The sequence below is a fragment of the Phenylobacterium conjunctum genome (assembly GCF_042679085.1).
GTDB lineage: Bacteria > Pseudomonadota > Alphaproteobacteria > Caulobacterales > Caulobacteraceae > Phenylobacterium > Phenylobacterium conjunctum.
Map to the genome: position 1 here is coordinate 1 of NZ_JBHTLQ010000012.1, position 54,659 is coordinate 54,659.

At 68.4% G+C, this 54,659-nt stretch carries 56 protein-coding genes (1 of these 56 running past the window's edge); 24 read left to right on the forward strand and 32 right to left on the reverse strand.

The window, feature by feature from the left end:
• Positions 1-246: 246 nt before the first annotated feature.
• Positions 247-1,206 carry a hypothetical protein gene (locus tag ACFQ27_RS07110; protein ID WP_377353112.1) on the forward strand — a complete coding sequence of 320 codons (960 nt, stop codon included), beginning with the start codon at positions 247-249 and terminating at the stop codon, positions 1,204-1,206.
• Positions 1,207-1,213: 7 nt separating this feature from the next.
• Here ACFQ27_RS07110 and ACFQ27_RS07115 read toward each other — a convergent pair whose 3' ends face one another.
• The 10 genes from ACFQ27_RS07115 to fabD form a co-directional block, all read right to left on the reverse strand.
• Positions 1,214-2,194: an aldo/keto reductase gene (locus tag ACFQ27_RS07115; protein WP_374347630.1), complete on the reverse strand. Its 981-nt coding sequence runs from the start codon at positions 2,192-2,194 to the stop codon at positions 1,214-1,216.
• A gap of 68 nt (positions 2,195-2,262) precedes the next feature.
• A complete protein-coding gene (locus tag ACFQ27_RS07120) occupies positions 2,263-2,682 on the reverse strand; it encodes a DUF805 domain-containing protein (RefSeq protein ID WP_374347628.1) in 420 nt (139 codons plus the stop codon).
• Between the two features lie 69 nt (positions 2,683-2,751).
• Positions 2,752-3,075 carry a c-type cytochrome gene (locus tag ACFQ27_RS07125; RefSeq protein ID WP_374347626.1) on the reverse strand — a complete coding sequence of 108 codons (324 nt, stop codon included), beginning with the start codon at positions 3,073-3,075 and terminating at the stop codon, positions 2,752-2,754.
• An 11-nt stretch (positions 3,076-3,086) separates the two neighbouring features.
• On the reverse strand, positions 3,087-3,749 hold the full coding sequence (gmk, locus tag ACFQ27_RS07130; protein WP_374347624.1) for a guanylate kinase: 663 nt from the start codon (positions 3,747-3,749) through the stop codon (positions 3,087-3,089).
• Entirely contained in the window at positions 3,739-4,623 is an 885-nt protein-coding gene (locus ACFQ27_RS07135) for a YicC/YloC family endoribonuclease (protein ID WP_377353114.1), read from the reverse strand. The genes gmk and ACFQ27_RS07135 overlap by 11 nt, the downstream gene beginning before the upstream one ends.
• Complete coding sequence (mltG, locus tag ACFQ27_RS07140) at positions 4,623-5,711, reverse strand: endolytic transglycosylase MltG (protein WP_377353116.1); 1,089 nt, start codon at positions 5,709-5,711, stop codon at positions 4,623-4,625. The genes ACFQ27_RS07135 and mltG overlap by 1 nt, the downstream gene beginning before the upstream one ends.
• Complete coding sequence (gene fabF, locus ACFQ27_RS07145) at positions 5,708-6,991, reverse strand: beta-ketoacyl-ACP synthase II (RefSeq protein ID WP_377353117.1); 1,284 nt, start codon at positions 6,989-6,991, stop codon at positions 5,708-5,710. The genes mltG and fabF overlap by 4 nt, the downstream gene beginning before the upstream one ends.
• Positions 6,992-7,069: 78 nt before the next feature.
• Positions 7,070-7,309 (reverse strand): acyl carrier protein, encoded by a 240-nt coding sequence (locus ACFQ27_RS07150; protein ID WP_056019455.1) that lies wholly within the window; start codon positions 7,307-7,309, stop codon positions 7,070-7,072.
• Positions 7,310-7,449: 140 nt separating this feature from the next.
• Positions 7,450-8,187, reverse strand: coding sequence for a 3-oxoacyl-[acyl-carrier-protein] reductase (gene fabG, locus ACFQ27_RS07155; protein ID WP_374347616.1), 738 nt, complete (start codon positions 8,185-8,187; stop codon positions 7,450-7,452).
• An 11-nt stretch (positions 8,188-8,198) separates the two neighbouring features.
• Positions 8,199-9,143, reverse strand: coding sequence for an ACP S-malonyltransferase (gene fabD, locus ACFQ27_RS07160; protein ID WP_374347614.1), 945 nt, complete (start codon positions 9,141-9,143; stop codon positions 8,199-8,201).
• Between the two features lie 163 nt (positions 9,144-9,306).
• Between fabD and ACFQ27_RS07165 the strand changes: the two genes are divergently transcribed.
• The 5 genes from ACFQ27_RS07165 to ACFQ27_RS07185 all read left to right on the forward strand — a co-directional run bounded on the left by ACFQ27_RS07165 (position 9,307) and on the right by ACFQ27_RS07185 (position 14,959).
• Positions 9,307-10,389, forward strand: a complete 1,083-nt coding sequence (locus ACFQ27_RS07165; RefSeq protein ID WP_377353118.1) for a zinc-binding dehydrogenase — start codon at positions 9,307-9,309, stop codon at positions 10,387-10,389.
• A 152-nt stretch (positions 10,390-10,541) separates the two neighbouring features.
• Positions 10,542-12,905: a TonB-dependent receptor gene (locus tag ACFQ27_RS07170; RefSeq protein ID WP_377353119.1), complete on the forward strand. Its 2,364-nt coding sequence runs from the start codon at positions 10,542-10,544 to the stop codon at positions 12,903-12,905.
• Between the two features lie 134 nt (positions 12,906-13,039).
• Entirely contained in the window at positions 13,040-13,507 is a 468-nt protein-coding gene (locus tag ACFQ27_RS07175) for a hypothetical protein (RefSeq protein WP_377353120.1), read from the forward strand.
• Positions 13,508-13,589: 82 nt separating this feature from the next.
• Positions 13,590-14,159 carry a carboxymuconolactone decarboxylase family protein gene (locus ACFQ27_RS07180; protein WP_374347607.1) on the forward strand — a complete coding sequence of 190 codons (570 nt, stop codon included), beginning with the start codon at positions 13,590-13,592 and terminating at the stop codon, positions 14,157-14,159.
• Between the two features lie 2 nt (positions 14,160-14,161).
• Positions 14,162-14,959, forward strand: a complete 798-nt coding sequence (locus tag ACFQ27_RS07185; protein WP_374347605.1) for an SDR family NAD(P)-dependent oxidoreductase — start codon at positions 14,162-14,164, stop codon at positions 14,957-14,959.
• On the opposite strand, the gene ACFQ27_RS07190 is transcribed toward ACFQ27_RS07185, so the two are convergent.
• The gene (locus ACFQ27_RS07190; protein WP_377353121.1) at positions 14,960-15,754 is read right to left on the reverse strand and encodes a thioesterase family protein; all 795 of its coding nucleotides are present in this window, start codon (positions 15,752-15,754) and stop codon (positions 14,960-14,962) included.
• Positions 15,755-15,863: 109 nt separating this feature from the next.
• Here ACFQ27_RS07190 and ACFQ27_RS07195 point away from each other — a divergent pair, with 109 nt between their 5' ends.
• Complete coding sequence (locus ACFQ27_RS07195; RefSeq protein WP_374347601.1) at positions 15,864-16,367, forward strand: SRPBCC family protein; 504 nt, start codon at positions 15,864-15,866, stop codon at positions 16,365-16,367.
• A gap of 4 nt (positions 16,368-16,371) precedes the next feature.
• On the opposite strand, the gene ACFQ27_RS07200 is transcribed toward ACFQ27_RS07195, so the two are convergent.
• Entirely contained in the window at positions 16,372-17,670 is a 1,299-nt protein-coding gene (locus ACFQ27_RS07200; protein ID WP_377353122.1) for a metal-dependent hydrolase family protein, read from the reverse strand.
• An 11-nt stretch (positions 17,671-17,681) separates the two neighbouring features.
• A complete protein-coding gene (locus tag ACFQ27_RS07205) occupies positions 17,682-18,638 on the reverse strand; it encodes a phosphoribosylaminoimidazolesuccinocarboxamide synthase (protein ID WP_374347598.1) in 957 nt (318 codons plus the stop codon).
• Positions 18,639-18,745: 107 nt separating this feature from the next.
• On the opposite strand from ACFQ27_RS07205, the gene ACFQ27_RS07210 reads away from it, so the two are divergent.
• The 7 genes from ACFQ27_RS07210 (at position 18,746) to alr (ending at position 26,235) form a co-directional block, all read left to right on the forward strand.
• Positions 18,746-19,324, forward strand: a complete 579-nt coding sequence (locus ACFQ27_RS07210) for a peroxiredoxin (protein ID WP_374347596.1) — start codon at positions 18,746-18,748, stop codon at positions 19,322-19,324.
• A 203-nt stretch (positions 19,325-19,527) separates the two neighbouring features.
• Positions 19,528-19,893, forward strand: a complete 366-nt coding sequence (gene rpsF, locus ACFQ27_RS07215) for a 30S ribosomal protein S6 (RefSeq protein WP_374347746.1) — start codon at positions 19,528-19,530, stop codon at positions 19,891-19,893.
• A gap of 12 nt (positions 19,894-19,905) precedes the next feature.
• Positions 19,906-20,178 carry a 30S ribosomal protein S18 gene (rpsR, locus tag ACFQ27_RS07220; protein ID WP_374347594.1) on the forward strand — a complete coding sequence of 91 codons (273 nt, stop codon included), beginning with the start codon at positions 19,906-19,908 and terminating at the stop codon, positions 20,176-20,178.
• 13 nt (positions 20,179-20,191) lie between these two features.
• Positions 20,192-20,776, forward strand: coding sequence for a 50S ribosomal protein L9 (gene rplI, locus ACFQ27_RS07225; protein WP_374347592.1), 585 nt, complete (start codon positions 20,192-20,194; stop codon positions 20,774-20,776).
• 187 nt (positions 20,777-20,963) lie between these two features.
• On the forward strand, positions 20,964-23,366 hold the full coding sequence (locus ACFQ27_RS07230) for a TonB-dependent receptor plug domain-containing protein (protein ID WP_374347590.1): 2,403 nt from the start codon (positions 20,964-20,966) through the stop codon (positions 23,364-23,366).
• 227 nt (positions 23,367-23,593) lie between these two features.
• Positions 23,594-25,087, forward strand: coding sequence for a replicative DNA helicase (locus tag ACFQ27_RS07235; protein WP_374347588.1), 1,494 nt, complete (start codon positions 23,594-23,596; stop codon positions 25,085-25,087).
• 53 nt (positions 25,088-25,140) lie between these two features.
• Positions 25,141-26,235 carry an alanine racemase gene (gene alr / locus ACFQ27_RS07240; protein ID WP_377353123.1) on the forward strand — a complete coding sequence of 365 codons (1,095 nt, stop codon included), beginning with the start codon at positions 25,141-25,143 and terminating at the stop codon, positions 26,233-26,235.
• Here the strand turns inward: alr and ACFQ27_RS07245 are convergent.
• Positions 26,232-26,861 (reverse strand): hypothetical protein, encoded by a 630-nt coding sequence (locus ACFQ27_RS07245; RefSeq protein ID WP_377353124.1) that lies wholly within the window; start codon positions 26,859-26,861, stop codon positions 26,232-26,234. The genes alr and ACFQ27_RS07245 overlap by 4 nt on opposite strands.
• Before the next feature lie 158 nt (positions 26,862-27,019).
• Between ACFQ27_RS07245 and radA the strand changes: the two genes are divergently transcribed.
• Genes radA through ACFQ27_RS07270 form a run of 5 tightly spaced genes read left to right on the forward strand, consistent with a single transcriptional unit; the run spans position 27,020 to position 32,223 of the window.
• Entirely contained in the window at positions 27,020-28,384 is a 1,365-nt protein-coding gene (gene radA, locus ACFQ27_RS07250) for a DNA repair protein RadA (RefSeq protein ID WP_374347582.1), read from the forward strand.
• 16 nt (positions 28,385-28,400) lie between these two features.
• On the forward strand, positions 28,401-29,015 hold the full coding sequence (locus tag ACFQ27_RS07255) for a CvpA family protein (protein WP_374347580.1): 615 nt from the start codon (positions 28,401-28,403) through the stop codon (positions 29,013-29,015).
• A complete protein-coding gene (gene purF / locus ACFQ27_RS07260; protein WP_374347578.1) occupies positions 29,012-30,496 on the forward strand; it encodes an amidophosphoribosyltransferase in 1,485 nt (494 codons plus the stop codon). Before ACFQ27_RS07255 ends, purF begins: the two co-directional genes overlap by 4 nt.
• Entirely contained in the window at positions 30,493-31,491 is a 999-nt protein-coding gene (locus tag ACFQ27_RS07265; protein ID WP_377353126.1) for a bile acid:sodium symporter family protein, read from the forward strand. The genes purF and ACFQ27_RS07265 overlap by 4 nt, the downstream gene beginning before the upstream one ends.
• A 9-nt stretch (positions 31,492-31,500) precedes the next feature.
• Entirely contained in the window at positions 31,501-32,223 is a 723-nt protein-coding gene (locus ACFQ27_RS07270) for an SDR family NAD(P)-dependent oxidoreductase (RefSeq protein WP_377353127.1), read from the forward strand.
• Here the strand turns inward: ACFQ27_RS07270 and der are convergent.
• Genes der through ACFQ27_RS07285 form a run of 3 tightly spaced genes read right to left on the reverse strand, consistent with a single transcriptional unit; the run spans position 32,198 to position 36,002 of the window.
• Positions 32,198-33,805: a ribosome biogenesis GTPase Der gene (gene der / locus ACFQ27_RS07275; RefSeq protein ID WP_377353128.1), complete on the reverse strand. Its 1,608-nt coding sequence runs from the start codon at positions 33,803-33,805 to the stop codon at positions 32,198-32,200. The two genes, ACFQ27_RS07270 and der, sit on opposite strands and share 26 nt — an antisense overlap.
• A 14-nt stretch (positions 33,806-33,819) precedes the next feature.
• Positions 33,820-35,232 (reverse strand): outer membrane protein assembly factor BamB family protein, encoded by a 1,413-nt coding sequence (locus ACFQ27_RS07280; RefSeq protein ID WP_377353130.1) that lies wholly within the window; start codon positions 35,230-35,232, stop codon positions 33,820-33,822.
• Positions 35,229-36,002, reverse strand: a complete 774-nt coding sequence (locus tag ACFQ27_RS07285) for a tetratricopeptide repeat protein (RefSeq protein WP_374347568.1) — start codon at positions 36,000-36,002, stop codon at positions 35,229-35,231. Before ACFQ27_RS07285 ends, ACFQ27_RS07280 begins: the two co-directional genes overlap by 4 nt.
• Positions 36,003-36,197: 195 nt before the next feature.
• On the opposite strand from ACFQ27_RS07285, the gene ACFQ27_RS07290 reads away from it, so the two are divergent.
• Entirely contained in the window at positions 36,198-38,081 is a 1,884-nt protein-coding gene (locus ACFQ27_RS07290) for an alkyl/aryl-sulfatase (protein WP_377353131.1), read from the forward strand.
• 10 nt (positions 38,082-38,091) lie between these two features.
• Here the strand turns inward: ACFQ27_RS07290 and panB are convergent, their stop codons facing one another.
• The 8 genes from panB to adh all read right to left on the reverse strand — a co-directional run bounded on the left by panB (position 38,092) and on the right by adh (position 43,350).
• On the reverse strand, positions 38,092-38,925 hold the full coding sequence (gene panB / locus ACFQ27_RS07295) for a 3-methyl-2-oxobutanoate hydroxymethyltransferase (RefSeq protein ID WP_377353132.1): 834 nt from the start codon (positions 38,923-38,925) through the stop codon (positions 38,092-38,094).
• A gap of 2 nt (positions 38,926-38,927) precedes the next feature.
• Positions 38,928-39,308, reverse strand: coding sequence for a hypothetical protein (locus ACFQ27_RS07300; protein ID WP_374347562.1), 381 nt, complete (start codon positions 39,306-39,308; stop codon positions 38,928-38,930).
• Positions 39,301-39,879 carry an RNA polymerase sigma factor gene (locus ACFQ27_RS07305; protein WP_377353133.1) on the reverse strand — a complete coding sequence of 193 codons (579 nt, stop codon included), beginning with the start codon at positions 39,877-39,879 and terminating at the stop codon, positions 39,301-39,303. Before ACFQ27_RS07305 ends, ACFQ27_RS07300 begins: the two co-directional genes overlap by 8 nt.
• 25 nt (positions 39,880-39,904) lie before the next feature.
• The gene (locus ACFQ27_RS07310; RefSeq protein WP_374347557.1) at positions 39,905-40,282 is read right to left on the reverse strand and encodes a DUF6249 domain-containing protein; all 378 of its coding nucleotides are present in this window, start codon (positions 40,280-40,282) and stop codon (positions 39,905-39,907) included.
• Positions 40,283-40,395: 113 nt separating this feature from the next.
• Positions 40,396-40,695 carry a hypothetical protein gene (locus tag ACFQ27_RS07315; protein WP_374347556.1) on the reverse strand — a complete coding sequence of 100 codons (300 nt, stop codon included), beginning with the start codon at positions 40,693-40,695 and terminating at the stop codon, positions 40,396-40,398.
• Positions 40,682-41,242, reverse strand: a complete 561-nt coding sequence (locus ACFQ27_RS07320) for an RNA polymerase sigma factor (RefSeq protein WP_377353134.1) — start codon at positions 41,240-41,242, stop codon at positions 40,682-40,684. Before ACFQ27_RS07320 ends, ACFQ27_RS07315 begins: the two co-directional genes overlap by 14 nt.
• Entirely contained in the window at positions 41,242-41,697 is a 456-nt protein-coding gene (locus ACFQ27_RS07325) for a hypothetical protein (RefSeq protein ID WP_374347552.1), read from the reverse strand. Before ACFQ27_RS07325 ends, ACFQ27_RS07320 begins: the two co-directional genes overlap by 1 nt.
• A gap of 135 nt (positions 41,698-41,832) precedes the next feature.
• Positions 41,833-43,350, reverse strand: a complete 1,518-nt coding sequence (gene adh, locus ACFQ27_RS07330; RefSeq protein WP_377353135.1) for an aldehyde dehydrogenase — start codon at positions 43,348-43,350, stop codon at positions 41,833-41,835.
• A 346-nt stretch (positions 43,351-43,696) separates the two neighbouring features.
• On the opposite strand from adh, the gene ACFQ27_RS07335 reads away from it, so the two are divergent.
• Positions 43,697-44,647 (forward strand): sigma-54-dependent Fis family transcriptional regulator, encoded by a 951-nt coding sequence (locus tag ACFQ27_RS07335; RefSeq protein ID WP_374347549.1) that lies wholly within the window; start codon positions 43,697-43,699, stop codon positions 44,645-44,647.
• On the opposite strand, the gene ACFQ27_RS07340 is transcribed toward ACFQ27_RS07335, so the two are convergent.
• On the reverse strand, positions 44,648-44,998 hold the full coding sequence (locus ACFQ27_RS07340; protein ID WP_377353137.1) for an ArsC family reductase: 351 nt from the start codon (positions 44,996-44,998) through the stop codon (positions 44,648-44,650).
• Between the two features lie 144 nt (positions 44,999-45,142).
• On the opposite strand from ACFQ27_RS07340, the gene ilvD reads away from it, so the two are divergent.
• Entirely contained in the window at positions 45,143-46,993 is a 1,851-nt protein-coding gene (gene ilvD, locus ACFQ27_RS07345) for a dihydroxy-acid dehydratase (RefSeq protein WP_377353138.1), read from the forward strand.
• A gap of 27 nt (positions 46,994-47,020) precedes the next feature.
• On the opposite strand, the gene ACFQ27_RS07350 is transcribed toward ilvD, so the two are convergent.
• The gene (locus ACFQ27_RS07350) at positions 47,021-48,388 is read right to left on the reverse strand and encodes an aminotransferase-like domain-containing protein (protein ID WP_377353139.1); all 1,368 of its coding nucleotides are present in this window, start codon (positions 48,386-48,388) and stop codon (positions 47,021-47,023) included.
• A gap of 79 nt (positions 48,389-48,467) precedes the next feature.
• Between ACFQ27_RS07350 and ACFQ27_RS07355 the strand changes: the two genes are divergently transcribed.
• Positions 48,468-48,887: a DUF983 domain-containing protein gene (locus tag ACFQ27_RS07355; protein ID WP_374544408.1), complete on the forward strand. Its 420-nt coding sequence runs from the start codon at positions 48,468-48,470 to the stop codon at positions 48,885-48,887.
• Between the two features lie 28 nt (positions 48,888-48,915).
• On the opposite strand, the gene guaA is transcribed toward ACFQ27_RS07355, so the two are convergent.
• The 5 genes from guaA to ACFQ27_RS07380 all read right to left on the reverse strand — a co-directional run bounded on the left by guaA (position 48,916) and on the right by ACFQ27_RS07380 (position 53,853).
• Positions 48,916-50,478: a glutamine-hydrolyzing GMP synthase gene (gene guaA, locus ACFQ27_RS07360; RefSeq protein ID WP_374346490.1), complete on the reverse strand. Its 1,563-nt coding sequence runs from the start codon at positions 50,476-50,478 to the stop codon at positions 48,916-48,918.
• Between the two features lie 7 nt (positions 50,479-50,485).
• Entirely contained in the window at positions 50,486-51,766 is a 1,281-nt protein-coding gene (locus ACFQ27_RS07365; protein WP_377353140.1) for an RsmB/NOP family class I SAM-dependent RNA methyltransferase, read from the reverse strand.
• The gene (locus tag ACFQ27_RS07370) at positions 51,759-52,163 is read right to left on the reverse strand and encodes an MAPEG family protein (protein ID WP_377353141.1); all 405 of its coding nucleotides are present in this window, start codon (positions 52,161-52,163) and stop codon (positions 51,759-51,761) included. The genes ACFQ27_RS07365 and ACFQ27_RS07370 overlap by 8 nt, the downstream gene beginning before the upstream one ends.
• 3 nt (positions 52,164-52,166) lie before the next feature.
• Positions 52,167-53,627 carry an IMP dehydrogenase gene (gene guaB, locus ACFQ27_RS07375; RefSeq protein WP_374346487.1) on the reverse strand — a complete coding sequence of 487 codons (1,461 nt, stop codon included), beginning with the start codon at positions 53,625-53,627 and terminating at the stop codon, positions 52,167-52,169.
• A 76-nt stretch (positions 53,628-53,703) separates the two neighbouring features.
• Positions 53,704-53,853 carry a hypothetical protein gene (locus ACFQ27_RS07380; RefSeq protein ID WP_377353142.1) on the reverse strand — a complete coding sequence of 50 codons (150 nt, stop codon included), beginning with the start codon at positions 53,851-53,853 and terminating at the stop codon, positions 53,704-53,706.
• Between the two features lie 111 nt (positions 53,854-53,964).
• On the opposite strand from ACFQ27_RS07380, the gene ACFQ27_RS07385 reads away from it, so the two are divergent.
• Positions 53,965-54,659 carry the 5' portion of a LysR family transcriptional regulator gene (locus tag ACFQ27_RS07385; protein ID WP_377353143.1) on the forward strand. Its footprint extends 202 nt past the window's final position, so only the first 695 of its 897 coding nucleotides appear in the window; its start codon is at positions 53,965-53,967; its stop codon lies off the right edge, out of view.

Consider the following 54,659-nt stretch of genomic DNA (forward strand, 5'->3'; position numbering starts at 1 on the left):
TGGCCGACGCCGCCGCCCTGGCCGCCGCCCTGGCCGCGCCGGCCGCCGCCGCGGGGGAAAAGCACTAAGACGACAGCTGGGGGCGGCCTGACGGTCGTCCCCAGTCCGTGCGCCCGCAACCGGGTCGGGTGCCAAACCTCGAATCCCGCCCCGATAGAGATTTGGTCGATCTGCCTTTTGGCGAATCTCCATAGCTATGACGTTGCTTGAGCGCGCTTCGCCTCTGAAGGAACGGTCAGACAGGTTATGGACGAGGGCGAGATCGACGGACCTCCAAGTCGCCAAGTCATCGCCCTGTCGATCGACTATGTTCTAAAGATCGCAGACATCGTTACCCAGGGCGCCCAGGGCGACCTTGTAACGGCTGTGGTTTATCTCGCGATCTCCCGCGCGAACCTCAGGGAAGCCTTCAAAAGCCCCCGCACCGCCCGCCGACATGCCGGGGTGCTGGATGTGCCGGACGATCAGGCGCGGCAATCGGTCAGCGTCCTGGCCATCTCGCGTGAACTTGCCCTGCCCTATGAAACGACGCGCCGCCATGTGGGGAAGCTTACCGCGCTGGGGCTTTGCCGACGCGGCGAGGACGGGGGCGTTGTCATTCCCTACGAGGTCGCCAGCGGGGAAGCGTCGCTCAGCGGGATCGACGCAATCTGGCGCGCCACCCTGGTCTTCATCTGCGACCTGGATGCGCTCAGCGTCACCTATGAGGCCAAGCGCCGGAGGATCGCGCCCGACTTTCGCAGGATCGTGGCGCGGATGGCGGCCTACTACCTGCTGGACCTGCTCAACCTGGCCCGCGCCAGTGTGGGCCTGAACACCCAGACCGCCCTGCTGGTCCTGGCGATCATCCGGGCCAATTCCCTGCACATCGCCCGCGACGCGGAGGCCGGTCCCCGCTACGCCCGCCCGGACACGCCGCCGCCCGACGACCTGCGTCGTCCAGTGACCACCCACGCCATCGCCCGACAGCTGAAGATGCCCTACGAGACCGCGCGGCGGCAGGTCGGCTGGCTGGAAGAGGCCGGACTATGCACCCGGCGTGGCCGCGGCCTGGTCATCCCCACCTCGGCCCTTGAGCGGCCGGAGATGCTCCACGCGATCGAGGCCAACTGGGCGCTGGCCCGAAGCCTGATGGAGAACCTCGCCGGCCTTGGCCTGGGCGCCGCCCAGGCCCGCCGCTGGCTACAGCGCGACGGCCGGACCTAGAAGCGTTCTAGCGCTCCGTGTCGACGGAAGCCTGCATGACGTCGTTGTAGCGCGCGCCCTGGACCGTGCTGTCATTCACGATCTCGTCGACCCGCGCCATCACGGCCGCGGACAGGACGACGTCCGCGGCGGCGGCGTTCTCCCGCATGTGATCGGGGCTCGACGTGCCGGGGATCGGCACGATGATCGGGTCCTTCTGCAGCAGCCAGGCCAGGCAGAGCTGGGCCGGCGTGCAGCCGGCTTCGCGGGCCACGGCCTCGAACTGGGCCAGAAGGTCGAGATTGGCGGCGAAGGCCTCGCCCATGAAGCGCGGCATGGCTTGGCGGAAGTCGCCGTCCTTGATGTCCGCGGCGCTGCGCACGCCGCCGGCCAGGAAACCCCGCCCCACCGGGCTGAAGGCCACGAAGGTCACGCCCAGCTCGCGGCAAGCGTCCAGCACGGCGATCTCGGGGTTGCGGGTCCAGGGGGAGTATTCCGTCTGCAGGGCCGCGATCGGATGGGTCGCATGAGCCCGGCGCAGGGTGGGCGCGGAGACTTCCGACAGGCCGATACTGCGAATCTTGCCGGCCTTCACCAGATCGGCCAAGGCGCCGACGCTGTCCTCGATAGGCACCCGGCGGTCCCACCGGTGCAGATAGTAGAGGTCGATGACCTCGGTCTTCAGCAGCTTCAGGGAAAGCTCGCAGGTCTCCTTCAGGACGTCGGGGTGGCCGTTCAGTTCGCGCTGGGTCCCACGGCTGAGGCCCGCCTTGGAGCAGAGCACGATCTTGTCGCGGTGCGGACCCAGCACCTCGCCCACCAGGGTCTCGTTGTGGCCCAGGCCGTAGACGGCGGCGGTGTCGAAGAAGGTGTAGCCGGCGTCCAGGGCGCCCAGCAGCACCTGCTCGGCCTGTTCCCGGGGCGGCGGCGGGCCGTAGGCGTGGGACAGGCTCATGCAGCCCAGGCCAATGGCCGAAACCTCAAACTCTCCGACGCGGCGCTTCTGCATGGATGTGTCCCTCTGATGGCTCAGGACTTCAAAGGCCGGTCAGCCACCAGGGTCAAGCGCCATGCGGCTCAAAGGGCGTCGAGGCGCGGCGGGGGCCCATAGGCGTTGGGGCCAGGGTCGCCCTTGAGCAGGCCCAGCTCCACCCAGCCCCAGAGGTTCAGGAGCGTGGCCGCCAGCATCAGCACGACGCCGACCAGTGGCGGTGACAGCGAGGCCCACATCGCCAGCAGGTAGGGACCCAAGGCCAGCAGGACCAGCCAGCGCCAGTCCCGACCACGGTCATGAACCCGCCGCACGCCGACCGCCACGAGGGGGATCAGCAAGAGCAGAATGGGCAGGAACAGCGGCGCCGACCAGGGCCCGACCACCAGCGAGGCCGCTAGGCCAAGGATCCAGACGAGGCCGATAAGGGCTGAACAGATCAGCTGGACCCGCCAGAAGGCCAGCCGGCTCGAACGCCCCGAAAACTTGAAAAGTCGATCCAGCACACCCGCCCCCAGCCCTGCAATCTTGGAGATCACTTGGTGCGGACACAATCAAGAATGAGGGGAGAGCCGTTATTTCTTCCGCCGTTCCAGTGTCTTCAGATAGGCGATGAGATCATTGCTCGAGGCCTCATCGAAGGTGAACTCCGGCATGCCGTGGTGTCCCGTGGAGATCCCCTCGACCAGGGCTTCCTGGATGTCTTCCACCGGGTAGCGGTCGTGCAGGGTCCGGAAGGGCGGCGACTTCGGGTTGGGGCTCTTCCCCGTCCGGCCGACCGCGTGGCACGAGGCGCAATAGGTCTGGGCGATCTTCTGGCCCTTGGAGGCGCTGGGCGTCTGGGCGTGCGCTGCGCCGGCCAGGATCGTCAGAAGTCCAAGGATCGGCAGCAGACGCATATCGGGCTCCGTCAGACGACTTCTTCGCCCAGGCCGCGGACGAAGTCCGGAAGCCAGGGATTGCGGCCGGGCTTCATCCGCTCAGCGCGATAGATATGGCCGAGATCGGCATAGGCGCGGTCGAAATTCTTGTTCACGATCACGTAGTCGTACTCAGCCCAGTGCTTGATCTCCTCGCGGCCGAGGGTCATGCGGCTCTGGATGATCTGCTCGGAATCCTGGGCGCGGGCGTGCAGCCGGCGGGACAGATCGGCCCAGGACGGCGGCAGGATGAACACCTTCACGCAGTCGTCCGGGGCCTGCGCCTTCACCTGGGCGGCGCCTTGCCAGTCGATGTCGAACAGGACGTCGTGGCCGGCCTCGAGCGCGGCCATCACCGGCGCCTTGGGGGTGCCGTACAGGTTGCCGTTGACCTCGGCCCATTCCAGGAACTGGCCCTCGGCGATACGGGCCTCAAAGGTCGGGCGATCGAGAAAATAGTACTCCCGCCCCTCCTCCTCGCCCGGGCGCGGGGCGCGGGTGGTGCAGGAGATGGACAGGTTCAGGTCCGAATAGTCGGCGACCAGGCGGCGGGACAGCGAGGTCTTGCCGGCGCCGGCCGGGCTGGAGACGAGCAGCAGCAGGCCGCGACGCTGGGTTTCCCACGGACGGGGATGATCGCCGTCACTCGACATTCTGCACCTGCTCCCGGAACTGTTCGACCACGGCCTTTAGCTCCAGGCCCACGGCGGTCAAGGTCGGCAGGGCCGACTTGGAGCACAGAGTGTTGGTCTCACGCATGAATTCCTGGGTCAGGAAGTCCAGGCGACGGCCGGCGGCGGCGTCAGAGGCCAGCAGGGTGCGCGCGGCGGCGATGTGGCCCGCCAGGCGATCCAGCTCCTCGCGGACATCGGCCTTCACCGCCAGGGCGGCGGCCTCGACCACGATACGGTCGGCGACCAGGGCGCTGTCCCCGGCCAGTTCGCCCATGCGACGGGCGAAGCGGTCCTTGATGGCCATGGGCTGGCCGGCGGCGACGCCCTCGGCGTCAGTCACCAGGGCTGCGATACGGTCGACCAGTCCGCCCAGGACGCCCATCAGCTGAGCCCCCTCTTCCCGACGCGCTGCGAGCAGGCCGTCGAGGGCGATGGCCAGGGAGCCGGACATGGCCGCCTCCAGCGCCGCCAGGGCTTCGGGATCATCGGCGCCGGCGTCGGCCTCAATCACCCCGCGCAGGGCCAGGAGGCCGTCCAGGCGGGGCGGCGCGGCCCGGCCATCGGCGAGATAGGGCGCACCGGCCGCCAAATAGCGCTCGAGCTGGTCGATATTGATGCGGACGGCGCCCGCGCCCTCAGCCCGCTTGGCGGTGACGCCGACCGTCACCTGGCCGCGCTGGAACCGGGACTGCGCGCCCTCGCGGGCGGCGCGGTCGAGGCCATCGAAGCCCGGCGGCCCGCGGAAGCGGACCTCCAGGTTGCGGCCATTCACCGAGCGCGCCTCGACCGCCCAGGTCCAGTCGCCCAACGCGCCCTCAGCCCGGCCGAAGCCGGTCATTCCGGACAAGGCCATCAGGGCTCAGCCTTGACCTTCGACGCGTCCACAGCGCCGTCCAGGCCCTCGCCGCCGGACGAAGCCGCCCGCTGGCGCTCCACATTGCGCCAGCGCGCGACGTTGGCGTTGTGCTGCTCAAGGGTGGAGGCGAAGACGTGGCCGCCGGTGCCGTCGGCGACGAAATAGAGCTCGTCGGTCTTTGGCGGATCGAGCACAGCGGCGATCGCCGCCCGGCCCGGATTGGCGATGGGCGTCGGCGGCAGGCCGTCGATCTGATAGGTGTTGTAGGGCGTCGCCTGAGCCAGTTCCGAGGCGCGGATGCCCCGGCCCAGGGGCCGACCGCCGGTGATGCCGTAGATGATCGTCGGATCGCTCTGCAGCCGCATGCCGGAACGCAACCTGTTCAGGAACACGGCGGCGACACGCGGACGCTCGCTGGCCTTGCCGGTCTCCTTCTCGACGATAGAGGCCAGGGTGACGGCCTCCATCGGCGTGGTGAAGGGCAGGCCCGGCTGGCGGCGGGCCCACAGGGTGGCGAGCAGTTCGTCGCGGGCGTCCATCATCCGCTTCAGCACCTTGGCGCGGTCCTCGCCGCGTTCGTACTGATAGGTCTCGGGCAGGATGGAGCCTTCGGCCGGCGCGGGCGCCTCGCCGGTCAGGTCGCTCTTCTTAGCCAGGATCTCGACCACCATCTCGCTGGTCAGGCCCTCGGCGATGGTCACCTGGTGCTTGACGATGCGGCCATGGCGGATGTCATCGAGGATGCGGGCCATGGAGGCCTTGCTGGGCACCTCGTATTCGCCGGCCTTCATCTGGCGCGCCGCGCCGGTGGCCTGGGCGGCGGCGATGAAGATGGCGCTGGAGCGCACCACGCCGGCGCGTTCCAGGGTCGAGGCGATCTCCGGCAGGCTGGCGCCGCGGCGCAGCTCCACCGTCGTCACGTCGCCCGACTTCGCGGCGGGGCCTGGCCCCTGATAGGTCCAGACGGCCCACATCAGGGCGGCCATCAGCACGACCACGAAGGTCGCGGCCGCGCTGAGCGCGGTGGTGATCAGGCGGCGGGCCGGCGAAACCCCACCCTTGGCGGACCGGCGGTTCCCGCTCACGGGACCTTCTTAAAGATCACGGAGGCGTTGGTGCCGCCGAAGCCGAAGCTGTTGGACAGGGCGACGTCGATCTTCATCGGCTTGGGCTTGTTCGGCACCAGGTCGATCTCGGTCTCCACGGAGGGATTTTCGAGGTTGATCGTCGGCGGGGCGATCTGGTCGCGGATCGCCAGGGCGGTGAAGGCCGCCTCGATGGCCCCGGCGGCGCCCAGCAGGTGGCCGGTGGCCGACTTGGTCGACGACATGGTCAGGCCCTTGACGGCGTTGCCCATCAGGCGGGTGACCGCGCCCAGCTCGATCTCGTCGCCCAGCGGCGTCGAGGTGCCGTGGGCGTTGACGTAGTCGACCTCGGAGGCCTGGATGCCCGCGTCCTTGAGGGCGGCGCGCATGGCGCGGAAGCCGCCGTCGCCGTCCTCGGCGGGGGCGGTGATGTGATAGGCGTCGCCGGCCAGGCCATAGCCTGACACTTCGCAATAGATCTTCGCGCCGCGCGCCTTGGCGTGTTCGTACTCTTCCAGCACCAGAACGCCCGCGCCCTCGCCCATGACAAAGCCGTCGCGGTCCTTGTCATAGGGCCGGCTGGCCTTTTCCGGGGCGTCGTTGAAGCCCGTGGACATGGCGCGGCAGGCGATGAAGCCCGCAATGCCAACCGGGCAGATGGCGGCTTCGGCGCCGCCGGCCACCATGACGTCAGCGTCGCCGTACTTGATCATCCGGGCGGCGTCGCCGATGGCGTGGGCGCCCGTGGCGCAGGCCGTCACGACCGAGTGGTTCGGGCCCTTGAAGCCGTAGCGGATGGAGACCTGGCCCGAGGCCAGGTTGATCAGGGCCGAGGGGATGAAGAAGGGGCTGATCCGACGCGGCCCCTTCTCGTGCAGCTCGACACTGTTCTTCTCGATGGTGGCCAGGCCGCCGATGCCGGAGCCGATGATCACGCCGGTGCGCTCACGGCCCTCGTCGTCTTCCGGCTGCCAGCCGGAATCCTTCACCGCCTCGTCGGCCGCGGCCATGGCGTAGAGGATGAAGTCGTCGACCCGGCGCTGGTCCTTGGGCGCCATGGTCTGGTCAGGGTCGAAGGAGCCTTCAACATCCGCGCCGCCGCCGCCGCGGCCATCGACCCGCGGCACTTCGCAGGCGACCTGGCAGGCATAGTCGCTGGGGTCGAAGGTGGTGATCCGGCCCGCGCCGGACTTGCCCGCGAGAATGGCCTTCCAGCTGAGCTCACGACCTTGGCCGAGAGGGGTCAGGAGACCGATGCCAGTGACGACGACACGACGCATGTGGACGCTCCAATACGCAGACCGCCGCGCCTTCGGGTGAAGGTCGCGGCGGCCAAATCTTCGACGAGACCGGGGCCTTTAGGCGCCCAGACGTTCTCCGATGAACTTCACCGCGTCACCCACGGTCTGGATGTGTTCGGCGGCGTCGTCCGGGATTTCGATGTCGAATTCCTCTTCGAAGGCCATGACCAGCTCGACGTTGTCGAGGCTGTCGGCGCCCAGATCGTCGATGAAGGAAGCCTTCTCGGTGACCTTTTCCGGGTCGGCGTCGAGGTGTTCGATGACGATCTTGCGCACGCGCTCAAGGATATCGGACATTCGTAGTAAGTCCCTGTTGTTCAACTGATCCATCTGCGACCGCCGACAGGATGTCAACCGCTCGCGGAACTAGGTTTCGAGACCTGAGCCTCTCCGGTTCGAGGTGGCCGTAGCATGTTCGTCCCGGCGAGGCCAGCCGGTCAGATCATGGCCATGCCGCCGTTCACGTGCAGGGTCTGGCCCGTCATGTAGGCGGCTTCGTCACTGGCGAGATAGGCGCAGGCCGCGGCCACTTCGCTGCCCTGCCCCAGCCGGCCGGCCGGAATCGTGCCCATGATCTGGGCCTTCTGGGCTTCGTTCAGGGCGTCGGTCATCGGGCTCTCGATGAAGCCCGGCGCCACGCAATTCACCGTGATCCCGCGCGAGGCCACTTCCTGGGCCAGGGACTTCGAGAAGCCGATCATGCCGGCCTTGGAGGCCGCATAGTTGGTCTGGCCCGGGTTGCCCATCACGCCCACGACCGAGGTGATGCCGATGATGCGGCCGAAGCGGCGCTTCATCATCCCGCGCATGGCGGCCCGCGACAGGCGGAAATAGCTTTCCAGATTGACCTTGAGGACCTGGTCCCAGTCGTCATCCTTCATGCGCATCAGCAGGCCGTCGCGGGTGATGCCGGCGTTGGCGACCAGGATGTCGAGCTGGCCGGTGGCCTTCTCGGCCCGGCCCACCAGGCCGTCGACCGATTCGGCGTCGGACAGGTTGGCGGCTTCCACCGAGACCCGCTCGCCCAACTGGCCGGCGAGTTCGCTCAGCACCGCCTCGCGGGTGCCGGACAGGACGACATGCGCGCCCTGGGCGTGGAGCGTGCGGGCGATCTCAGCCCCGATGCCGCCGGTGGCGCCGGTGACGAGGGCGGTCTTGCCGGAAAGGTCGAACATCATTCTCGTCCCTAGAGCGACTTGGCGAAGGCTTCGAGGTCCGCCGGGGTGTTGAGCGGGGTGGCTTCCGAATCGGGGGCGATGCGCTTGGCCATGCCGGACAGCACCTTGCCGGAGCCCGCCTCGGCGAAGCGGGTCACGCCGCCGTCGCCGGCCAGCCAGATCATGCTCTCGCGCCAGCGCACGCGGCCGGTGACCTGCTCCACCAGCATCTTGCGGATGGCCTCGGGGTCCAGGGTCGGGCGCGCGGTGACGTTGGCCACCAGCGGCGCGCGCGGGGCCAGGATGGTGGCGTCGGCCAGGGCCTGGGCCATCTCGTCGGCGGCCGGCTGCATCAGCGGGCAGTGGAAGGGCGCGGACACGTTCAGCGGGATGGCCCGGGCGCCCAGGGCCTTGGCGGCCTCGATGGCGGCGTCCACGGCGGCCTTGGCGCCGGAGATCACGACATTGCCGGCGTTATTGTCATTAGCGACCACGCAGACCCCGACCTTGGCGCCTTCAGCGGCGGCGGCCTCGGCGAGGGCGACGTCGGTCTTGGGGCCGATCAGCGAGGCCATGGCCCCCTCGCCCACCGGCACGGCCCGCTGCATGGCCTGGCCGCGCAGCTTCAGCAGCCGGGCGGTGTCGGCCAGGCTGATAGCGCCGGCGGCGGCCAGGGCGGAGTATTCGCCCAGGCTGTGACCGGCCACGAAGCCGGCCTTCTCGATGGAGACGCCGAACTCCTTGTCCAGGGTGCGGATCACCGCCAGGGACACAGCCATCAGCGCCGGCTGGGCGTTCTCGGTCAGGGTCAGGTCGGCCTCGGGGCCGTCCTTCATCAGGGCGAACAGCTTCTGACCCAGGGCGTCGTCGACCTCCTGGAAGACTTCGCGGGCGGCGCCGAAGGCCTCGGCGAGATCGGCGCCCATGCCGACGGCCTGGCTGCCCTGGCCGGGGAAGATAAAGGCGAGGGTCATGGGGTGCTCCCGTCCTGGCGCTGTCGCGCTCTTCGTCGATTCCGAGCCGCGAGGGTTAGGGGATAAGCCGGGCCTGGGCAAGGTTCGCCCCCTCCCCTTGCGTCATACTGGAAATCGCCGGCCGGACCCGCCAAGGTGGCTCCAACGATAAAGGGAGGTCTCCATGCGCGCCGTCATCCGCCGCAACAAGCAACTGATCTGCGACGAGATTCCGGAGCTGACCCCGGGGCCAGGTCAGGTGCTGGTGAAGACCCTGGCCTGCGGGATCTGCGGCTCGGACCTGCACGCCCTGCACCACATGGAGCACATGATCGAGACCACGCGGCGGGCGAGCGGCGGAGATGCGGGGACCTTCAACCCCACCGCCGACACCGTGTTCGGCCATGAGTTCTGCGCCGAGATCCTCGACCACGGCCCGGGCTCGCCCAAGACCCTGAAGGCCGGGACCCGCGTGGTCAGCGTGCCGGTGACCATGACCGCCAGCGGCATCGAGGCCCTGGGCTATTCCAACGCCCTGCCCGGCGGGTTCGCCGAGCGCATGCTGCTCACCGAGGCCATGATCCTGGAAGTGCCGAACGGCCTGCCCACCGACCAGGCCGCCCTGACCGAGCCCTTCGCGGTCGGCGCGCACGCCGTCGCCAAGGCCAAGCTCGACAAGGACTCGGTCTGCCTGGTGATCGGCTGCGGCCCGGTTGGCCTGGCGGTGATCGCGGGGCTGAAGGCCAAGGGCCATGGCCCGGTGATCGCCTCGGACTATTCCCCCCGCCGCCGCGCCGCCGCCGAGATGCTGGGCGCCGACGTGGTGATCGATCCGGCCAAGGAAAGCCCGCACGCCCGCTGGGACAGCTTCGGTGTCCCCACCGCCCGCGCCGCCCAGCAGATGGCCAGGATGATGGGCAAGACGTTTGGCCAGCCCGTGGTGTTCGAATGCGTCGGCGCGCCAGGCGTCCTGCAGCACCTGATCGAGGCCTCGCCGGCCGGGAGCCAGATCGTGGTCGCCGGGGTCTGCATGGAGACCGACAAGATCGAGCCGACCATCGCCATCACCAAGGAGATCGAACTGACCTTCGTCTTCGGCTACACGCCGGACGAGTTCGCCATGACCCTGCGACAGCTGTCCGAAGGGGTGATCGATGTGAGTCGGGTGGTGACCGGAAAGGTCGGCCTGGACGAGGTCGCCCAAGCTTTCGTCACCCTTGGTGATCCGGAAGCACACGTCAAAATTCTCGTGGAACCAGGACGTTAGGCCCAAAGGCGCCGTGTCCCGAACGGCACGGCGCCCACAAATGTGACAGTTTTGAACCCGCAGGAGTTGACTGCGCCGCCCAAGCCAAAGCCATTGTCGCCGCGCGGGACGAACGTCGTTCCGCCAAAACGCAAAGCCTTTGGGGGAACGCCATGCCGGCTTCCAATATCCGCCTTCGCGCCGTGCTCGGCGCGAGCCTGCTCGCCATTTCCGCCGCCCTGCCGGCGATGGCCTTCGCCGCTGACACGACGACGGACGTCGAAGAACTGGTGGTCACCGCGCGGAAGCGCGACGAGGCCTTGATCGACGTTCCGTTCTCGGTCAACGCCATGTCCGAGACCAAGATGCGCGCCTCGGGCGCCGTCAATCTTGAAGACATCTCGCGCAACATCGCGGGCTTCACCGTCCAGAACCTCGGCCCCGGCCAGAGCCAGGTCGCGATCCGCGGCATCTCCGCCGGCCAGCTCGCCCGCGACCAGCCGGGCGTGAAGGAACAGGTCGGCGTCTATCTCGACGAAAGCGTTGTCTCGCTGTCGCTGTTCACCCCGGACCTCGACCTGTTCGACCTGAGCCGCATCGAAGTGCTGCGTGGGCCGCAGGGCACCCTGTTCGGCTCTGGCTCGCTCTCGGGCACCGTCCGCTACATCACCAACCAGCCGCAGCTGGGCGAGCTGAGCGGCTCGGCGGAAGGCACCGGCAGCTTCGTCACCCACGGCGGCCGTGGCGCCGACCTGAAGGGCGCCATCAACATCCCGATCGGCGACCAGGTGGCCCTGCGCGTCGTGGCCTATGGCTCGCAGTTCCCCGGCTTCATCGACGCGGTCCAGCCGGACGGCTCGATCAACGAGGACGTCAATGACGGCACCCGGACCGGCTTCCGCATCGCCGCCAAGATCCAGGCCACCGACAACCTGACCATCACCCCGCGCTATCTGCAGCAGAACGTGTCGGTGAACGGCTTCAACCGCGTCGACCGGTTCAACATCCTGGGCAACCCCTACACGACCACCCGGCCGAAGGTGTCCCTGGGCAATCTGAACCAGTACACCCAGCTCGAAGAGAAGTTCTCCGACAAGTTCAAGCTGGCCGACCTGACCGTCGCCCTGGACCTGGGCGGTATGACCCTGACCTCGATCTCGTCCTACACGGACCGCGACGTGCTGGTCGTGCGCGACGCGACGGCCCTGACCGGCTCGATCACCGGCGGCTCCATCGGCCTGGGCGCCAATGTCTACACCCTGGACGCGCCGCTCTATGACACCACGGGCGTCAAGCTGTTCACCCAGGAAGTCCGCCTGGCCTCGAACAACGCCGAGAAGCTGGATTGGGTGGTCGGCGCCTTCTACAGCGACATGGACCGCGACTACGCCCAGTACCTGGATGTCGCCGGCTTCAGCAAGCTGACCGGCATCCCGACCAAGGGCGCCCGCGCCCCGACCGACGCGCTCTACTACTCCACGGTGCCCTACACCCTGAAGCAGTCGGCGGTGTTCGGTGAAGCCACCCTGCACGTCAACGACCGCCTGGACGTGACCGCCGGTCTGCGCCTGGCCCGCTATGAAGAGAAGCGCAAGCTGACCTTCGACGGCATCTTCGCCGACGTGACCATCGACTATCCGGGCAATGTGAAGGCCGACGACTCCGCCCCGCGGGTCATCGTCGCCTACAAGGCCACCGACAACCTGACCATCAACGGCCAGATCTCGAAGGGCTTCCGCCTGGGCGGCGTCAACGACCCGCTGAACAAGCCGCTCTGCAACGCGGCCGACCTGGCGACCTTCACGCCCCTGGCCAAGCCGAGCTTCGAGAACGAGCAGGTCTGGAACTACGAAGCCGGCATGAAAGCCAAGATCCCGGGCGGCTCCTTCACCGCCGCGGCCTTCGTCTCGGACATCGAGAACCTGCAGGCCACCGTGGACGCGGGCAGCTGCTCCTCGCGGATCATCGTCAACGTGCCCAAGGCGCGCTCGATGGGCCTGGAAGCCGAGTTCAACAAGCAGCTGACCGAGAACTTCGACGTCAGCCTGTCGGCCTCCTGGAACAACTCGGAACTGCGTTCCAGCGTCCGCGACTCGTCGGGCGCGGTCCTGCAGTCCCTGCGTGACGGCAACCGCCTGCCCACTGTGCCGAAGTTCCAGGGCGCTGCGGCGGTTGGCTATGTGCGGCCCATGGAGAACGGCCTGACGGCGTTCAGCAACCTGTCGGTCCAGTATGTGGGCGACCGGTTCACCCAGATCTCCGACCAGGAGAGCAACCCGCGCACCGTCAGCCTGTTCAACATCGGCGCCCCGTCGGTGTCGTCGCTGAACTTCCAGCTGAAGCTGCCGGCCTACACCCAGGTGAACTTCCGCGTCGGCGTTCGCAGCGAGGACTGGGAAGCCGCCTTCTTCGTCAACAACCTGACGGACGAGAAGGCCGAGCTGGCCGTTGACCGCGAGCGCGGCCTGCGGGCCCGCTACGGCTACCTGGTCAGCCAGCCGCGCACCGTCGGCGTGACGGTCCGCCAGTCGTTCTAAGACCATGAAGGCCCGGCGTGGTCGCCCTCGGGCGGCGCGCCGGGCCATTTCGTCGCATCTGCGACGAGTTGAGATCGCTCAAGGCGCGAGCTCCGCATCCGGATCATAGTCCTCCCAACACACGGGAGGCCGAGATGGCTGGCAGACATGTGATCTGGGCGATGGCGGCGGCTTACGCCCTGCCGACTTTCGCCGCCGGGGCTTTGATGGGCGCCGTTCGTGTGCTGCTGGTCACGCCGCTGACAGGGCCAGTCGGCGCCGTCCTCCTCGAACTGCCGATGATGCTCGCGGTGGCCTGGTTTATCTGCGGCCTGATCCTCGGTGCGCCCTGGGCCAGCCGACGCTTCGCCGACCGATTGGCCATGGGCGTCGCCGCCTTCACCCTGCTGATGTCGTTGGAAATGCTCCTGGGGCTGCTGGTGTTCGGCCAGGCGCCGGGCGAGATTTTTCGCGGCCTGTCGGCCCCGGCCGGGCGGCTAGGGTTGCTGGGCCAGGCGGCGTTCGCCCTGCTCCCCCTCGTGCCACGCCCCGCGCCGGCGCCGCCCAAGCGGGCGTCGACCTCCGAGACCTTTCCCGCGGCCTGGCCCAGGGCTGACGCCTAGATCAGCATACCGGTTGTTTGAAGCCGCGCGGCCGCTAGGATGACCTTACGAGACGGCGAACCACGCCTCCGGGAGGAAATCCATGAGACTGACCAGCCCGCGCATCGCGCCCTTGGCCGATTCCGAGTTCGACGCCGAACAGGAAGAGATCGTCGCCCCCATGCGGGCCGGCGGCCGGGTGCTGAACATCTTCCGGACCATGGCGCGGACGCCCAAGGCCGCGAAGGGCTTCCTGGCCTGGGGGAACTACATCCTGTCGCGCCGCAACGACCTGCCCGCCCGTGAGCGGGAGATTGTCATCCTGCGCATCGGCTATCTCTGCCGCTCCGGCTATGAGTGGACCCAGCACACCGAGATCGGCCTGAAATCCGGCCTGACCGCCGCCGAGATCGCCGCGATCAAGACGGGCGCCGCCGCGCCGTCCTGGAGCCCTGCCGACGCCGCCCTGCTGCAGGCCAGCGACGAGCTGCACCACGACCAGTTCATCACCCCCGCCACCTGGACCGCCCTGAAGGCGCACTTCAGCGACAAGCAGTGCATGGACCTGGTCTACACCGCCGGCCAGTACACTCAGGTCTCCATGATCCTGAACACCTTCGGGGTGCAGCTGGACGAGGGCCAGACCCTCGATCCCGACCTGAAGGGCTTCTGATCATGCGGCTCGAAGGCAAGGTCTGCGTGGTGGTCGGCGCCGGCCAGACGCCGGGCGAGACGGTGGGTAATGGCCGGGCCATCGCCCTGTTGTTCGCGCGGCAAGGCGCGCAGGTGCTGTGCGTCGACCGGGCCCCGGAACGGGCCGAGGAGACGGCGGGCCTGATCGTGGCCGAGGGCGGCAAGGCCTTCGCCCATCAGGCCGACATCACCCGGCCGGACGAAGCGGCGGGGATCATCGCGGCGGCCAAGGCGCGCTGGGGCCGGATCGATGTGCTGGTCAATGATGTGGGCATCGGCGGCGGGGGCGACGGTCCCGCGCACCGGCTGGAAGAAGCCGCCTTCGACCGGATCATGACGGTCAATCTCAAGGGCATGTGGCTGACCATCAAGGCCGCCCTGCCCCTGATGCGCGAGGCGGGCCAGGGCTCGATCGTCAATGTCTCGTCCCTGGCCGGGATCGCCGGCGGGAACCAGATGGCCTACGAGGTCTCCAAGGCCGCCGTGAACCGCATGACCACCAGCGTCGCCCAGGCCAACGCCGGCAAGGGCGTGCGCTGCAACGCCATCGCCATGGGCCTGATGGACACGCCCATGGCCATCGAGGGCATCGCCCAGGCCACCGGCCAGAGCGTCGAGGCCGTGCGATCCAGCCGCGCCGCCCGGGTGCCGCTCGGCCAGAAGATGGGCGACGCCTGGGACACGGCCTATGCGGCCCTGTTCCTGGCCAGCGACGAGGCCCGATTCATCACGGGCGTCGTCCTGCCGGTGGACGGCGGCATGTCGAGCCGGATCGGGTGATCAGGCCTTGGTGGGCGGTGGCGGCGGAGGCCGCTTCTGTCCGAGCGCGGCGCAGGACGCGAAGCCGATGGGGCCCTGTTCGTCATAGAGCCGGCATTCGCCCACCGCGATCCCCTCGGCGGCCTGGTGGTCGGTCTTCTCGAACCCGATCCATTCGCCCACCGGCAGCCGGTGCAGATAGAGGGTCACGTCGGAATTGATGTAGCCCAGGCCCTTGTCCGAGACGTGGGCGAAGGGGCTGACGAAGTCGCAGGCCACGGCCACGCGCTGGAACGGGGTCAGCGGCATGCCGCCGACGATCTCACGCACCTCGGCCATCCAGGTCTGGCGCACGTCGTTGGGGTCGTTGAAGCCGCCCTTGATCGGCCGCGTGGCCCACATGCGGCCCATGGGACCATAGTCGGGCGGGGTGATGTCTTCCGGCTTCGGCACGTCCCAGTTGCCAGGACCATAGACCCGGCCCTCGGGCGCCTCGGTGCGGCGCAGGAACTGGCAGGACGCCTTGGCCATGGAGACGCCGCCGGAGATGAACTCCGCCTCGGCGACCTTGATCCGGCCGCCCTGGCGCACCAGGGCCGTGCGGACCTCGATGGGATCGAAGCCCGGCAGCTTGAACATGTCGACGGTCAGGCGGGCCGGAACAAAGTCCGGCTCGCCAAAGGCTTCCTCCAGGGCGTGTCCCAGAAGACCGGCGATAACGCGGCCGTGCAGGGATTGAGGATTCCAGGGCCCGCGGGCGATCGGCTGTGGGACGTAAAGAATACCGTCCCTTTGAAAGAATGGTTCGTTTTGCATGGCGCGGACCATGGCGGATTCCTTTCGCGGAGGCGAGACGGCTTGACCAGGATCAAGGCGGCCAGGGGCCGGCGGCCGGCCCAATCGGGGGGATTGCAAGGAGGCCATCATGTCCGAGACACAAGCGGCGCCCGACCTGGGCCGCCTGGATTTCTTCGGGGATCAGGTGCAGGCGACCCTGACCCGCGAGGTGGAGCATTCCACCGCCACCCTGTGGGCCTTCCTGACCGATCCCGCCAAGCTGCCGCTGTGGCTCGCGCCCGGCGATATCGAGCTGAAGGTCGGCGGCCGCGCGCGGCTGGACTTCGTGGACTCCGGGATCGTCATCGACAGCATCGTCAGCCAGCTCAAGCCGGGCGAGGTGCTGGAGTATTCCTGGAGCGGGCCGGGCGAGACCCTGCGACCGGTCTGCTGGAGCCTGGAGCCGACCGGCGCCGGGGCGCGGCTGACCCTGACCCTGGACATGCCGGCCAGCGAGGATGTCGCCCGGTCCTGCGCCGGGTGGGAAGCCCACCTGGAGATGCTGGCCGCCGCCCTTGAGGGCGTGCCGATCAAGTTCCCCTTCGAGCGCTTCAAGGCGACGCGGGAAGCCTACAAGGCCCGCCTGCCCTAACCCCCTACTGATCGACGGCGGTGGGCTTGCCGTCCTGGCGGTAGACCACCCCGCCCTTCATGACGAAGGCGACCTTCTCGAACTGGCCCACGTCCTTCAGCGGATCGCCGGGGACCGCGACGATGTCGGCGTAGCGACCGGCCTGGATCGCGCCGATCTTGTCCGACCCGATCAGGTCGGCGCTGTTGCGGGTGGCGGTGAAGATCGCCTCCATGGGCGACATGCCGCCTTGGGTGAGCAGCTTGAACTCCAGGGCGTGGTTCCCCTCCCCCAGGTCGGTGCCGTAGGCGATCTTCACGCCCGATTTCAGGGCCTTGGGGAAGTTCTGCTTGGGCAGCAGGTCATTGGCCAACTCCTTGGCCGCCGTGCCGGGGGTCAGCAGCTCCGGCGTCTTGCTGGCCGCCTCATAGAAGACATCGAACACGGTGAGCGTGGGCACCAGATAGGTTCCCTTGGCCTTCATCAGGGCGAAGGTCTCGTCGGTGGCGAAGGAGCCGTGCTCCACCGAATCCACCCCGGCCCGGACCGCCGCCTCGATGGCGTGGGCGGGATAGATGTGGGCCGCGACCTTCATGCCCAGCATATGAGCCGTATCGACGGCGGCCTTCATCTCGTCATCCGTCATCAGCTGCTGGCGCGGATCATCGCCGGTTGAGGCGATGCCGCCCGAGGGCATGATCTTGATGAGGTTGGCCCCGCGACGGCGATGCTCGCGCACCTTGATGCGCGCCATCTCGGGCGTATCGACGATGCCGTTGTCCCAGCCGTCGTGACGCAGGGCCGGATCCAGGCCCGAGCGCGGATCGCCATGGCCGGCGGTGGGGCCAAGCGGCTCCAGCGCCACCCACAGCCGGGGGCCGGCGATCTTGCCGTCGTCGATGGCGTTGCGCACAGCGACACTGTCGTCGCCGCCGCCGGCGTCGCGGGCGCTGGTGAAGCCTTGCTGCAGCATCTGGCGGGCGAAGACGGCGTCATCGAAGGCCCGGTCGATGGCCGAGTGGGTCACCCAGTCCTCGGTGGCGTTGGTCCGGCTGGGCAGCTTGGCGCCGACGTGGATGTGCACGTCGATGAAGCCCGGCATGACGGTGGCCTTTGACAGGTCGATCACCTGCGCGCCGGCCGGGGTGACGAAGCCGTCCTTGATCGCCGTGATCTTGTCGTCGTGGACCAGGATCGAGACCTTGGTCCGCGGCTGGGCGGACAGGCCGTCGATCAGGGTTCCGGCGTGGATGACCTGATCCTTCGCCTGGGCGCCGTTCGCCGCCAGAGCCAGGGTGAGGGCGAGAAGGCTGGCGGCGCGCATGGGGCGGGCTCCTAGAAGAACTGCGACAGGTTGCGGCGAAGGCGGGCGATCACCGGCTCACCGGCGGCCGGGGCCTCAAAGGTCTGGCCGGTGATCATCTCGAAAGCCTTCACATAGACGGCCGAGGTATCCCACAGCATCTGTTCCGGGATCTCCGGAATGGGGTCCTTGTAGGGATCGCAGCGTTCCGCCACCCAGGCGCGCACGAAATCCTTGTCGAAGCTGTCCGGACGGGCGCCGCGGGCGAAGCTGTCGGGATAGGAGCTGGCGAACCAGTAGCGGCTGGAATCGGGGGTGTGGATCTCGTCGGCCAGGACGATCTTGCCGTCCGGGTCGAGGCCAAACTCGTACTTGGTGTCCACCAGGATCAGGCCGCGTTCGGCGGCCAGCTTTTGGCCGCGGGCGAACAGGGCGAGCGCATAGGCGCTAACCTCATCCCACTGGGCCTGGGTCAGCAGGCCCTGCTGCAGAATTTCCGCCGGGCTGAGCGGCGCGTCGTGGGCGCCGTCCAGAGCCTTGCTGGTCGGGGTGATGATCGGCTGCGGCAGCACCTGATTGTCCCGCAGGCCCTCCGGCAGGGTCACGCCGTACATGGTGCGCTGGCCCTTCTTGTACATCGGCAGGATGGAGGTCCCCGTCGTGCCGGCCAGATAGCCCCGCACCACGATCTCCACCGGCAGGATGTCCAGCCGCTGGCCGACCACGACGTTGGGGTCTGGGTAGGACAGGACGTGGTTGGGGCAGATGTCGGCGGTCTTCTCGAACCAGAACCGCGCGGTCTGGGTCAGGACCTGGCCCTTGTAGGGAATCGCCGCCAGGATCAGGTCGAAGGCCGAGATTCGGTCCGAGGCGATGATGATCCGCCGCCCGTCGGGCAGGTCGTAGTTGTCCCGCACCTTGCCGCGATAGTGGTTGGGCAGTTCCGGGATATCGATATCGCGCAGAACCACGTCCGCCGCCGCCGTCATGTCCGCCACTCCGCCGAATGATTGGTGAGACCGCCTTTGCCGTGAAGACAGGGCTGCGTCCAGACGGCTAGACTAAGCGTATGTTGGGGCAAGCAGGAGGATCTCCCATGAAAGCCGTCGCGTTCCGCACTCTCGCCCTCGCCGCCGCAGCCGCGGGCGCCCTCGCCACCCCGGCCCTCGCCGACCTGGCGCCGGGCACAAAGGCTCCGGATTTCAAGGCCCCGGCCTACCTCGCCGGCAAGCCCTTCACCTTCGACCTCGCCGAGGCCCGCAAGAAGGGTCCGGTGGTCCTGTACTTCTTCCCATCGGCCTACACCAAGGGCTGCAACCTCGAGGCTCACCTGTTCTCGCAGGCCGCCGATGACTTCAAGGCCCAGGGCGCGACCCTGATTGGGGTGACCGCCGGCAAGGTCGACCAGCTGGCCGTCTTCTCCGCCGACACCGCCACCTGCGGCGGCAAGTTCGCCGTCGCCGCCGACCCTGGGGCTTCCATCGCCAAGCAGTATGATGCGCCCCTGAAGGTCGCGGGCATGAAGGCGCCGGCGGACCTGTCGGCCCGCACCTCCTATGTCATCGCCCCCGACGGCAAGGTGGTGTTCGCCTACGACAACCTGTCGGCGGACGACCACGTCAACCAGACCATGGCGGCGCTGAAGAGCTGGCGGGCGAAGAACCCGAAGCGGTAGGCGCACCGCTGGACGCCTCATGAGGGACGAAGCGCCTTGCCCTGCAACGCTTTTTCCCTTATGAGCGCGCCTCTTCACGGAATGCGGTCTTCAGCCGGGAACTCCAAAGGAACGGGAAAGCCCCGTTCGCCCATTGAAGAGCCATCGTGGACGCCGGTTCACCCGCCGACGGCCGCGCCGCCTTCCACAAGGGAAAAGGACACATGGCGCTCTACGAGCACGTCGTCATTTCGCGGCAGGATATCTCGCCGCAACAAGCCGAAGCCCTCAACGATACGATCAAGGCGATCATCGAAGAAGGCGGCGGCGTTGTCGCCAAGATCGAGTACTGGGGTCTTCGCAACCTCACCTACCGCATCAAGAAGAACCGCAAGGGTCACTACTCCCTCCTCGCTCTGGACGCCCCGCCGGCGGCCGTGAAGGAGATGGAGCGCCAGCTGTCGATCAACGAAGACGTGCTGCGCTACATGACCGTTCGCGTTGAAGAGCTCGACCTGGAGCTCTCGCCCATCCTGGCCCGTCGCGACCGCGACCGTGAGCGCGAACCGCGCCGCGAAGACTCCTTCTAAGGCAGGCATCCCATGACCGACGAAACCTCCTCGGCCCCGGCCGCGGCCGCCGCCGGCGGCGCCCGCCGCCCGTTCTTCCGCCGCCGCAAGGTGTGCCCGTTCTCCGGCGCCAACGCCCCGAAGATCGACTACAAGGACGTCAAGCTCCTGCAGCGCTACGTTTCCGAGCGCGGCAAGATCGTTCCGTCCCGCATCACCGCGGTGTCGGCCAAGAAGCAGCGTGAACTGGCCAAGGCCATCAAGCGCGCCCGCTTCCTGGCCCTGCTGCCCTACGTCGTGAAGTAAGGGAGCCGGATCCATGAAAGTCATTCTGCTCGAGCGCGTGGAAGGCCGCGGCTCCCTGGGCGACGTGGTCACGGTGAAGGACGGGTTCGCCCGTAACTACCTGCTGCCGCGTCAAAAGGCCCTGCGCGCCAACTCCGCCAACATGAAGGTCTTCGAGGCGCAACGCGCTGAAATCGAAGCCCGCAACCTGAAGGCCAAGGAACAGGCCGGCAAGTCGGGCGAAAAGCTCGATGGCACCGCCTACATCCTGATCCGTCAGGCCGGCGAAAGCGGTCAGCTGTACGGCTCGGTCTCCGGCCGTGACGTCGCTGACGTGATCAACGCCGAAGGCGGCAAGGTCGAACGGTCGATGGTCGTCCTCGACAAGCCGATCAAGACTCTGGGCATGCACGAAGTGAAGGTCCGCCTGCACGCGGAAGTCACCGTGACCATCACCCTGAACATCGCGCGCAGCGCTGATGAAGCCGAACGCCAAGCGCGCGGCGAGAACATCATCGCCTCGCAATTTGAAGAAGAGCGCCTGGCCGCCGAAGAGGCCGCCCAGGACATGCTGGAAGGCGGCGCCGGCCAGCAAGAGGGCGACTACGGCGATCACTGATCGCTGTTAAGTCACCGAAATGCTTAGAGAAGCGGCGCAGAACACTGTTCTGCGCCGCTTTTTCGTGCGCGCTTTGCCTGATCTTGTTGCAAAAATGTCATTTCCGCGGCGCGCCACGCCGCCTAGCTAAGCCCCCTAAAGTCTTCCAACGCAGACGCCCCGCGCCTGTCAGATGAGGGGAAAGCTCATGCAGTATCGCACCATCCTTTTCGCCGCCGCCTCCGCCGCCAGCCTGTGGGCCGGCGCCGCCGCCGCCCAGCCCGCCAAGACCGCCGAGGTCGAGGAACTGGTCGTCACCGGCACCCGCACCGAAGGCCGCACCCGGCTCGAAACCCTCGCGCCCGTCGACGTGGTCAGCGCCGAAGCGCTGCAGCAGCGCGGCACGACCGAACTGGCCACCGCCCTGGCCACCTCGGTGCCCTCGATCACCTTCCCGCGTCCGTCCAACACCGACGGCACCGACACCATTCGCCCGGCCACCCTGCGCGGCCAGGGCCCTGACCAGACCCTGGTGCTGGTGAACGGCGCGCGCCGTCACGCCACCGCCCTGGTCAACACCAACGGCTCCGTCGGCCGCGGTTCGGCCGCCGTCGACCTGAACGCCATCCCGTCGACGGCCATCGAGCGCATCGAAGTCCTGCGCGACGGCGCCTCGGCCCAGTATGGTTCGGACGCCATCGCCGGCGTCATCAACCTGCGCCTGCGTGAAGCCGATCATGGCGGCGGCCTGTCGGTGACGACCGGCCAGTACATGACCCACCTGGACGGCTTCTATGGCCGCAAGGGCAATGTCACCGACGGCCTGACCACCACGGTCTCCGGCTGGCAGGGCCTGTCGCTGCTGGGCGACGGCTTCGTGACTCTCTCGGCGGAGTACCGCACCCGCGAGAACACCAACCGCTCTGACATCGATCCGCGCCTGGGCCGGGTGACCTCGCGCTTCGGCGACGCCGATGTCGACGATCTGAGCCTGTACCTGAACGCCGGCAAGCCGCTGAACGACAACTGGAGCGCCTACGGCTGGTACGGCTACCAGAAGCGCGAAGGCTCCTCGGCGGCCACTTACCGCACGCCGACCGACGCCACCCAGAACATCATCTCGGTCTATCCGAACGGCTACCTGCCGCTGCTCAAGACCAAGACCGAGGACCACAGCGCCGGCGTCGGCCTGAAGGGCGAACTGGCCGGCTTCAAGACCGACGTGAACCTCGTCTATGGCAAGAACACCATCGACTTCAACGTCGCCAACACCCTGAACCCCTCCCTGGGCCCGACCTCTCCGCACCAGTTCTACGCCGGTCAGCTGGCCTATGATCAGCTGGTGTTCGGCGCCGACTTCAGCCGCGAGGTCGAGGTTGGTCTGGTGAAGCCGCTGAACGTCGCCTTCGGCGTCGAGGCCCGCCGTGAGACCTATCAGATCGGCGCGGGCGAGCCCGGCTCCTATATCCGCGGTCCCTTCACCACCCTGGCCCTGGGCTCGCGCGGCTTCACCGGCTTCACGCCCTCGAACGTGGTCGACGTGGATCGCGACGCCGCCGGCGTCTATCTGGACCTGGAAGGCAACCTGACCGAGAAGCTCTCGGCCTCGGCCGCTGTGCGCTACGAGAACTATTCGGACTTTGGCGACACCACGACCGGCAAGCTCTCGGCCCGCTACGATTTCACGCCGGAATTCGCCCTGCGCGGTTCGGTGTCCACGGGCTTCCGCGCCCCGGCCCTGCAGCAGCAGTTCTATACCGCCACCTCGATCCTCTACATCAACGGCGTGCCGTTCGAGACCGGCACCTATCCGTCGGTGAGCCCCGTCGGCAAGGCGCTGGGCGGCAAGGCCCTGGAGCCCGAGACCTCGGAGAACTACGCCCTGGGTCTCGTCTATCGTAAGGGCGCGTTCGAACTGACCATCGACGCCTACCAGATCAAGGTCGAGGACCGCATCGTGCTGTCCGAAACCCTGACCGGCAGCGCCACGGCGGCGGTCGGCACCAACGCCCGGACGATCTATGATCTGCTGTCGCCCTATGGCGCTTCGGCGGCGCGCTTCTTCATCAATGGCGTGAACACCGACACCAAGGGCGTCGACATCGTCGCCCACTATCGGATCCAGGACGATCAGGCCGGCACCTTCGACCTGACCGCCGCGGGCAACATCAACAACCTGAACGTCACCAAGACCCCGGTGACCGCGGCGACCATCCTGCCGTCTCCGGTCTCGCTGTTCGCCCGCCAGGCTACCAAGCGCTTCGAGGAAGGCACCCCGGACAAGAAGCTGACCCTGCAAGGCGACTGGAGCAAGGACGGCTGGGGCGCCACCCTGCGCAGCACCTTCTATGGCGACGTGCTGTCGCCGGGCACCCTGGCTGACGGCAGCGCCGACAGCCACACCGGCGTGCGCGGCGTGGTGGACGCTGAGGCCCGCTACACCTTCCCGGTGGGCGTGACCGTCTCGCTGGGCGCGGACAACCTGTTCGACACCTATCCGAACCAGATCGTCCCGGCCCTGAACACCACGGGCGCGGCCCCCTACTCGTCGTTCTCGCCCTTCGGCTTCGGCGGGCGGTTCGTGTACGGGCGCCTGGCCTACAAGTGGTAAACGCCTGCGCCTGAGGCGCAGCGATGGACTTGCGGCGGCGCGGAGCTTCGGCTCCGCGCCGTTCGTCTTTTCAAGCCTGGATAGGACGTCCGCTTCTGGCGCAGACCGGCTCTAGGTAGACTCCGCATCCAACCCCACGTGGCGTTCTCCACAGGCTGGTCGGAAACCTGTTGAAGGACCACTCGCCGCAGTGCCTTGGCCCGTCGCGTTAAGATATCGGTAACCTCATGGCTCTGGTTCCCGCCCTCGATCTCCGTCCCGCGCACAACGACACGGACATCCCGCACGCTCCCGCCAACATCGAGGCCGAGCAGGCCCTGTTGGGCGCGGTGCTGTACGACAACGCCGCCTTCGAGCGGCTCGGCGACTTCCTGCAAAGCCGGCACTTCTACGAGCCCTTCCACCAGCGCCTGTTCCAGGCCATCGAGACCCATATCCGCAAGGGTCAGCTGGCGGAGCCCATCCTGCTGGCGGAGCAGTTCAGCCGCGACCCGGCCTTCGACGAGCTGGGTGGGGTGCGCTATCTCGCCGACCTCGTGGACCGCGCGCCCCCGGCGGCCAACGCGCCCGACTATTCGCGGGTCATCTATGATCTGGCCCTGCGCCGCGACCTGATCCGCATCGGCGGCGAGATCGCCACCACCGCCGCGGCGCCCGAGGAGGACCGTTCGGCCCGCGACCAGATCGAATCCGCGGAACAGCAACTCTACGCCCTGGCCGAGTCCGGCACGACCTCCCAGGGCTTCGTCAGCTTCGCCGACGCCCTGCACGGCGCGGTGACCATGGCGGCGGAGGCCCACAGCCGCGAAGGCGGCCTGGCCGGGATCTCCACCGGCCTGATCGACCTCGACCAGAAGATCGGCGGCCTGCACGGGTCCGACCTGGTGATCCTGGCGGCGCGTCCCTCGATGGGGAAGACGTCGCTGGCCTGTAACATCGCCTTCGACATCGCCCGGCACTACGCCTGGGAGCCGCAACCGGACGGCACGCGCAAGACCGTCTCGGGCGGCGTGGTGGCCTTCTTCTCGCTCGAAATGTCCGCCGAACAGCTGGCCCTGCGCCTGTTGGCCGAAGTCTCCGGCGTGTCGGGCGACCGCCTGCGCAAGGGCGAGATCGACGCCGTCGAGTTCGGCCGGATCCGCGACGCGGCCCTGGAGATCCAGGAAGCGCCGCTGTTCATCGACGCCACCGGCGGCATCACCCTGGCCAAGCTCACCGCCCGCGCGCGCCGCCTGAAGCGCCTGCACGGCCTGGACGCCATCTTCGTCGACTACCTCCAGCTGGTCACCGGCGGCGAGGGCAAGAGCGACAACCGGGTTCAGGAAGTCAGCATGATCACCCAAGGCCTCAAGGCCTTGGCCAAGGAACTTTCGGTGCCGGTCATCGCCCTGTCGCAGCTGTCGCGCCAGGTGGAGAACCGCGAGGATAAGAAGCCTCAGCTCTCCGACCTGCGGGAATCCGGCTCGATCGAACAGGACGCCGACATGGTCATGTTCATCTACCGCGAGGAGTACTATCTGGGCCGCGCCGAGCCCCGCGAGGGCACGCCGGAGCACCTGGCCTGGCAGGAACAGATGGACCAGGTGGCGGGCGTCGCCGAAGTCATCATCGGCAAGCAGCGTCACGGTCCCATCGGCACGGTGAAGCTGGCCTTCAACTCCGACCTGACCAAGTTCGGCAACTTGGCGCGCGATCACAGCCGCTACGAACAGCACGGATGACGCGCGGGGGTCTGGCTCTTACGTCGCAAGCTCGGCTGCGCTAACACGCCGGCATGGCTCTCCCCTCCTCCGCGCGCCTGACCATCGATCTCGAGGCGCTGGCGCACAACTATCGCGTCCTTACGGCTGAGGCCGGCGGCGTCGAGGCCGCGCCGGTGCTGAAGGGCGACGCCTATGGCCTGGGGGCCGGCCCGGTGGCGCGTCGGCTGTGGGCCGAGGGCGCCCGTAGCTTTTTTGTGGCCCGGGTCAGTGAGGGGGTGCTGCTGCGGATGGAGCTGGGGCCGGAGCGCCCCGCCCGTATCCTGGTGCTTGACGGCCTGCCGCCGGGATCAGCGGACGCCCTGGCCGGCGCCGACCTGACCCCTGTCCTGACCAGCCTGCCCCAGGTTGAGGCCGCCAGCCTCTACGCCGCCCAGGCGGCTCGGGCGCTGAAGGTGGGGCTGCATCTCGACACCGGCATGAACCGCCAGGGGATGACCGCCGCTGACGCCCGCGCCTTGGCCCAATCCCCCGACCGTCTGCGCGGCCTGGATGTCGAGCTGGTGATGAGCCACCTGGGGACCGCGACCGACCCGACGAGCCCGCGCAGCGCCAAGCAGTTGGCGGCCTTTGAACGCCTGCGGGCGCTGTTCCCTGAGGCTCAGGCCAGCCTTGCGGCCTCAGCCGGCATCTTCCTGGGCGCGCCCTACCGGTTCGATCTGGTGCGCCCCGGCGTTAGTCTCTATGGCGGCGGCCCCTTCGAGGTGACGCATCCGGCCCTGAAACAGGTCGCCACCTTCGAGGCCCCGATCCTGGATGTGCGGGTCATCGCGCCGGGCGAGACCCTCGGTTATGGCGACAGTCTGCGGATCGAGACACCGACCCGCGTCGCCGTGGTCGCTGCGGGCTACGCCGATGGCCTGATCCGAGCCGGCAAGGCCGGGGGCAAGGGCTGGTTCGCCGGCGCCGCGCGGCCCATCCTGATCATCAACATGGACCTGATCGTCCTCGACATCGGCGATGCGCCGGCCAGGCCGGGCCAGATGGTGCAATTGATGGGCCCGAACGCGCCCATCGACGACCTCGCCGCCGCCTCTGGAACCGTGGCGCACGAGTGCCTAGTGCGGATCAGCGAACGCGCTGAGCGGGTCTATCTCGGCGAAAGCTAGCGGGCCGCGGCCTGCAGCTTATCATAGTCGACCAAGGCGGCGGCCTTGCGCACGCCCTCCATGCTCAACCCTTCCGCCTTGGCGTGGACCATGAACCGGTCGGCCACCATGACCGAGTACTCGCCGCGGCGGGCGGCGGGATCCCAGCTTTCGGCGGTCATGCGCCCGTCAACCTTGGCCACCTTTTCGATCCGGCCATCGCGCTCGCCGCCTGATTCGACGTTGAAGGCGCCCGCCAGGGCCGCCAGGGCCCCGGCCGCCCCCAGGTCGGTGACGGACAGGCTGACGCTCTGACCCGAACCCTCATAGTCGGCCCGTACGGTGGGACCGGACAGGTCGTCGCCTTCCGGCTCCTCGCGGCTCAGGCTGACACGGGCCAGGCCATCCACGGTGGCCGGCAGATAGGCCTCCAGGGCGTCGGCGGACAGCACCGTCTTGCCCTTCATGGACTTGGCCGCCGCGTCCAGGCTCTTCGTCGCGGCCTGAAGCTTCTCGATATCGACGCCTTCACGGCCGCGCAGGTCTGCGGGGGGCTTGGCGGCGTGCCGGCCGGCGACAAGGGTCCCGACCACCAGGATCAGGACAACAAGTCCCGCCAGTCCCGCCCAGTAAATCCGGCCGCCCAATGGCGCCCGTGTTGTCGCACCCTGGTCTTCCATCGCAGATCCGGCTTGAACGGCCGGCCTCCTCACCCCACTTGCGCGAGCCTAGTCAAACGCGCGGATGAGGCAAACAGGCGCCCGAAGAAGGGTAAGCTCTGGGCTTCACCGAATCAGGAGTCCGCATGGCCCGCGACGGCGCCGTTTATGTCTGCCAGTCCTGCGGCGCCACCCAGACCAAATGGGCGGGCCAATGCCCGGCCTGCAGCGCCTGGAACTCCCTGGTTGAGGAGGTGCAGTCGCGCCCCCCCGGCGCCCTGGCCCCCAGTCGGGCCAGCCGGGCGCGGGGTCTGGATTTCCGCACCCTTGAGGAAGAGACCCCCGCCCCGCCCCGCATCATCACCGGGGTGGACGAGTTCGACCGCGTGTGCGGCGGCGGCGTCGTGCCTGGCTCGGCCATCCTGCTGGGCGGCGATCCGGGCGTGGGCAAGTCGACTCTGTTGCTGCAGGTGGTGGCCTGGGCGGCGCGGCGTGGCGTGAAGTGCGCCTACATCTCCGGCGAGGAGGCCGTGGAACAGGTCCGCGGCCGCGCCCAGCGCATGGGCCTGGCGGACGCGCCCGTGAAGCTGGCGGCGGAGACGTCGCTGCGCGAGATCCTGGATGGCCTGAAGCGCGACAAGTTCGATCTGGTGGTCATCGACTCCATCCAGACCATGTGGAGCGACGCGCACGAGGCCGGGCCCGGCTCGGTCACCCAGGTTCGCGCCGCCGCCGGCGAGCTGGTGCGTCTGGCCAAGAAGCAGGGCGTGGCGGTGATCCTGGTCGGTCACGTGACCAAGGAGGGCACGATCGCCGGCCCGCGGGTGATCGAGCACATCGTCGACGCTGTCCTCGCCTTCGAGGGGGAGCGCGGCTACCCGTTCCGCATCCTGCGCGGGGCCAAGAACCGCTTCGGGGCCACCGATGAGATCGGCGTCTTTGAGATGGGCGATGTGGGCCTGAGCGAGGTCAAGAACCCCTCTGCCCTGTTCCTGGACACTTCCGGCGAGCGCGCGGCGGGCGCGGCGGTGTTCGCCGGCATCGAGGGCTCACGCCCGGTGCTGGTGGAGTTCCAGGCCCTGGTGGCGCCCACGGCCTATGGCACGCCCAGGCGCGCCGTCGTCGGTTGGGATTCCGGGCGCCTGGCCATGGTGCTGGCGGTGCTGGAATCCCGCTGCGGCCTGGGGCTCGGGAATCGCGACGTCTATCTGAACGTGGCCGGCGGCCTGCGGATCAACGAGCCGGCGGCCGACCTGGCGGCGGCGGCGGCGCTGGCCTCATCGGCCCTCGACATCGCCCTGCCCCAGGACTGCGCCGTGTTTGGCGAGGTCAGCTTGTCGGGCGATATCCGGCCGGTGAGCCGGATGGACAGCCGCCTCAAGGAAGCCGCGAAACTGGGGTTCAAGCGAGCCATCGCGCCGGCCGGAACCGACGGCGGACCGCTGAAGGTGATCGGGGTGACCCGGCTGGCCGACGCTATCCGTCGGATCGGCGAGAGCGACTGGGATTGAGAGCGTAGGCTGGACCATGTTCGACATCATCGTGCTCTCAATCCTCCTGGCATCGGCCGGCATCGGCTTCTGGAAGGGCGCCGCGCATGAAATGGTGGCGGTGCTGTCGTTCCTGATCGCCGCCATCGTCGCGGTCTATGGCCTGCGGATCAGCGGCCCCATCGGCCGCAACCTCGTGGATCCCGACTGGCTGGGCACGGTGGCCGGCATGGTCGCCACCTTCGCCCTGATCTATGGCGGCCTGCGGCTGGCGGGCGGCAGCCTGGCCAGCCAGCTTCAGCAGAGCCAGCTCCTGGGTCTGATGGACCGCACGGTCGGCCTGGGCTTTGGCCTGGTCCGCGCCTTCGTGCTGCTGGGCGCCTTCAACCTGGCGTTCACGGCCGCCACGCCGGCCAGCCTGATGCCCAAGTGGCTGACCGATGCGACCTTTTACCCCATGACCACGGCGGCGGGGACGGTCCTGAAGACCTTCGCGCCCAAGGGCTGGAACATGGCGGGCAAGCTGACCCCGGCCATTGCCGACGCTGTTCGTGACGGTTCCGCGAACAGCCCCCGTGACTCCGAAGGCGGCGAGGGCTATGACGCCCGCGACCGCGGTGAAATTGACGATCTGGTGGAGAAATCCCGATGAAATCCGTCCAGGATCGATGGCCCCACCGGGATCCGCTCGACGACACGCCCAGGCTCGAATGCGGCGTGTTCGGGGTCTACGGCGTCCCCGAGGCCTCGGCCATCACGGCGCTGGGCCTGCACGCCCTTCAGCATCGCGGCCAGGAAGCCTGCGGTATCGCCAGCTTTGACGGCCAGGGGTTCCACACCGAGCGCCACATGGGCCACGTTGGCGACGCCTTCGCCGGCTCCGACCTCGTTGAACGCCTGCCCGGCCACGTCGCCATCGGCCACACCCGCTACTCCACCGCTGGCGGCAGCTTCATCCGTAACGTCCAGCCGATGTTCGCCGACCTCGAGTCCGGCGGCCTGGCCATCGCCCACAACGGCAACCTCACCAACTTCCTGACCCTGCGCCAGCAGCTGGTGGCCGAGGGCGCGATCTTCCAGTCGACCTCGGACTCCGAGGTGATCCTGCACCTGATCGCCCGCTCGCGCCGCATCCGCATGGTCGAGAAGTTCATCGACGCCCTGTCGCGCATCGAGGGCGGCTACGCCCTGGTGGCGATGTCGAACAAGAAGCTGATCGGGGTGCGCGATCCGCTGGGCATTCGCCCGCTGGTGCTGGGCGACCTGGACGGTCAGGCGGTCCTGGCCTCCGAGACCTGCGCCCTGGACATGATCGGCGCCAAGTTCGTGCGCGACATCGAGCACGGCGAGATGGTCATCATCGACCAGGACGGCATCGAGAGCCTGCGGCCCTTCCCGGCCGCCCGCGCCCGGCCCTGCATCTTTGAGTACGTCTATTTCGCCCGCCCCGATTCGGTGGTGAACGGCCGCTCGGTCTATGAGGTGCGCAAGCGCATGGGCCGACGCCTGGCCCAGGAAAGCCACGTGGACGTCGACGTGGTGGTGCCGGTGCCCGACAGCGGCGTGCCGGCGGCCCTCGGCTACGCCCAGGAGACCGGCGTGCCCTTCGAGATGGGCATTATCCGCAATCACTATGTGGGCCGCACCTTCATCCAGCCGACCCAGGGCGCTCGCGAACTGGGCGTGCGCATGAAGCTGTCGCCGAACCGCTCGGTCCTGGCCGGCAAGCGGGTGATGCTGATCGACGACTCCATCGTGCGCGGCACCAACTCGGTGCGCGTGGTGCGCATGGTCCGTGAGGCCGGCGCCGCCGAGGTGCACCTGCGCTCGGCCTCGCCGCCGATCAAGTGGCCGGACTTCTATGGCATCGACATGCCGGACCGCGACAAGCTGCTGGCCGCCAACCACTCCGTCGAGGAAATCGCCAAGATCCTCGACGTGGATTCGATGGGTTACCTGTCCGTCGAGGGCCTCTACTGGTCGATGAACTCGGCGCCGCGGGACCCGGCCGAGCCGCAGTTCACCGACCACTACTTCACCGGCGACTATCCGACCCGACTGCTCGACCGCGAGATCGCCGAGGGCCGCAACGACTCCGCCGATCGGCAGCTGTCGTTCCTGGTCGACGCGTGACGGCCAAGCCGGCGGGCCTGCTCGGCCGCCTGAAACCCGACTGGTACATCATCCTGATCGTCGGGATGGTGCTGCTGGCCAGCGTGCTGCCGGCGCGCGGCGCGGCGGTCCCGGTGTTCGACGTCGCCACCTCGATCGCCATCGGCACGGTGTTCTTCCTGCACGGCGCCAAGCTGTCGCGCGAGGCGGTGATCAAGGGCGTCACCCATTGGCGGCTGCACCTGCTGGTGCTGGCCTGCACCTTCGCCCTGTTCCCGCTCCTGACCCTGGGCCTGTCGGCCCTGCCGGCCTGGATCACGCCCGTAAGCCTGGCGCCCGGCCTGATGTTCCTGGGCTGCCTGCCCTCGACCATCCAGTCTTCCATCGGCTTTACGGCCATCGCCCGGGGCAATGTCGCCGCCACCGTGGCCTCGGCGACGGCCTCGAACCTGTTGGGCATCGCCATCACGCCGCTGCTGGCGGCGATGCTGATGCACGCCCAGGGCTCGGGCCTGTCCTTCCATTCGGTGCAGTCGATCCTGCTGCAGCTCCTGGCGCCGTTCGTCGCCGGCCAGCTGCTGCGCCCGGTGATCGGCGGCTGGATCAGCCAGCGCGCCAAGTTTCTGTCCTATGTGGACCGGGGCTCGATCCTGCTGGTGGTCTATTCGGCTTTCTCGGAGGCTGTGGTCGGCGGCATATGGAACCAGGTCGGAGCTCTGGACCTCCTGCGCCTGGGCGCTCTGTGCCTGGTCCTCCTGGGCGCGGTGCTTTTGGCGACCCTGATGGCGGCGCGGGCCCTGGGCTTCAACACCGAGGACGAGATCACCATCGTCTTCTGCGGGTCGAAGAAGAGCCTGGCGTCAGGGGTGCCGATGGCCGGGGTGCTGTTCCCCGGCGCGAGCCTGGGCCTGGTTCTCCTGCCCATCATGATCTTCCACCAGCTGCAGCTGATGGCCTGCGCCGTCATCGCCCAGCATTACGCAAAGCGGGCGGACAACGCGCCCGAGACCGTCTAGATCGAGCCCATGACTGACAAGCTTCCCCTGGAGGGCAAGATCGCCCTCGTCACCGGCGCGTCCCGCGGCATCGGCCGGGCCTGTGCGCTCGCCCTCGCCAAGGCCGGCGCTCACGTCATCGCCACCGCCCGCACCCAGGGCGGGCTTGAGGATCTCGACGACGAGATCAAGGCTGCGACCGGCAAGTCGGCGACCCTGGTTCCCCTGGATCTGGCCAATGGCCAAGGCCTGGACCAGCTGGGCTTTGCGATCCATCAGCGGCACGGCCACCTGGACCTGCTGGTCCACGCCGGCGCCATCCTTGGCGGGCTGACCCCGGTCGCGCATATCGACACCGGAAGCTGGGACAAGATCGTCGCCACCAACCTGACGGCGGTCTATCGGCTGATCCGCTCCACCGAGCCGCTGCTGAAGGCCGCGCCGGAAGCCCGGGCCATCTTCCTGACCACGGGCCGGGTCGCCCGTCCCAAGGCCTTCTGGGGGGCGTATGGGGCCACCAAGGCGGGCATGGAGCACCTGGTCCGCACCTGGTCGGATGAGATCGAGAACACCAAGGTGCGCGCCGTCCTGGTCGATCCGGGCGCCATGCGCACCAAGATGCGCGCCGAGGCCATGCCGGGCGAAGATCCGGAGACCCTGCCCGACCCGTCGGAGATCGGTCCGCTGATCGTCGAACTGGCCCAGGCCGAGCTCGCGGTCCCGGCGGCTACCGTCCTTTTTTCGGCGCCGTAGTCCGCGCCCGACTGGCGTTCTTGGGCTTCACCCCGGGGCGGGCCAGCTTCTGAGCCCGGCCCTTGGGGTTGGCCCCCTGCCCTTTAACCTTCGGCTTCACCGCCTTGGCCGGCGGCTTGGAGACGTGCGTCTTCGCGGCCCCGGCCTTGGCCCTGGCGGCGGCCGCGGCCGTCGTCTTGGCGGCCAGACCGGTCTTGGCCTTGGTGCGGGTCTTGCGCTCCGGACCGGACTGGCTCCCGCCAGCGGCTTCCCCCTCGGCGAAGGGGTTCTTGTTCGACTTCACCGTCAGCCGCATGGGCACGCCGGGCATGTCGAAGCTCTCGCGCAGCGAGTTGATCAGGTAACGGCGATAGTGGTCCGGCAGCTGGTCCGCGCGGCTGGCGAACATGACGAAGGTCGGCGGCCGGGCCTTGGTCTGGGCCATGTACTTCGGCTTCACCCGGCGACCGTTCACCGCCGGCGGCGGGTGGCGCTGGATGGCCAGCTGCAGCCAGTCGTTCAGGTCGCGGGTCTTGACCTTGGTCGACCAGTCCGCGTGGGTCTTGAACACCGCCGGCATCAGCCGGTCGAGGCCCCGGCCGGTCTCCGCCGACAGGGCGATCACAGGCGCGCCCTTGAGCTGCGGCAGGTGGCGATAGGCCTCTTCGACGATCTCGCTCATCTTGATGGTCGGATCGTCGATCAGGTCCCACTTGGTCAGGCAGTAGACCAGGCAACGGCCTTCGCGCTCGACCAGATCGGCGATCTGCAGGTCCTGGATCTCGAACGGGTGTGTGGCGTCCATCACCAGGATCACCACCTCGGCGAAGGTGATGGCGCGGATGGAGTCGGCGGTGGAGAGCTTTTCCAGCTTCTCCTGGACCCGGGCCTTGCGGCGCAGGCCGGCCGTGTCGACCAGCCGGACCGGACGGCCGTCCCACTCCCAGTCGACGGGAATCGCATCGCGGGTGATGCCGGCCTCGGGGCCGGTCAGCAGGCGGTCCTCGCCGATCAGCTTGTTGACCAGGGTCGACTTGCCGGCGTTCGGCCGCCCGACGATGGCGATGCGGATCGGCTTCTCGCCCTCGGCCTCGCCGCCCAGATCGCCCTCGTCATTGAGCGCGGACACGGCGGCATAGAGGTCGGCCATGCCTTCGCCGTGCTCGGCGGAGATGGCGATCGGTTCGCCCAGGCCCAGGGCGAAGGCTTCATTGACGCCGTCGTCGCCCTTTTTGCCCTCCGCCTTGTTGGCGGCCAGGATCACCGGCTTGTCCCGCTTGCGCAGGATCTCGGCGAACACCTCGTCCATGGCGGTGACGCCATCGCGGGAGTCGATGACGAACAGGGCCACGTCGCACTCGTCGATGGCCAGTTCGGTCTGGGCGCGCATCCGCGCCTCCAGACTGTCGTCGGTGACGTCCTCGAAGCCGGCGGTGTCGATGAGTTCGAGGTCGATGTCCCCGATACGTCCCGTGCCGAACCTGCGGTCGCGGGTCACGCCCGGACGGTCATCGACGATGGCGAGCTTCTTGCCCGCCAGTCGGTTGAACAGGGTCGACTTTCCGACGTTCGGACGCCCGACGATGGCGAGCCTGAGCGGCATGGCGTCCTTATGTCCTAGCGCAGCGCGATGAGTTGAGCCTCATCCGTCGCAAAATAGAGGGTTCCGTTCAGGGCGATGGGGCCGATCAGCAGCGGCGACTTCACCTGGACGGACTTCTCGACCACGCCGGTCTTGGCGTTGAGGGCCACGATCTCGCCGGTGTCCGAGCCGATCACCAGGCGGCCATTGGCCAGGATCGGGCTGGACCACACGGGCCGCACGATCTTGCTCTTCTTGTTCGTGCTCTTGCCGAAGCGGTTGAAGAAGGAGCCGCCGCCCTTCTTCACACGATCGATGTTCAGGTCGCGGATCCAGTAGACTTGGCCGGTCTCGCGGGCGGCGCAATAGATCTTGCCGTCCTTGCCCACCACATAGACCACGTCGCCGGCCGCCCAGGGGGTCGTGATGCCGGTGATGGGCAGGGTCCAGCGGGCCTGGCCGGTGCGCAGGTCGGTGGCGGCGAAGACGCCGGAGTGGCTGACCGCGAAGACCTCGCCCTGAAAGATCACCGGCCGGCCCGGGATGTCGCGAATTTCCGACAGGGCGTTGGTGCGGCTGGCGCGTGACAGGGCCTCGTTCCACAGGTCGTTGCCGTTGCCGGTGCGCAGGGCCACCAGTTCGCCGGAGCCAAAGGCGGCGACCACGGTGTCGCCCGACACCGCCGGGCTGGAGGCGGCCAGGATCCGCGCGGATTCGGACAGCGCCTGGTAGTTCCAGCCCTCAACGCCGGTGGCGGCGTCAAAGGTCATCAGGGTGTTGTCGATGGCGACGGCGAACATCCGGCCGCCGGAGACGGTGGGCGCGCCATGGATCGGCTGTTCCGTGGGCTTCTTCCAGACCACGGCGCCGGTGTCGGCGTTCAGTTCAGCGACGAAGCGGTAGCCGGAGGTGACGTAGAGCTTGCCGTCAGCGATCGCCAGGCCGCCGCCAAAGGCTTCCTTGTCGCGCTTGCTGCTGGGACGCAGGTCCACGCTCCAGACCGTGGCGCCGCTCTGGGCGTCCATAGCCGAGACGCGGGCCTCGCCGTCCATCACATAGATCTTGCCGTTCACGGCCACCGGCGGCGCGGTGACGTGCGCGCCGCGATTGGACTTCTGGCCGAAGCCCTTGCGCCAGGCGACGTCCAGGGCGCCGCCAGCCGCCACATGCTCGACCGACTGCTCCGGCGTTGCGCCCGGCAGGGCCCATTCGGAGATCGGCTTCGGATCGGGCAGGAAGAAGTCGGCGCCCTTCAGGCCTTCAGCGGCCTCGACCTTGTCATCGAAGGCGACCACGGCGACCCGCTGACCTTCGGAGGCGGTCTCCTTGGGGCCGTCCTTTTCCTTGTTGAACGGATTGATCCGGCCGACGGTGGAGCAGCCGGTTGCGGCGACCGACACCGTCAGCATGAGGGCGAGAAGGCCGTTGCGGCGCAGGGTCGTCATCATTGAGCGGTCGGGGCCTGCTGTTGCGAACCGGAAGGAACAAGGCCGGGAACGGCCGCGCCGGGAGCCAGCGGGGTCGGCGGCGGAAGAGCGATGGCGGCCTTGACGGCCGCGGGAACGGCCTTGGCGGACCCGGAGTCGATCAGCGACTTGGCGGCGTTGGCCCGGGCGCGGGCGCCCTCTGAGGCGTCAGGCATGAGCGAGATGACCACGAAGTCACCGCGGGCGCCAGCCAGATCCCCGGCCATCATCTTGGCGAAGGCCTGGGCTTCGCGCGCTTGGGCGCGGTAGGGGCGACCTTCCTTCAGGAGCGGATCGAGCCGCGTCTGAATGTCCTTGAGCGGCGCGGTGTCCAGCAGGACGAAGACCGCCTTCAGGCGCGCGGCGTCGCCGAGGATGGGATTCGGCGCGGCTTCGGCCGCCTCGTCGAACAGCTTCACGGCTTCCTGCGGCTTGTTCGCGGCCAGCTTCGCGCCGCCCAGCTGCTGCAGGGCCAGCGACTTGTAGGCCTTGGACGGCGACTTGGCGACCTCGCCGAACAGGCGGTCCGCCTCATCATTGCGACCGGCCTGATAGGCCTCAAGGGCCTGGGCGTAGGTCTCGGACGCCTTGTTGGTGGCCTTGGTGGTGTAGCTCTGCCAGCCCCAGACACCGAGGGCGATGATCAGGGCCGCGCCAAGCACTCCGGCCACCCAGGGCAGAGCCTTGATGGCCAGTTCGCGATAGCGCTCTGCACGGAGCTGCTCCTCGACCTCGTCAAAGACATCGACCACTTGGGGAAACTCCGCACGAACCGCGCCAGGGAATAGAGCGGCGGAACCTATAGCGGCGGAGGCCCCGCCGCAACGGTGGGGGTTTCATCCGCGAACATCCAGTTTTCGGCTGGCGCCCCCACGAGTCGAAGGGGTAGCCATCAAGAATGGCGGAAGAGCGGCGCCGGAACAGCCGCCGGTTTCGGAGGAGCGCCCATGAGCCAACCCAAGGATGCGACATCGGCGACCCTCGCCGCCCAGGCCGCCCTGCTGGCCAGCCTGCCGGCGGAAGACGGCGTGGACTTCGAGCGGGCCCGCCGCGGCTTCATCGACACCCTGCCTGACGCCCGCGTCGAGACGGCGCGCGGCGGGGTCGCCTGGGACCTGTCGCCCTTCGATTTTCAGGGGGGCGGCGCCCCTGCCCCGGACACGGTCAATCCCAGCCTGTGGCGGTTGGCGCAGCTGAACCTGAACCATGGGCTCTACAAGGTGACCGAGGGCATCTACCAGGTGCGCGGCTTCGACCTGTCCAACATCACCTTCGTGGAGGGAAATGAGGGCTTCATCGTCGTCGACCCCCTGACCTCGGCCGAGCCGGCCGCCGCCGCCCTGGCCCTGATGCGCAAGCACCGGGGCGACAAGCCGGTGAGCGCGGTGATCTACACCCACAGCCACGTGGACCACTATGGCGGGGTCAAGGGCGTGCTGACTGACGCCGACATCGCCGCCGGCGCCAGGATCATCGCCCCGGAGGGGTTCCTGGCCGAGGCGGTCAGCGAAAACGTCCTGGCCGGCAACGCCATGGGCCGCCGGGCCACCTACATGTACGGCGCCCTCCTGCACCGCGGCCCGCGCGGCCACGTCGATTCAGGCCTGGGCAAGGCGGTGTCCAGCGGCCAGGTGAACCTGATCGCGCCGACCGAGAGCATCTCCAAGACCGGGACGCGCCTCACCCTGGATGGGGTCGAGATCGTCTTCCAGGTGACGCCAGGGACCGAGGCCCCGGCGGAGATGAACTTCTTCTTTCCCCGCCACCGCGCCCTGTGCATGGCCGAGAACTGCACCTGCCAGCTGCACAACCTCTATACGCCGCGCGGGGCGCAGGTGCGGGACGCCAAGGCCTGGAGCTTCTATATCGACGAGGCCATAGACCTGTTCGCCGACCAGTCCGAGGTGCTGTTCGCCAGCCACCACTGGCCGCGCTGGGGCAAGGCCGACCAGGTCGCCTTCCTGGAGAAGCAGAGCGACCTCTACAAGTTCATCCACGACCAGACCCTGCGGCTGGCCAATCACGGCCTGACGCCGCTGGAGATCGCCGAGCAGGTCAAGCTGCCGCCCAGCCTGGCCGACGAGTGGCACACCCGCAGCTACTACGGGACCATCAGCCACAACACCAAGGCGGTCTATCAGCGCTATCTGGGCTGGTTCGACGGCAACCCGGCCAATCTGCACAAGCACCCGCCGGAGGCGGCGGCCAGGCGTTATGTGGACGCCATCGGCGGAGCGGACGCCGTCCTCGCCAAAGGCCGTGCAGCCTTCGACGCCGGCGACTATCGCTGGGTGGCGGAGCTGGTGAATCACCTGGTGTTCGCCGATCCGGACAATATGGAGGCCCGCAATCTCCAGGCAGACGCCCTGGAGCAGCTGGGCTACCAGGCTGAATCCGGACCCTGGCGCGACTTCTACCTGACCGGCGCCCAGGAACTGCGGCTGGTGCGACCCAAGGCGACGACGCCTCGCCAAGGCGCGACCGGGCAGCTGCGCACCCTGCCCGCCGACCAACTGTTGGATTCGCTAAGCGTGCGGTTGAACGGCGACACCGTCGGCCGGGCTCAGCCGGCCATGCTGCTGACCTTCACGGACGCGGACGAGACCTTCAGCCTGAAGGTCCGCAATGGCGTCCTGCACCATCGCCCGGCCAAGCCCAGCGAGACGGCGATCCGGCTGTCCCGCAACACCCTGGTGGACCTGGTGGTGGGCGACCGGACCCTGGAGGCTGCGGCGACCGACGGCCTGATCGAAGGCGACGCCGCGCCGCTTAGCGAGCTGCTGGAGCAGCTCGACCGCTTCGACTTCTGGTTCGAGATCGTCCTGCCCTGAGGCGAACGCCTCAGGTGTTGGCGGCCTTGGCGAAATAGATCTCCGCCGGCCCCGGGAACTTGCGGTCCCGGACGTCGGCGGCGTAGGCCGCCACGGCCTTGCTGATCTCGCCGCGCAGGTCACCGTAGCGGCGCACGAACTTCGGCGTCCAGTCGAACAGGCCCAGCATGTCGTCGGTCACCAGGATCTGGCCGTCACAGCCGGCCGAGGCGCCGATGCCGATGGTCGGCACGTCCACCGCCTGGGTGATCTCGCGCGCCAGGCCCTCGGCCACGCCCTCCACAACCAGGGCGAAGGCGCCGGCGGCCGCGGTGGCCTTGGCTTCCGACAGGATCCGAGCGCGCTCCTCGACTTCGCGGCCCTTGGCCTTGAAGCCGCCATCGACCAGCACCGCCTGGGGGCGCAGGCCCACATGGCCCATCACCGGGATCCCGCGCTTGACCAGGTATTCGACCGTCTCGACGACGGTCTCCCCGCTTTCGACCTTCACCGCCTGGGCGCCGGTCTCCTTCATCAGCCGGGCCGCATTGGCGTAGGCCACCTCCGGCGCGCCTTCGTAGGAGCCGAAGGGCATGTCGACCACGACCATGGCCTTGCGCGAGGTGCGCATGACCGCCTGACCGTGCAGGATCATCATTTCCAGGGTCACGCCCACGGTATTGGGCAGGCCATGGACCACCATGCCCAGGCTGTCGCCCACCAACAGCAGGTCGCAGTGGTCATCCAGCAGTTCGGCCATCGGCGCCGTATAGGCGGTCAGGCAGACGATGGGCACGCCGCCCTTGCGCACGGCGATGTCCGGCGCGGCGAGACGCCGAACCGTTTCCTGGCGATGGCTGGACATGACTAAATCTCCTCGATGACCCGAGTGAGCACAAAGCCCATGGCGACAACCGCCAGGGCGGAGGCGACCCAAACCACAGCCCAATCGGACTGCACAAGCGACAACAGGTCGAAACTCGGCCGGACCTGGGCGATTCCGGCTTCAATCGCCTTGGTTGAGCCGTGGGACACGGTTTCAACCCGATCCAGGACGCTGGACATCACCAGCTGGCTCACACCCACCAGCCCCCCCACGACGCCGGCGCAGCCGATCATCCAGCGGCGCATGATCCAGCCGCGGTTGAGCTTGCTCTCCACCCGCTGGGCGAAGGCTTCGGAGTCCGGGAAATAGGGCGGGTCGGCGAACTGCCGCTCAAGGCTCCGCTCGAAGTCGAGTTCAGCCATTGCCCCGCCTCCCCTCAACTGCGCCGTCAGCCGGCGCCAATCGCGTTCTGAGCCTGTCCAGACCACGTTTGACATGGGACTTCACCGTTCCAAGCGGCAGATTTAAGGCCTCTGCGGCCTCGGCGTGGGACAGACCCGCGCCATAACACATAGTGACGCACAGCCGTTCTGCAGCCCCCAGGGCCTTGAGGGCTTCGTCCAGATCGATGCGCTGGGCCGCGTCCGGTCCGGCCTGGACCTCATCAGCCTCCTCGGCCTCGAGGGCCAGGCTGGCGAGACGGCGTTCCCGCTGCAGGCGGCGCAGGTACTGGCGCGCGGCGATCCGCTTCACCCAGCCGGCGAAGGCGCCCTCGCCACGGTATTCGGCGATGCCCTCGAAGGCGGCCAGGAAGGCGTCCTGTGCGGTGTCGTCGGCTTCGCTGGGCGCGGCGCCCATCCGACGCAGCAGGCCGCGCACCGCTGATCCATGACGCCGGACCAGCTCACCGAAGGCGCCGCGATCTCCCGTCGCCGCCAGGGTGGCCAGCTCCACGTCGTGGAGGCTCGCGAGCCTGTGTTGAGAGCCCGTCATTGGGCTTGCTCCCCCTAGAGCAGGATTACTTGTGGTCGCGCCCGAAGAACGACATCACGACGAAGGCCAGACCGATGAAGCCTGGGAAGGCCGCAACACCCAGCATCGGGTAGAACGCGTCCGGCTCCTCGAAGCTGGTCGCAAAGCCCAGGGCGGCGAAGCCCAGCGCCACGCCCAGCCAGATGATCCCGACCCGCAGGTCGCGCTGGGGCGACGGCTTCGGCTTGACCTTCACATCGGCGGTCATGGCCGTGATCACCTCCGGCGGCAGGGGCTGGCCCTTCTCGATGGCGGCGCGCAGCGTGTCCTGCAGCTTCTGCCGTTCCTGGCTGCGCAGGTAGTTGGGCACGATGATGATTGCGGCGATCATCGCGAAGAACGCGATAGGCACGAGGATTTCCATCCGGGTCTCCTTCTCTCGATGGCGGGCCTTGTCGCCCGTCTATGCCAGGAAAGAGGCGCGCCGCAGCGTCTATGGATGCAACGGAACGCGTGAATTCTTCGTCATGTTCGCGCTTAGAGGCGCGACCACCCAAACCGCCCCGAAGCGGCGACAGCCAGCAACAGGGCCAGGCTTCCCACGATCGCGGCCGGCGCAAGGCCCAGGGCCAGGCTTTCCAGCACGCTGGAAAGATGCGGCCACACCCGCCACAGCGCGACGGCCCCGATCAGGCAGGCGCCCGCCAGCCAGGCCAGGTCCAGCAACAGGGCCCGACGCGCCAGGCGCTCGAACACCTGTGCGGTGAAGGCCGGATCGCGGGGCGGCGGGGCGTCAGCGGCGAACAGGTCCTGGAGACGTTCGTCAGCGGTCGGCATCGGCGCGGTCCTCCTGGTTCTGTTCGGCCCCAAGCGCGGCCAGCAACTTCGCCCGGCCTCGCGTCACATGGGATTTCACCGTCCCCAACGGCAAATTCAAGGCCTGGGCGGCTTCGGCGTGGCTGAAATCCGCCGCCAGGCAAAGGGCCACGCACGCCCTCTGCTCCAGAGGCAGATCCGACATCGCCCGGTCGAGGGCCAGCCGGTCCTCCTCCTGCGGCGACTGGGCCGCCGGACGCCCCTCTGCATAGGCGGCCTCGCGCTGGCGGGCGCGGCGGTCTGAGCGCAGGGCGGTCAGGGCCTTGTTGTAGCCAATCCCGCAGAGCCAGGCCCGGACATTGGCGCCCGGCTCCAGCTTTCCGATCCGGCTCCAGGCGACCAGAAACGTCTCCTGGGCCAGGTCGTCGGCCAGGGCCCAGTCCCGGCAGGCCCGTCGCAGAAAGGCGCGAAGGGCCTGCTGGTGCCGCTCCACCAGCCGCGCGAACGCCTGGCTGGAGCCTTGGGCGGCGGCCCCGACCAGGTCTGCGTCGAGGCCCTGGGGCTCCATCAGTCGCGGTCCGGCCCGCGGCGGAACATCGACCCCATCAGGGCCAAGGCCAGGTTGCCGGCGGCGACACAGGTCAGGATCACGGCGACAAAGCGAAAGGCGCCCGAGGCGTCAGGCAGGTAGCCCATCTGGACGCCGATCCAGAAGCCGGCGGCCACCGTGCCCACCGACACCGCCACGCGCCAATTGCGCTCCGGCCCCCAGCGGTAATAGCGACGCCAGGCGCGGCGGGCGTAGCGGTCGCCGTAGAAGTCCTCCGGCGGCGGGGGCGGATAGTCGCCCTGGGCGCGGCGCAGCAACTCCGGCGGCGGCTCCTTGCCTTGGGCGGTGTAGGTCTTGATCAGGTCGATGGTGTCACGGCTGCGCTGATAGCTCAGCCAGCGGTCCCAGGCCCCGAACACAAAAAAGCCGATCGGAAAGATCAGCCACCAGTACCTGAACCAGAAGTCTTCCATGGCGGTCTCCAGGAGATCCGGCAGGGATCATTCCCTGCTTTCACCCCCTAGTCGCCGCCGAGCCTGCGCCTGGATGCGGGCGTACGCAAAAGAGTTCGCGGGCGGCCCGGGGAGACGGGCCGCCCGCTTGAGCCCTCAGAAGAAGCCGAGCTTCTTGGGGCTGTAGCTGACCAGCATGTTCTTGGTCTGCTGGTAGTGGTCGAGCATCATCTTGTGGGTCTCGCGACCGATCCCCGACTGCTTGTAGCCGCCGAAGGCCGCATGGGCCGGATAGGCGTGGTAGCAGTTGGTCCAGACCCGTCCGGCCTGGATGCCGCGCCCGAAGCGATAGCAGCGGTTGGCGTCGCGGCTCCACACCCCCGCGCCCAGGCCGTAGAGGCTGTCATTGGCGATGGCCAGCGCTTCGGCCTCGTCCTTGAAGGTGGTCACCGACACGACCGGGCCGAAGATCTCCTCCTGGAAGATGCGCATCTTGTTGTGGCCGCGGAACACGGTCGGCTGGACATAGAAGCCACCGGCCAGCGCGCCGCCGAGCTCGGCCCGGCCACCGCCGGCCAGGAGCTCGGCGCCCTCCTCCCGGCCGATGTCCATGTACTTCAGGATCTTCTCCAGCTGTTCGCCCGAGGCCTGGGCCCCGACCATGGTCGTCGGATCGAGGGGGTCGCCCTGCTTGATCGCGGCGACCCGGGCGAGCGCACGCTCCATGAACCTGTCGTAGATGCTCTCGTGGATCAGGGCGCGGCTCGGGCAGGTGCAGACCTCGCCTTGGTTGAAGGCGAACATCACGAAGCCTTCGATGGCCTTGTCGAAGAAGTCGTCATCTTCGGCGGCCACATCCTCGAAGAAGATGTTCGGCGACTTGCCGCCCAGCTCCAGGGTCACCGGGATCAGATTCTGGCTGGCGTACTCCATGATCAGCCGGCCGGTGGAGGTCTCGCCGGTGAAGGCGATCTTGGCGATGCGCGGCGACGAGGCCAGCGGCTTGCCGGCCTCAAGTCCGAACCCGTTGACGATATTGAGGACGCCCGGGGGCAGCAGGTCGGCGACCAGGTCAGCCCAGGCCAGGATCGAGGCCGGGGTCTGCTCGGCCGGCTTCAGCACCACGCAGTTGCCGGCGGCCAGCGCGGGCGCGAGCTTCCAGGCGGCCATCAGCAGCGGGAAGTTCCAGGGAATGATCTGGCCGACGACGCCCAGGGGTTCGTGGAAGTGATAGGCGATGGTGTCGTGGTCGATCTCGCCGATCGAGCCTTCCTGGGTGCGGACGCAGGCGGCGAAATAGCGGAAATGATCGATGGCGAGCGGCACGTCGGCGGCGGTGGTCTCGCGGATCGGCTTGCCGTTGTCCCAGGTCTCGGCGCGCGCCAGCAGGTCGAGGTCCGCCTCCATCCGGTCGGCGATGGCGTTGAGGACCGCCGCACGGTCGGCGACGCTGGTGCGGGCCCAGGCCGGAAAGGCCGCATGGGCGGCGTCCAGCGCCATCTCCACGTCCGTTGCGTCTGAGCGCGCCACTTCACAGAGCTTGGCGCCGTTCACCGGGGAATGGTTGTCGAAATAGCGGCCGGCGGCGGGCTCCACCCAACCGCCGCCGATATAGTTGCCGTACCGGGCGCGGAACGGGGCGTCCTGGCTGATGATGCGCTCGGGCTTGTTCATGGGAGTTCCTCCGTGGACCTGTTGCGGGACGGGCCCTGCGCCCGGTCTTCTCGCTTTCACAAAGGAGGCGGCGCACGCTGGCATGTGGTCAACGCCTGGAACCCTGCGTCACAGGGCGATGCGTGAGAATTCGCGAGCGATCTTGTCAGTTTTCGGCTAGCGTCGACGCAAACTACGACAGGTAGTTATTGAGTGTCGCAAATTGCGACACAGGGAAGGTGACGCGATGGTCGAGGCGATCCAGCCGTCAGCACAGTCTGCGCGTGCAGAGTTCTTCGCGCGCGGCCAGATTCCACACGACAGGGTTGGGCAACCGATTCTGCGCGCCTGGCTTCGATGCGCGGACATGGGCCTGGATCATGCCCGGCCGCCCGAGGTCGAGCCGCCGGAAGCCGCCAACATCCGCGAGCTGTGCGAACGGCATGAGCGCCTGCGCCGCCTGTGCCGCCCGGAACTGGACGCCCTGAACGCAGAGGCGCGCGAGACCGGCGGCATCGCCATCCTGACCAATGCTGAGGGCGTGGTGCTCGACGCCTTCGGGGATTCCAGCTTCGCCGGCCGCGCCGCCGAGGTCGCCCTGCGGCCCGGGATCGCCTGGAACGAGACCGCCATGGGCGCCAACGCCATCGGCGCCGCCCTGGCCGAACGCCGGGCCGTCGCCGTACACGGCGGGGAACACTACTACGACGCTCACGGCATCCTGAGCTGCGCCGCCGCGCCGATCCTCGACCCCCGGGGCGCGGTCGTGGGCGTTCTGGACCTGTCGGCCCATGCGGACATGCAGCGGCTCCACGCGCTCGGGCTGGTCCGTCTGGCGGTGGAGCAGATCGAGCACCGCTTCTTTGCCGGCGGCATCGAGGGGGCCAGCGTTCTCCGCTTCCACACTGAAGCCGCCCTGGTCGGCGCCGCGCGCGAAGGCGTACTGGTGTTTGACGAAGACCATCGACTGATCGGCGCCAACCGCCGGGGCCTGTCCATGCTGCGCCAGGACTGGAGCGCCCTCGACGTCACCACCTTCGCCGACCTGTTCGAGACCGCGCCGGACCTGGGTGGGGATCTGAAGGAGTGGCGCGCCCACGATGGCGGCCGGTTCCACGGCGTGATGCGCCCCCCGGCGTCTGCGCCCTCCGCCCCCGCCGCCGCGCCGGCGGCCCGGACGCTGGAAGATGCGGAGTTGGCCATGATGCGGGCCGCCCTGGAGGCCTGCGGCGGCAATGTCAGCGCCGCTGCGCGCCAGCTGGGCGTCCACCGCAGCACCCTTTATCGCCGGGTGTTCGGGCCGGACCAGGCGAACTGATCAGCCCAGGGCGGCGGCGTAGTCCTGGGGCTTGAAGCCCACCAGCAGCCGGTCGCCGAGATCGAGCACCGGGCGCTTGATCATCGAGGGCTGGGCCAGCATCAGCCGGATCGCCTTGGCCTCATCGAGGTCGGCCTTGTCAGCGTCCGGCAGCTTGCGGAAGGTCGTGCTGGCGGTGTTCAGCAACACCTTCCAGCCGACCTTGCCGGCCCAGACCTCCAGGGTCGGCTGATCGATCCCCTCGACCTTGTAGTCGTGGAAGCGGACGGCGACGCCGTGGTCATCCAGCCAGGTGCGCGCCTTCTTCATCGTGTCGCACGCCTTGATCCCGTAGATCGTCGCCTGGCCCATGTCGCCCTCCATTCGAGGCGATCTCCTTGCCAGGATTCGCCGCCTCACCGTGCTTCAGGCATGGACAAGTCTTGATCAGACGCCCATTTCAAAGCTCCCGAACATCCGGCGCATCTCGCGCCGCCTAGTCCGAAGAGAAGACCCATGCCCGCCTATCGCTCGCGCACCTCGACCCATGGCCGCAACATGGCTGGCGCCCGGGGCCTCTGGCGCGCGACGGGGATGAAGGACGCAGACTTCGGCAAGCCGATTATCGCGGTGGTGAACTCCTTCACCCAGTTCGTGCCCGGCCACGTGCACCTGAAGGACCTGGGCCAGATGGTCGCCCGCGAGATCGAGGCGGCCGGCGGCGTGGCCAAGGAGTTCAACACCATCGCGGTGGATGACGGCATCGCCATGGGCCACGACGGCATGCTGTACAGCCTGCCCTCCCGCGACCTGATCGCCGACAGTGTCGAGTACATGTGCAACGCGCACACGGTCGACGCGATGGTCTGCATCTCCAACTGCGACAAGATCACGCCCGGCATGCTGATGGCCGCGCTGCGCCTGAACATCCCGGCGGTCTTCGTGTCCGGCGGGCCGATGGAAGCCGGCAAGGTCGTCCTGAAAGGCAAGGAGGTCGCCCTCGACCTCGTGGACGCCATGGTCGCGGCCGCCGACGAGGCGGTGTCGGACGAAGAGGTCGAGAAGATCGAGCGCTCGGCCTGCCCGACCTGCGGCTCCTGCTCGGGCATGTTCACGGCCAACTCGATGAACTGCCTCACTGAGGCCCTGGGCCTGTCCCTGCCCGGCAACGGGTCGGCCCTGGCCACCCACGCCGACCGTCAGCGCCTGTTCCTGGAAGCCGGCCGCACCATCGTCGACATCACCCGCCGCTACTATGAGCAGGACGATGAGACCGTGCTGCCGCGCAGCGTCGCCAGCTTCAAGGCCTTCGAAAACGCCATGAGCCTGGATATCGCCATGGGCGGCTCGACCAATACGGTCCTGCACCTCCTGGCGGCGGCGCATGAGGCCGGCGTCGACTTCACCATGGCCGACATCGATCGGCTGTCGCGCAAGGTGCCCTGCCTGTCCAAGGTCGCGCCCGCCAAGGCCGACGTGCACATGGAAGACGTCCACCGGGCCGGCGGCGTCATGGCCATCCTGGGCGAACTGGAGCGGGGCGGCCTGCTGCACACCGATCTGCCCACCGTCCATACCCCGACCCTGGGTGAGGCCCTGGCCCGCTGGGATATCGGCCGCACCAACAGCGAGGACGTGCGCACCTTTTTCCGCGCCGCCCCGGGCGGCGTGCCGACCCAGACTGCCTTCAGCCAGTCCCGCCGCTGGGAAGAGTTGGATCTGGACCGCGCAGGCGGCGTGATCCGCGACGTCGAGAACGCCTTCTCCAAAGACGGCGGCCTGGCGGTGCTGAAGGGCGACCTCGCCCCGGAAGGCTGCATCGTCAAGACGGCCGGCGTCGACGAGAGCATCCTGAAGTTCTCCGGCCCGGCCAAGGTCTATGAGAGCCAGGACGCGGCCGTCAGCGCCATCCTGACCGGCAAGGTCGTGGCGGGCGACGTGGTGGTGATCCGCTACGAAGGTCCGCGCGGCGGGCCGGGCATGCAGGAAATGCTCTATCCGACCAGCTATCTGAAATCGAAGGGCCTAGGGAAGGCCTGCGCCCTGATCACCGATGGCCGGTTCTCCGGCGGCACCTCTGGTCTGTCCATCGGCCACGTCTCGCCGGAAGCGGCCGAGGGCGGCCTGATCGCCCTCGTCGAGAACGGCGACATGATCGACATCGACATCCCGAACCGCGGCATCAGCCTGCGGGTCGGCGCGGAGGTGATCGCCAAGCGTCGGGCGGCCCAGGAGGCCCGCGGCAAGGACGCCTGGACCCCGGCCGAGCCGCGCCACCGCAAGGTCTCCACCGCCCTGCGCGCCTACGCCGCCTTCACCACCAGCGCCGCGCGCGGCGCGGTGCGCGACGTCGATCAGAAGCGATAAGGCCGCCTCTACGACCCGCCGAAGGCCTCAGGGCCGCGGCGGGTCCTGCGCCACCAGTTCGGCGATCCGCATCAGGGCTGTGGTGAGGACGTCTTGCGTCTCAGGTCCGCCCAGGGAGATCCGGACGCCGTTGCGCGTCTCGGGCCCCGTCGCGAAGGCTTCGGCGCCGACCAGGGACAGACCACGCTGCTGGCCCGCCCGCCGCAGGCTGTCGCCATCCCAGGCCGATGGAAGATCAAGCCAGACATGCAGGCTTTCCTCGGCCGCTGCATAGGCCTGGGGCAGAATACGCCGGGCGATGGCGCAACGGGCGCGCGCCTCTCGCCGAACTCCGGCCAGCAAATGCTCGGCCCGACCGTCGCGCACCCAGGCCGTGGCCATGGCCGCCATCAGCGGGGGCGGCATGAGCGCAATGGCGCGTAGGGCGTCGCCCACGCGCTCGCCCTCTTCCCCTTCCGGCACCGCGAGGTAGGCGATCCGCAGGCCGGGCGTCAGGGTCTTGGCCAGGGTCGCCAGATAGAAGGTGCGCTCGGGGGCGAAGCTGCCGACCGAGGCTGGCGGCGCCTCCAGGAGGCGGCTGTAGGGATCATCCTCGACAATCCAGGCGCCGGCCGCCCGCGCGACCTCAGCGATCGCCTGCCGTCGCTCAGGGCTGGTGGTTGAGGCCGTGGGGTTCTGCAGGGTGGGCACCAGGTAAATCAGCTTCGGCGCCGCATCCCGACAGAGCCTGGCCAGATCCTCCGGCAGAAACCCGTCGGCGTCGGCCGGACAGGCCAACAGCCGCAGGCCGAAACGCTCCGCGACCTGGCGGAACCCCGGATAGGTCAGGGGCTCGACCACCACGGCGTCGCCGGGCGCGCACAGCGCCCCAAGGATGGCGCTGAGAGCAGCCTGGGCGCCTGGGGCGACGAGCACACGCGCGGGCGGGACATCAGCCAGGCAGGGGGAAATCCAGGCCGCCCCCGCCAACTGTTGCCCCGGCGCGCCGGCCCCAGGGTGGTAGGCCATCAGCCGCGCGGCGTCATGCCGCTGCATCAGGTCGACTGTGGTGTCCCGTATCATGTCGGCCAGGGACACGCCCGCCGGGGCCGGGGGCAGGTTCATGCTGAGGTCAATACGGCCGGGATCGTCCTGCAGAGCGTCGGCCCTGACAAAGGTGCCCCGCCCGACCGCGCCGTCCAGCCAGCCCCGCCGGCCCGCCTCGCTGTAGGCGCGGGTGACGGTGGTGATGTCCACGCCCAGCCGATCCGCCACCGCCCGCTGGGGCGGCAGCCTGTCGCCGGCCTGAAGCGCCCCTGACCGGATCGCGTCTTCCAGCGCCCTGAGTATGGACTTGTAGAGGGGCCCGTCACCTCGGCGGACGGAGGACAGCCAGGAGTCAGGTCGGGGAGCCAAGCTTGATGCTCGCGAGAAATCCATGCAATATATCCACATTGCATGGATTTAAGCTCCAGACAATCCAGGACCGCCGCCCATGACTGACATCTCCACAGGCCCGACCTCGCTCAGCGCCGGCCTCCGCTGCCGGTGCCCCCGCTGCGGCCAGGGCGGACTGTATTCGGGGTTCCTGAAGATCGCTGAGGCGTGTGAGGTGTGCGACCTGGCGTTCGATTTCGCCGAACCCGCGGATGGCCCCGCCTTCTTCGTCATGACAGGTGTGGGAATCGCGGTCATCGCCGCCTGGGCGGTGTGGGTGGTCGCTGCGCAGCCGCCGGTCTGGGCGCAGTTCGTCACCGTCTTCCCCGCCCTGCTGGGCGGGTGCCTGGCCACCTTGCGGCCGGTCAAGGCCTGGCTGGTGGCCGAGCAGTACGTTCGCAAGGCCGGCGAGGCGCAATGGCTGAGCACCGGCGCCCACGGCAAGGCGCCGGCCAGCTACAAGCGCAAGGGCTGGTAGTCCGCGGCCCGAGGGCGCGGCTAGCGGCCTATTCCCACTCGATGGTGCCAGGGGGCTTCGAGGTCACGTCGTAGACGACGCGGTTCACGCCGCGGACCTCGTTGATGATCCGCGTCGCGCAGCGGCCCAGGACCTCCCAGGGGAACTCGAAGAAGTCGGCGGTCATACCGTCGGTGGAGGTCACCGCGCGCAGGGCCAGCACATCCTCATAGGTGCGCGCGTCGCCCATGACGCCGACGGTTTTCACCGGCAGCAGCACGGCGAAGGCCTGCCAGATGCTGTCGTAGAGGCCCGCCTTGCGGATCTCGTCCAGATAGATGGCGTCGGCCTGCTGCAGGACGGCGACCTTCTCGGGCGTGATCTCGCCGGGGATGCGGATGGCCAGACCCGGGCCCGGGAACGGGTGGCGGCCGACAAAGGCCGGCGGCAGGCCGAGCTCAACGCCCAGCGCCCGGACCTCGTCCTTGAACAGTTCGCGCAAGGGTTCGACCAGCTTCAGCTTCATGTAGTCCGGCAGGCCGCCGACATTGTGGTGGCTCTTGATCACCGCGCTGGGGCCGCCCTTGGCCGAGACGCTTTCGATCACGTCGGGATAGAGGGTGCCCTGGGCCAGGAAACTCGCGCCCTCGATCTTGGCGCTCTCGCGGTCGAAGACGTCGATGAACAGCTTGCCGATGGTCTTGCGCTTGGTCTCGGGATCCGAGACGCCCTTGAGCGCGCCCAGGAATTCCTCACCGGCGTCAACGTGCACCAGCGGGATGTTGTAGTGGTCGCGGAACATGGTCACGACCTGCTCGCCCTCGTTCTGACGCAGGAGGCCAGTGTCGACGAACACACAGGTCAGCTGGTCGCCGATCGCTTCGTGGATCAGGACCGCCGCCACTGAGGAATCGACGCCGCCGGACAGGCCGCAGATCACCTTCTCGGAGCCCACCTGGGCGCGGATCTTTTCCACCATCTCCTGGCGGAACGAGGCCATGGTCCAGTCGCCCTTCAGGCCCGCGATCTTGTGGGTGAAGTTGCGCAGCATCAGCGCGCCACGCGGCGTATGGGCCACTTCCGGGTGGAACTGGATGCCATAGAAGCGACGGCCCTCGTCGGCGATCACCGCATAGGGCGAGCCCTCGGACGAAGCCACCACATGGAAGCCCTGCGGGATGGCGGTGATCTTGTCACCGTGGCTCATCCAGACGGTCTCTTTCGCGCCGATCTCGCCCAGGCCAGCCAGCAGCGGGCTCTCACGCTCGATCAGGATCTCGGCCCGGCCGAACTCACGGGAGTGGCCGCCCTCGACCTTGCCGCCCAGCTCCGAGACCATGGTCATCTCGCCGTAGCAGATGCCCAGCACCGGCACGCCGAGTTCGAAGACCTTGTGGGTCACCGACGGGCTCTCGTCCTCATGCACGCTGGCGGGACCGCCGGACAGGATCACGGCCTTGGGGCCGAAGGCCTCCAGCATGCCCTCCACCTTGTCGTAGGGATGGATCTCGCAATAGACGCCGCTCTCGCGCAGGCGGCGCGCGATCAGCTGGGTCACCTGGCTGCCGAAATCGACGATCAGGACGCGTTCGTGGGCGGGGGTCTGGGTCATGGCGGCCTCAGGCTTTCGAGCGCTCCAGCACCGCGACGAAGAAGCCGTCGGTGTCGGTGCTGGCGGGGGACAGGCGGATATGACCCGCGGGCGTGAGGAACCGGGCGAGCGCCGGATCCTCCGTGGCGGGCTTCAGGGTGAACTGGGTGTTGCGGGCGAGGAAGGCGTCGACCCGGTCCTCGTCCTCCTGCGGCAGCACGGAGCAGGTGACATAGACGATGCGGCCGCCGGGCTTGGCGAAGGTCGCGCCGAGGTCCAGCACAAGGTCCTGGTCGGCCATGCGCTTGGCGAGCGTGTCCGGCGTCAGGCGCCACTTGGTGTCGGGATGCCTGCGCCAGGCGCCCGTGCCGGTGCAGGGCGCGTCGATGAAGACCACGTCCATCTTGCCCTCGAGCCCCTTCAAGGGGTCGGGGTTCACCGGCGAGCGGATCTGCAGGTTGCGCACGCCGGCGCGGTCGCCCCGACGGATGGTGTCGGCCAAGCGGCGCGGGTCGCTGTCATAGGCGTAGATCTGGCCGGTGGACCCCATGGCCGCAGCCAGGGCCAAGGTCTTGCCACCGCCGCCGGCGCACAGGTCAAGCACCTGCTTACCGCGCACCTCGCCGGCGCAGGCCGCGGCGATCTGGGAGCCGAGGTCCTGAACTTCGAACCAGCCCTTGGAGAAGGCCGGAATGGTCTCGACCGCGCCCGCCCGCTCGGTGGGGTTCGGCGCAGGAATGCGGAAGGCGGTGGGCAGCACGCCAGCGGCTTGGGCCTTCAGCGGCGCGAGCGCCTTGGCGGCGCGCTCCGGATCGGACTTCAAGAGGTTGACCCGCAGGTCGACGGGGGCGCGGGCCGACAGGGCCGCCCCCTCCTCCGCCGCACGGTCCGCGAAGGCGCGCACGAAGTCGGCTTCCAACCAGTCGGGGATATCGGCGCGGATGGCGACCGGCGCATCAGCCAAGTCGCGCGGCGCAGCCAGGGCCGCCATCTCCGCATCGGTCAGGGCGCCCGGGCCATGGGGTTCGTCGGCGCAGGCCTCCGCGATGCGGTCCAGGGCCCAGCCCCAGTCGAAGGCGAGCGCGCCCAGCACCGCGGCGCGGACGCTGTCGTCGCCCATCCTCCAGCCGAGCGACCGGCGGCGGCGCATGGTGTCGAGCACCAGGCCGGAGACAAAAGCGCGGTCCTTGGAGCCTGCGAAGCGCGAGGCGTCGCCCCAGGCCTTCAGCGCCATCTTCACCGGACGGTGACGCGTCTCGACCTCGGTCAGAACCTCGATGGCCGCGGAGATCCGGCCGCCGTCACGCAAGGAAGATCGCCGCCACGATCATGACGATCCCCGCCATGCTGACGAACCAGGCCAGCGTCCGGACCCCGGTCACGCCCAGGGCGTAGAGCGGCACATAGACCGCGCGCCCGGCCACGTAGAGCACGCCGCCCCACAGGGTCAGCGGGCCGGTCTTGGCGACCAGATAGGCGGCGAAGGTGGCCGCCACAAAGAAGGGAAAGGTCTCCTGGAAGTTCCGATAGGCGCGGTCCAGGCGACCGGCGACGCCGGTGAGCGCGCGGTGCTCGTCGCGCGGGCCCGCCGCCCACTTCAGGTCCTGTTCGGGATGCAGGCGCGCCGCCAGCGTCGCCCAGAGCAACTGGACGATGCCGACGACGACCGCCGCCCCGATGAGCAGGAGTTCTGGCGCCGCGTTCATGGTCTAGACCGGGCTCGAATAGTTCGGAGCCTCGCGGGTCATCATGACGTCGTGGACATGGCTTTCGCGCAGGCCCGCGCCGGTGATGCGGATGAACTTCGCCCGCTGCTGGAACAGCGGAATATCCGGCGCGCCCACATAGCCCATGGCCGCCCGCAGGCCACCGACCATCTGGTGCAGGATGCCGCCGATGGGCCCCTTGTAGGCCACCTGCCCCTCGATGCCCTCGGGCACCAGCTTCAGGGCCGAGACCTCCTTCTGGAAGTAGCGGTCCGCCGAGCCCGACGCCATGGCGCCCAGGGAGCCCATGCCGCGATAGGCCTTGTAGGACCGGCCCTGGTACAGGAACACCTCGCCTGGCGCCTCGTCGGTGCCGGCGAAGGCCGAGCCCATCATGGCCGCGTGCGCGCCCATGGCGATGGCCTTGGCCAGGTCACCCGAATACTTGATGCCGCCGTCAGCGATGACGGGGACGTCCGTGCCCTTGGCGGCGCGGACGGCGTCGGCGATGGCGGTCAGCTGGGGCACGCCCACACCGGCGACGATGCGCGTGGTGCAGATAGAGCCCGGGCCGATCCCGACCTTCACCGCGTCAGCGCCAGCCTCGATCAGGGCGCGGGCCCCGTCATAGGTGGCGATGTTGCCGGCGACGATCTGGACGCGATTGGTCTCGCGCTTGATCCGGCCGACAGCCTTGGCGACGTCAGCGTTGTGGCCATGGGCGGTGTCGATCACCACCACGTCCACGCCGGCGTCCACCAGGGCCATGGAGCGCTCATAGCCCGCGTCGCCCACGGTGGAGGCCGCGCCGACCAGCAGGCGGCCTTGGGCGTCCTTGGCGGCCAGGGGATGAGCCTGGGCCTTTTCCATGTCCTTGACGGTGATCAGGCCGACGGCGCGATAGGCCTCGTCGACCACGATCAGGCGCTCAATCTTGTGCTTGCGCAGCAGCTCACGGGCCTCGGCCTGGCTGCAGCCTTCGCGAACCGTGACCAGGTTGTCCTTGGTCATCAGCACCTTGGCCGGAACATCGTCAGAGCCTTCGAACCGCATGTCGCGGTTGGTCAGGATGCCGACCAGCTTTCCGGATTCCGGCTCAACCACAGGAAAGCCCGAAATTTTCCGGCGCGCCTTGATCTCGCGGACTTCGCGCAGCGGCGTGTCCGGATGGATGGTCAGCGGATTGATGACCATGCCGCTTTCGTAGCGCTTCACTTCGCGCACCTGGTCGGCCTGTTCCTCCACCGTCAGGTTGCGGTGCAGGATCCCCATGCCGCCGGACTGGGCCATGGCGATCGCCAGACGGCTCTCGGTCACGGTGTCCATCGCCGACGAAACGATCGGGATGTTCAGACTGATTTCGCGCGTAAACTTGGTGGAGGTGTCCACCTGGGTCGGCATCACATCGGACGGACCCGGTTCGAGCAAAACGTCGTCGAAGGTAAGCCCTTCGCGAATCTCCATGAGACTCTCCATTTTGCGCGGTGCGTATAGGGGGTCATGCCCCTCAAGGGCAAGGGTCGCGTGATCCATCGGCGATCTATTCTTTCGCGTTGGCGGGCGGGACCAGCCCCGCGGCGGTGAAAGCGGCCCTCAGGGCCTGGACCAGGGCGGCCAGCCTGAGCAGGGCCAGGGCCAGGCTGGGCAAGGTTCCCTCCGGACTCCAGACCAGGGTCAGCCCCCCGATCATCGTCCATCCCATGAGCGCCATCAGCGCGGTTGTTCTTGGTGTTGTGTCATTGGGCATGGCGATCTGATGCCCGCTTTGAGCGTGAGAGGAAATCGACATATAAGGTCACCCATGTTCGAAAATCTCACATTAGGACCCCTGCCCTCCCTGAACGCCTTGCGCGCGTTCGAGGCCATGGCCCGGACCGGCCGCGCGACCCTGGCGGCGGAGGAGCTGCATGTGACCCATTCGGCGGTCAGCCGGCAGGTCAAGGCGCTGGAGGCGACCCTGGGCGCGCGGCTGTTCACCGGGCCAAAGCATCGCCTGGAACTGACCGAGGCTGGGCGAGAGCTGCTGCCGCATCTCACCGCGGCCTTCGACCAGATCGCCGGCGCCGTGGCGCGGGTGCGTGGCGGGGCCGAGGACCTGCACCTGGCGGTGAACGCCTCGGTCTCGGTGAAGTGGCTGATCCCGCGCCTGTCCGGATTCACCGAGACGCACCAGGCCGTTCGGCTGCACCTGGCGGAGCTGCCCAGCCAGGCGACCTCGCACCGGGGCTCCGACGCCATTGTCCGGATCTTTCCGAGCTCGCGTCTGGCCGAGCCGGGCATGACGCCGTTTGCGCCCAATCATGTCGGCCTGGTGCTCAGCCCGAGCCTGGCGGAGCGCCATCCCGATCCCCTTACTGCGCCGCGCCTGGGCGCCGTGACCCACCCGCAGGGCTGGGCGATCTGGGCGGCGCTGGCGGGGGTGGAGCTGCGCCCCAGGACCGAACACCCCTACGCCCACCTCCACTTCGCGGTGGATGCGGCGCTGGCCGGCCTGGG

Coding starts and splice junctions, on each gene's coding strand:
- ACFQ27_RS07110 (WP_377353112.1), top strand. CDS start 247: ATGGACGAGGGCGAGATCGACGGACCTCCAAGTCGCCAAGTCATCGCC.
- ACFQ27_RS07115 (WP_374347630.1), bottom strand. CDS start 2,194: ATGCAGAAGCGCCGCGTCGGAGAGTTTGAGGTTTCGGCCATTGGCCTG.
- ACFQ27_RS07125 (WP_374347626.1), bottom strand. CDS start 3,075: ATGCGTCTGCTGCCGATCCTTGGACTTCTGACGATCCTGGCCGGCGCA.
- gmk (WP_374347624.1), bottom strand. CDS start 3,749: ATGTCGAGTGACGGCGATCATCCCCGTCCGTGGGAAACCCAGCGTCGC.
- ACFQ27_RS07135 (WP_377353114.1), bottom strand. CDS start 4,623: ATGGCCTTGTCCGGAATGACCGGCTTCGGCCGGGCTGAGGGCGCGTTG.
- fabF (WP_377353117.1), bottom strand. CDS start 6,991: ATGCGTCGTGTCGTCGTCACTGGCATCGGTCTCCTGACCCCTCTCGGC.
- ACFQ27_RS07150 (WP_056019455.1), bottom strand. CDS start 7,309: ATGTCCGATATCCTTGAGCGCGTGCGCAAGATCGTCATCGAACACCTC.
- fabG (WP_374347616.1), bottom strand. CDS start 8,187: ATGTTCGACCTTTCCGGCAAGACCGCCCTCGTCACCGGCGCCACCGGC.
- fabD (WP_374347614.1), bottom strand. CDS start 9,143: ATGACCCTCGCCTTTATCTTCCCCGGCCAGGGCAGCCAGGCCGTCGGC.
- ACFQ27_RS07165 (WP_377353118.1), top strand. CDS start 9,307: ATGCGCGCCGTCATCCGCCGCAACAAGCAACTGATCTGCGACGAGATT.
- ACFQ27_RS07170 (WP_377353119.1), top strand. CDS start 10,542: ATGCCGGCTTCCAATATCCGCCTTCGCGCCGTGCTCGGCGCGAGCCTG.
- ACFQ27_RS07175 (WP_377353120.1), top strand. CDS start 13,040: ATGGCTGGCAGACATGTGATCTGGGCGATGGCGGCGGCTTACGCCCTG.
- ACFQ27_RS07180 (WP_374347607.1), top strand. CDS start 13,590: ATGAGACTGACCAGCCCGCGCATCGCGCCCTTGGCCGATTCCGAGTTC.
- ACFQ27_RS07185 (WP_374347605.1), top strand. CDS start 14,162: ATGCGGCTCGAAGGCAAGGTCTGCGTGGTGGTCGGCGCCGGCCAGACG.
- ACFQ27_RS07190 (WP_377353121.1), bottom strand. CDS start 15,754: ATGCAAAACGAACCATTCTTTCAAAGGGACGGTATTCTTTACGTCCCA.
- ACFQ27_RS07195 (WP_374347601.1), top strand. CDS start 15,864: ATGTCCGAGACACAAGCGGCGCCCGACCTGGGCCGCCTGGATTTCTTC.
- ACFQ27_RS07200 (WP_377353122.1), bottom strand. CDS start 17,670: ATGCGCGCCGCCAGCCTTCTCGCCCTCACCCTGGCTCTGGCGGCGAAC.
- ACFQ27_RS07205 (WP_374347598.1), bottom strand. CDS start 18,638: ATGACGGCGGCGGCGGACGTGGTTCTGCGCGATATCGATATCCCGGAA.
- ACFQ27_RS07210 (WP_374347596.1), top strand. CDS start 18,746: ATGAAAGCCGTCGCGTTCCGCACTCTCGCCCTCGCCGCCGCAGCCGCG.
- rpsF (WP_374347746.1), top strand. CDS start 19,528: ATGGCGCTCTACGAGCACGTCGTCATTTCGCGGCAGGATATCTCGCCG.
- rpsR (WP_374347594.1), top strand. CDS start 19,906: ATGACCGACGAAACCTCCTCGGCCCCGGCCGCGGCCGCCGCCGGCGGC.
- rplI (WP_374347592.1), top strand. CDS start 20,192: ATGAAAGTCATTCTGCTCGAGCGCGTGGAAGGCCGCGGCTCCCTGGGC.
- ACFQ27_RS07230 (WP_374347590.1), top strand. CDS start 20,964: ATGCAGTATCGCACCATCCTTTTCGCCGCCGCCTCCGCCGCCAGCCTG.
- ACFQ27_RS07235 (WP_374347588.1), top strand. CDS start 23,594: ATGGCTCTGGTTCCCGCCCTCGATCTCCGTCCCGCGCACAACGACACG.
- alr (WP_377353123.1), top strand. CDS start 25,141: ATGGCTCTCCCCTCCTCCGCGCGCCTGACCATCGATCTCGAGGCGCTG.
- radA (WP_374347582.1), top strand. CDS start 27,020: ATGGCCCGCGACGGCGCCGTTTATGTCTGCCAGTCCTGCGGCGCCACC.
- ACFQ27_RS07255 (WP_374347580.1), top strand. CDS start 28,401: ATGTTCGACATCATCGTGCTCTCAATCCTCCTGGCATCGGCCGGCATC.
- purF (WP_374347578.1), top strand. CDS start 29,012: ATGAAATCCGTCCAGGATCGATGGCCCCACCGGGATCCGCTCGACGAC.
- ACFQ27_RS07270 (WP_377353127.1), top strand. CDS start 31,501: ATGACTGACAAGCTTCCCCTGGAGGGCAAGATCGCCCTCGTCACCGGC.
- der (WP_377353128.1), bottom strand. CDS start 33,805: ATGCCGCTCAGGCTCGCCATCGTCGGGCGTCCGAACGTCGGAAAGTCG.
- ACFQ27_RS07280 (WP_377353130.1), bottom strand. CDS start 35,232: ATGATGACGACCCTGCGCCGCAACGGCCTTCTCGCCCTCATGCTGACG.
- ACFQ27_RS07290 (WP_377353131.1), top strand. CDS start 36,198: ATGAGCCAACCCAAGGATGCGACATCGGCGACCCTCGCCGCCCAGGCC.
- panB (WP_377353132.1), bottom strand. CDS start 38,925: ATGTCCAGCCATCGCCAGGAAACGGTTCGGCGTCTCGCCGCGCCGGAC.
- ACFQ27_RS07300 (WP_374347562.1), bottom strand. CDS start 39,308: ATGGCTGAACTCGACTTCGAGCGGAGCCTTGAGCGGCAGTTCGCCGAC.
- ACFQ27_RS07305 (WP_377353133.1), bottom strand. CDS start 39,879: ATGACGGGCTCTCAACACAGGCTCGCGAGCCTCCACGACGTGGAGCTG.
- ACFQ27_RS07310 (WP_374347557.1), bottom strand. CDS start 40,282: ATGGAAATCCTCGTGCCTATCGCGTTCTTCGCGATGATCGCCGCAATC.
- ACFQ27_RS07315 (WP_374347556.1), bottom strand. CDS start 40,695: ATGCCGACCGCTGACGAACGTCTCCAGGACCTGTTCGCCGCTGACGCC.
- ACFQ27_RS07320 (WP_377353134.1), bottom strand. CDS start 41,242: ATGGAGCCCCAGGGCCTCGACGCAGACCTGGTCGGGGCCGCCGCCCAA.
- ACFQ27_RS07325 (WP_374347552.1), bottom strand. CDS start 41,697: ATGGAAGACTTCTGGTTCAGGTACTGGTGGCTGATCTTTCCGATCGGC.
- adh (WP_377353135.1), bottom strand. CDS start 43,350: ATGAACAAGCCCGAGCGCATCATCAGCCAGGACGCCCCGTTCCGCGCC.
- ACFQ27_RS07335 (WP_374347549.1), top strand. CDS start 43,697: ATGGGCCTGGATCATGCCCGGCCGCCCGAGGTCGAGCCGCCGGAAGCC.
- ACFQ27_RS07340 (WP_377353137.1), bottom strand. CDS start 44,998: ATGGGCCAGGCGACGATCTACGGGATCAAGGCGTGCGACACGATGAAG.
- ilvD (WP_377353138.1), top strand. CDS start 45,143: ATGCCCGCCTATCGCTCGCGCACCTCGACCCATGGCCGCAACATGGCT.
- ACFQ27_RS07355 (WP_374544408.1), top strand. CDS start 48,468: ATGACTGACATCTCCACAGGCCCGACCTCGCTCAGCGCCGGCCTCCGC.
- guaA (WP_374346490.1), bottom strand. CDS start 50,478: ATGACCCAGACCCCCGCCCACGAACGCGTCCTGATCGTCGATTTCGGC.
- ACFQ27_RS07370 (WP_377353141.1), bottom strand. CDS start 52,163: ATGAACGCGGCGCCAGAACTCCTGCTCATCGGGGCGGCGGTCGTCGTC.
- guaB (WP_374346487.1), bottom strand. CDS start 53,627: ATGGAGATTCGCGAAGGGCTTACCTTCGACGACGTTTTGCTCGAACCG.
- ACFQ27_RS07380 (WP_377353142.1), bottom strand. CDS start 53,853: ATGATCGGGGGGCTGACCCTGGTCTGGAGTCCGGAGGGAACCTTGCCC.